Source organism: Pseudomonas piscis, assembly GCF_009380155.1.
GTDB classification, from domain to species: Bacteria; Pseudomonadota; Gammaproteobacteria; order Pseudomonadales; family Pseudomonadaceae; genus Aquipseudomonas; species Aquipseudomonas piscis.
Map to the genome: position 1 here is coordinate 1 of NZ_WHUV01000010.1, position 49043 is coordinate 49043.

40 protein-coding genes, 1 rRNA gene and 1 pseudogene are annotated in these 49043 nt (G+C 66.2%); 23 read left to right on the top strand and 19 right to left on the bottom strand.

Annotated features, from left to right (window positions below):
• On the bottom strand, window positions 1-5130 hold a 5130-nt coding region (locus GDH07_RS31720), incomplete at its 3' end, for a non-ribosomal peptide synthetase (protein WP_152899835.1).
• Between the two features lie 210 nt (window positions 5131-5340).
• On the opposite strand from GDH07_RS31720, the gene GDH07_RS31725 reads away from it, so the two are divergent.
• Window positions 5341-6306, top strand: coding sequence for a siderophore-interacting protein (locus GDH07_RS31725; RefSeq protein ID WP_152899836.1), 966 nt, complete (start codon window positions 5341-5343; stop codon window positions 6304-6306).
• A gap of 44 nt (window positions 6307-6350) precedes the next feature.
• On the opposite strand, the gene GDH07_RS31730 is transcribed toward GDH07_RS31725, so the two are convergent.
• A complete protein-coding gene (locus GDH07_RS31730) occupies window positions 6351-7091 on the bottom strand; it encodes a thioesterase II family protein (RefSeq protein ID WP_031320210.1) in 741 nt (246 codons plus the stop codon).
• Window positions 7092-7244: 153 nt separating this feature from the next.
• Complete coding sequence (locus GDH07_RS31735) at window positions 7245-8417, bottom strand: MFS transporter (RefSeq protein ID WP_022639841.1); 1173 nt, start codon at window positions 8415-8417, stop codon at window positions 7245-7247.
• Between the two features lie 125 nt (window positions 8418-8542).
• Here GDH07_RS31735 and GDH07_RS31740 point away from each other — a divergent pair, with 125 nt between their 5' ends.
• From GDH07_RS31740 to GDH07_RS31780, 9 genes are all read left to right on the top strand, one after another.
• On the top strand, window positions 8543-9130 hold the full coding sequence (locus GDH07_RS31740) for a TetR/AcrR family transcriptional regulator (protein ID WP_152899837.1): 588 nt from the start codon (window positions 8543-8545) through the stop codon (window positions 9128-9130).
• A 118-nt stretch (window positions 9131-9248) separates the two neighbouring features.
• Window positions 9249-11075, top strand: a complete 1827-nt coding sequence (locus GDH07_RS31745) for a glycoside hydrolase family 15 protein (RefSeq protein WP_152899838.1) — start codon at window positions 9249-9251, stop codon at window positions 11073-11075.
• A 52-nt stretch (window positions 11076-11127) separates the two neighbouring features.
• Window positions 11128-11496, top strand: a complete 369-nt coding sequence (locus tag GDH07_RS31750; RefSeq protein WP_152899839.1) for a VOC family protein — start codon at window positions 11128-11130, stop codon at window positions 11494-11496.
• Between the two features lie 121 nt (window positions 11497-11617).
• The gene (locus GDH07_RS31755) at window positions 11618-12004 is read left to right on the top strand and encodes a hypothetical protein (RefSeq protein ID WP_068582625.1); all 387 of its coding nucleotides are present in this window, start codon (window positions 11618-11620) and stop codon (window positions 12002-12004) included.
• Window positions 12005-12036: 32 nt separating this feature from the next.
• Window positions 12037-12489, top strand: a complete 453-nt coding sequence (locus tag GDH07_RS31760) for a hypothetical protein (RefSeq protein ID WP_053138859.1) — start codon at window positions 12037-12039, stop codon at window positions 12487-12489.
• Window positions 12490-12548: 59 nt separating this feature from the next.
• Window positions 12549-13454, top strand: coding sequence for an alpha/beta fold hydrolase (locus GDH07_RS31765; RefSeq protein WP_053138856.1), 906 nt, complete (start codon window positions 12549-12551; stop codon window positions 13452-13454).
• 77 nt (window positions 13455-13531) lie between these two features.
• Complete coding sequence (locus GDH07_RS31770; RefSeq protein ID WP_022639847.1) at window positions 13532-14005, top strand: hypothetical protein; 474 nt, start codon at window positions 13532-13534, stop codon at window positions 14003-14005.
• A 15-nt stretch (window positions 14006-14020) separates the two neighbouring features.
• The gene (locus tag GDH07_RS31775) at window positions 14021-15463 is read left to right on the top strand and encodes a TIGR01777 family oxidoreductase (protein ID WP_343038375.1); all 1443 of its coding nucleotides are present in this window, start codon (window positions 14021-14023) and stop codon (window positions 15461-15463) included.
• A 14-nt stretch (window positions 15464-15477) separates the two neighbouring features.
• Entirely contained in the window at window positions 15478-17916 is a 2439-nt protein-coding gene (locus GDH07_RS31780) for an alpha/beta fold hydrolase (protein ID WP_152899840.1), read from the top strand.
• 7 nt (window positions 17917-17923) lie between these two features.
• On the opposite strand, the gene GDH07_RS31785 is transcribed toward GDH07_RS31780, so the two are convergent.
• Window positions 17924-18910: a GlxA family transcriptional regulator gene (locus tag GDH07_RS31785; RefSeq protein ID WP_053138846.1), complete on the bottom strand. Its 987-nt coding sequence runs from the start codon at window positions 18908-18910 to the stop codon at window positions 17924-17926.
• Between the two features lie 92 nt (window positions 18911-19002).
• Here GDH07_RS31785 and inhA point away from each other — a divergent pair, with 92 nt between their 5' ends.
• Complete coding sequence (gene inhA, locus GDH07_RS31790) at window positions 19003-19689, top strand: isonitrile hydratase (protein WP_152899841.1); 687 nt, start codon at window positions 19003-19005, stop codon at window positions 19687-19689.
• A 10-nt stretch (window positions 19690-19699) separates the two neighbouring features.
• On the opposite strand, the gene GDH07_RS31795 is transcribed toward inhA, so the two are convergent.
• Window positions 19700-20044 carry an antibiotic biosynthesis monooxygenase family protein gene (locus GDH07_RS31795; protein ID WP_022639852.1) on the bottom strand — a complete coding sequence of 115 codons (345 nt, stop codon included), beginning with the start codon at window positions 20042-20044 and terminating at the stop codon, window positions 19700-19702.
• A gap of 23 nt (window positions 20045-20067) precedes the next feature.
• Window positions 20068-20700, bottom strand: a complete 633-nt coding sequence (locus GDH07_RS31800) for a LysE family translocator (protein ID WP_152899842.1) — start codon at window positions 20698-20700, stop codon at window positions 20068-20070.
• An 89-nt stretch (window positions 20701-20789) separates the two neighbouring features.
• Here GDH07_RS31800 and GDH07_RS31805 point away from each other — a divergent pair, with 89 nt between their 5' ends.
• On the top strand, window positions 20790-22115 hold the full coding sequence (locus GDH07_RS31805) for an aminotransferase-like domain-containing protein (RefSeq protein WP_152899843.1): 1326 nt from the start codon (window positions 20790-20792) through the stop codon (window positions 22113-22115).
• A gap of 267 nt (window positions 22116-22382) precedes the next feature.
• Here the strand turns inward: GDH07_RS31805 and GDH07_RS31810 are convergent, their stop codons facing one another.
• Together GDH07_RS31810 and GDH07_RS31815 are read right to left on the bottom strand one after the other, a co-directional pair.
• Window positions 22383-23183 carry an aminoglycoside phosphotransferase family protein gene (locus tag GDH07_RS31810; RefSeq protein ID WP_053138783.1) on the bottom strand — a complete coding sequence of 267 codons (801 nt, stop codon included), beginning with the start codon at window positions 23181-23183 and terminating at the stop codon, window positions 22383-22385.
• Between the two features lie 81 nt (window positions 23184-23264).
• Window positions 23265-23723, bottom strand: a complete 459-nt coding sequence (locus GDH07_RS31815) for an SRPBCC family protein (RefSeq protein ID WP_022639856.1) — start codon at window positions 23721-23723, stop codon at window positions 23265-23267.
• Window positions 23724-23854: 131 nt separating this feature from the next.
• Here GDH07_RS31815 and GDH07_RS31820 point away from each other — a divergent pair.
• The 6 genes and pseudogenes from GDH07_RS31820 to GDH07_RS31840 form a co-directional block, all read left to right on the top strand.
• A pseudogene (locus tag GDH07_RS31820) lies at window positions 23855-24673 on the top strand (ADP-ribosylglycohydrolase family protein); the annotation flags it as partial.
• 54 nt (window positions 24674-24727) lie between these two features.
• Entirely contained in the window at window positions 24728-25177 is a 450-nt protein-coding gene (locus GDH07_RS32620; RefSeq protein ID WP_343038385.1) for a GFA family protein, read from the top strand.
• Window positions 25178-25215: 38 nt separating this feature from the next.
• Window positions 25216-25617 carry a lysozyme inhibitor LprI family protein gene (locus GDH07_RS31825; RefSeq protein WP_152899846.1) on the top strand — a complete coding sequence of 134 codons (402 nt, stop codon included), beginning with the start codon at window positions 25216-25218 and terminating at the stop codon, window positions 25615-25617.
• Window positions 25618-25828: 211 nt separating this feature from the next.
• On the top strand, window positions 25829-27466 hold the full coding sequence (locus GDH07_RS31830; RefSeq protein WP_152899847.1) for a WG repeat-containing protein: 1638 nt from the start codon (window positions 25829-25831) through the stop codon (window positions 27464-27466).
• Between the two features lie 101 nt (window positions 27467-27567).
• Window positions 27568-28236 (top strand): HAD family hydrolase, encoded by a 669-nt coding sequence (locus GDH07_RS31835; protein ID WP_152899848.1) that lies wholly within the window; start codon window positions 27568-27570, stop codon window positions 28234-28236.
• A 467-nt stretch (window positions 28237-28703) separates the two neighbouring features.
• A complete protein-coding gene (locus GDH07_RS31840) occupies window positions 28704-29471 on the top strand; it encodes an AraC family transcriptional regulator (protein WP_022639861.1) in 768 nt (255 codons plus the stop codon).
• 4 nt (window positions 29472-29475) lie between these two features.
• Here GDH07_RS31840 and GDH07_RS31845 read toward each other — a convergent pair whose 3' ends face one another.
• The 3 genes from GDH07_RS31845 to GDH07_RS31855 are packed head-to-tail and all read right to left on the bottom strand — an operon-like array spanning window position 29476 to window position 33666.
• Entirely contained in the window at window positions 29476-31062 is a 1587-nt protein-coding gene (locus GDH07_RS31845; RefSeq protein WP_152899849.1) for a DHA2 family efflux MFS transporter permease subunit, read from the bottom strand.
• Window positions 31055-32167, bottom strand: coding sequence for an HlyD family secretion protein (locus GDH07_RS31850; RefSeq protein WP_152899850.1), 1113 nt, complete (start codon window positions 32165-32167; stop codon window positions 31055-31057). Before GDH07_RS31850 ends, GDH07_RS31845 begins: the two co-directional genes overlap by 8 nt.
• Entirely contained in the window at window positions 32164-33666 is a 1503-nt protein-coding gene (locus GDH07_RS31855) for an efflux transporter outer membrane subunit (protein ID WP_152899851.1), read from the bottom strand. Before GDH07_RS31855 ends, GDH07_RS31850 begins: the two co-directional genes overlap by 4 nt.
• A gap of 250 nt (window positions 33667-33916) precedes the next feature.
• Here GDH07_RS31855 and GDH07_RS31860 point away from each other — a divergent pair, with 250 nt between their 5' ends.
• Both GDH07_RS31860 and GDH07_RS31865 read left to right on the top strand, forming a co-directional pair.
• Window positions 33917-34495 (top strand): DUF4337 domain-containing protein, encoded by a 579-nt coding sequence (locus GDH07_RS31860; protein ID WP_152899852.1) that lies wholly within the window; start codon window positions 33917-33919, stop codon window positions 34493-34495.
• Between the two features lie 217 nt (window positions 34496-34712).
• Window positions 34713-36650: an amidohydrolase gene (locus GDH07_RS31865; RefSeq protein WP_152899853.1), complete on the top strand. Its 1938-nt coding sequence runs from the start codon at window positions 34713-34715 to the stop codon at window positions 36648-36650.
• A 157-nt stretch (window positions 36651-36807) separates the two neighbouring features.
• Here GDH07_RS31865 and GDH07_RS31870 read toward each other — a convergent pair whose 3' ends face one another.
• Genes GDH07_RS31870 through GDH07_RS31880 form a run of 3 tightly spaced genes read right to left on the bottom strand, consistent with a single transcriptional unit; the run spans window position 36808 to window position 40403 of the window.
• Window positions 36808-37833 (bottom strand): histone deacetylase family protein, encoded by a 1026-nt coding sequence (locus GDH07_RS31870; protein ID WP_152899854.1) that lies wholly within the window; start codon window positions 37831-37833, stop codon window positions 36808-36810.
• Between the two features lie 10 nt (window positions 37834-37843).
• Window positions 37844-39073, bottom strand: coding sequence for a Zn-dependent hydrolase (locus GDH07_RS31875; protein ID WP_152899855.1), 1230 nt, complete (start codon window positions 39071-39073; stop codon window positions 37844-37846).
• 19 nt (window positions 39074-39092) lie between these two features.
• Window positions 39093-40403, bottom strand: a complete 1311-nt coding sequence (locus GDH07_RS31880) for an MFS transporter (RefSeq protein ID WP_053138820.1) — start codon at window positions 40401-40403, stop codon at window positions 39093-39095.
• 180 nt (window positions 40404-40583) lie between these two features.
• On the opposite strand from GDH07_RS31880, the gene GDH07_RS31885 reads away from it, so the two are divergent.
• Window positions 40584-41519, top strand: coding sequence for a LysR family transcriptional regulator (locus GDH07_RS31885; RefSeq protein WP_152899856.1), 936 nt, complete (start codon window positions 40584-40586; stop codon window positions 41517-41519).
• On the opposite strand, the gene GDH07_RS31890 is transcribed toward GDH07_RS31885, so the two are convergent.
• From GDH07_RS31890 to GDH07_RS31900, 3 genes are read right to left on the bottom strand one after another with little or no spacing between them, the layout of a single operon-like run.
• Window positions 41513-42442, bottom strand: a complete 930-nt coding sequence (locus GDH07_RS31890) for a 2-hydroxyacid dehydrogenase (RefSeq protein WP_152899857.1) — start codon at window positions 42440-42442, stop codon at window positions 41513-41515. The two genes, GDH07_RS31885 and GDH07_RS31890, sit on opposite strands and share 7 nt — an antisense overlap.
• Window positions 42439-43194 (bottom strand): class II aldolase/adducin family protein, encoded by a 756-nt coding sequence (locus GDH07_RS31895; RefSeq protein ID WP_053138829.1) that lies wholly within the window; start codon window positions 43192-43194, stop codon window positions 42439-42441. The genes GDH07_RS31890 and GDH07_RS31895 overlap by 4 nt, the downstream gene beginning before the upstream one ends.
• The gene (locus GDH07_RS31900) at window positions 43191-44492 is read right to left on the bottom strand and encodes an MFS transporter (protein ID WP_152899859.1); all 1302 of its coding nucleotides are present in this window, start codon (window positions 44490-44492) and stop codon (window positions 43191-43193) included. Before GDH07_RS31900 ends, GDH07_RS31895 begins: the two co-directional genes overlap by 4 nt.
• Before the next feature lie 206 nt (window positions 44493-44698).
• Here GDH07_RS31900 and GDH07_RS31905 point away from each other — a divergent pair, with 206 nt between their 5' ends.
• Complete coding sequence (locus GDH07_RS31905) at window positions 44699-45685, top strand: LysR family transcriptional regulator (protein ID WP_085600592.1); 987 nt, start codon at window positions 44699-44701, stop codon at window positions 45683-45685.
• A gap of 1 nt (window position 45686) precedes the next feature.
• Here the strand turns inward: GDH07_RS31905 and mrdA are convergent, their stop codons facing one another.
• Complete coding sequence (gene mrdA, locus GDH07_RS31910) at window positions 45687-47579, bottom strand: penicillin-binding protein 2 (RefSeq protein WP_152899860.1); 1893 nt, start codon at window positions 47577-47579, stop codon at window positions 45687-45689.
• A gap of 285 nt (window positions 47580-47864) precedes the next feature.
• On the opposite strand from mrdA, the gene GDH07_RS31915 reads away from it, so the two are divergent.
• The gene (locus tag GDH07_RS31915; protein WP_152899861.1) at window positions 47865-48869 is read left to right on the top strand and encodes an alcohol dehydrogenase catalytic domain-containing protein; all 1005 of its coding nucleotides are present in this window, start codon (window positions 47865-47867) and stop codon (window positions 48867-48869) included.
• A 99-nt stretch (window positions 48870-48968) separates the two neighbouring features.
• Here GDH07_RS31915 and rrf read toward each other — a convergent pair.
• Window positions 48969-49043, bottom strand: a 5S ribosomal RNA gene (rrf, locus tag GDH07_RS33005); the annotation flags it as partial.

The following is a 49043-nucleotide window of genomic DNA, read 5'->3' on the forward strand; positions in this document are numbered from 1 at the left end:
CTCCTCGGCCAGATCCACTTGCGGGGCGCTCGCCGGATAACCGGCGAAATCGGCCGCGCCTTCGACGCTGAGGGTCGGCAAACCATCCGGGATCGGCAAGCGCTCCAGCAGGTGATCCTGGGTCAGCAGCAGCCACGCGCCGCTGTCCTGCATCATGTAGCGCAGGCGGTCCTGGGGGTATTCGATGTCCAGCGGCACATAGACCCCACCGGCCTTGAGCACCGCCAGGAAGGCCACCATGATCTCCGCGCAGCGCGGCATGGCGATGGCCACCCGCACCTCCGGGCCCACTCCCAGCTCGATCAGCTTGTGCGCCAGTTGGTTGGCTTGCGTATCCAGCTCGCGGTAGCTCAGGCGTTGCTCGGCGAAGAACACCGCTGGCGCATCCGGAGCCTTGGCCGCCTGGTCGGCGAACAGTTGATGGACAAAGCGGTGAGTCGGGTAGACCACATCGGTGTGGTCCCACTCCTCGCGGATGCGCCGCTGCTCGTCCTGGTTCAGCATCAGCAGCTCGCCGATCGCTTGCTGCGGCTCGAGCATGCCCTGCAGCAGGTTTCGCCAATGATCGGCAAGGCGCGCGATAGTCGAAACCTCAAACAGCTCGCCGGCGTAGATGAACGATGCATTGATCCCGGCGTCAGTCTCCAGGGTCTCCAGGGTCAGGTCGAATTGCGCCGTGCCGCCCTGCAGGACCATTTCTTGCGCCACAAGCCCTGGCAGGCTGGTGCCATCGGTACTTTCTCCGGCGATGCTCAAATGGTTGTACATCACCTGGAACAGCGGGTTCTGGTCCAGCGCGCGCTGCGGCTTGAGGGCATCCACCAGGCGATCGAATGGCAGGTCCTGGTGGGCTTGGGCGGCCAGCGCGGTCGCCTTCACCTGACGCAGCAACTGCCCTACGACCAGGCTCGGCGCCAGGTCGACGCGCATGACCAGGGTATTGACGAAGAAACCCATCACGCCTTCCATTTCCTGGTGGCGTCGATTGCTCACCGGAACCCCGATGCGGATATCCGGTTGATCCGAGTAGCGATGGAGCAAGAGCGCGAAGGACCCGAGGAACAGCTGGAACAGCGTCATGTCGTGGGCCTGGGCCAAGCGGCGCAGCCCTTGCTCCAGATCCACCGGCAAACGCAACCCCAAACGCTCCTGCCGATGGGTGACCAGCGCCTGGCGCGGGTGATCCACCGGCAGCTCCAGCACCGGGTGTTCCAACCCCAGTTGCTCACGCCAGTAGTCCAGCTGGCGCTGCTGTTCTCCTTGCTCGAGCCAGGCTCGATGCCAGCTGGCATAGTCAGCGTACTGCACGCTCAACTCATCGAACTGCGCAACATGTCCCTGGACGAAGCCGCGGTAGAGCGCAACGAATTCCCGCGCCAGCACACTCATGGATGCACCATCGGAAATGATGTGGTGCAGCGTCACCACCAACAGGCAGTCCTGCTCCGCAATCTGCAGGACGCGGGCCCGACACAGCGGCCCGCGCTCCAGATCGAACAACTCCTGGGTCTCTGCCAGGGCGCGAGCCCGGATCGCCTCGTGGGACAGGCCCGGGGCAAGACTCTCCCAAGCCAGGGCAATTTCGCCTTGAGGGTGTACGACCTGGCACAGGGAGTCCTGGTTCTGGGTAAAAGTGGTGCGGAAGGCTTCATGGCGCTGTACCAGGACCTGGAAGGTCTGCCGCAGTGCCTCCGGGTCCAATACCCCCTGGAGCCGCACGATGATCGGCGTGTGATAAGCAGTGCTGTGCGGGTGCATCTGCCAGAATAACCACTGCCGCTGCTGGGCATGGGACACCGGCAGCGGCACCCCACGCTGCACGGCCTCGATGGCCGGCAGGCTAGCGGCGGCACAGTTCTGCACCTGCTCGACGAACTCGTCCAGGCGCGCCGTCTCGAACAGCACGCGCAAGGGCACATCAGCCGACAACAGCCGCCGCACGCGAGAGATAATCTGGGTCGCCAGCAATGAATGGCCGCCCAGGGCAAAGAAGTTGTCACCCAGGCCTACGCGCTCGACCTTGAGTACCTCTTGCCAGATCGACGCAATCCGCTGTTGCAGTTCGCTGACCGGCGCCACATGGACCTCAACCGATACCTGCTGTTGCAACGCAGGCAATGCCCGCGTATCCAGCTTGCCGTTCGGAGTCAGCGGCATGTGCTCCAGCGCCACGAAATGCATGGGCACCATGTAGTCCGGCAACGTTGTGGCCAGTTGCCGGCGAATCTCCTGCCAGGCTTCCTCCGCCACCAGCCCCCCGACCAGTACGACATAGGCCGCCACTTGCGGCTCATCGGCCGGCCGTACCACCTGCGCCACCGCATCCTCGACCCCGGGCAGTTGCTTGAGGGCAGTGGTGATCTCACCCAGCTCGATACGGTAACCACGAATCTTCACCTGATGGTCGATTCGCCCCAGGTAATCGAGCATGCCATCGTCCAGGTAACGCGCCAGATCCCCGGTCCGGTACAGGCGCTGGCCATCGCTGAAGGGGTCAGGGACAAAGCGCTCGGCAGTCAGTGCCGCCCGGCGATGATAGCCACGCGCCAGTCCAGCCCCGCCCAGGTAGAGCTCGGCAGGAGTGCCGGCGGCCACCGGTTGTAACGATGCATCCAGTACATGGGCACGCACGTTGGCCAGGGGCAATCCCAGGGGCACCACGGCTCGCGCATCATCCACCACGTCAGCGGCCATGGTCAGGGCGCCCACCGTGGTTTCCGTCGGCCCGTAATGGTTGAACACCGCGCATTCTGGTGCCAATGCCTTGATTCTCGCGACCAACCCGGCGGGGCAAGCCTCCCCTCCCAGTACCAGGCACTGTCTTGGCAAGGAACGCGCCGGCTGCTCGCACCCCATCAGCGCCAGCAGATGCGAAGGGACGATCTTCAACACATCGATCTGCCGCACATGCAGATAGGCCGAAAAGGCCTCGGCATCCAAGCCGGTATCCAGATCGATGATATGCAGGCAACTACCGGAGCACAGGGCGCCGAACAACGTGGTATGCCCCAGGTCAGCGGCAATGGTCGAGACCACCGCCATATTGCGCGCAGCCCCCAGGGGCAGGCGCTGGATGATCGCCTGCACGTAGTTGGCCAGGGCCCCATGGGAAATGCTGACGCCCTTGGCCGTGCCAGTGGAACCTGAGGTGTAGATCGAGTACGCCAGGTTCGCCGCCTCGACCCGCGGTAGCGTGACCGAATGACCAACAATCGGGGCCCAGCTATCCGGGCGGTCCAGCAACAGGACACTGACCTGGCTTGCCATGGGCAAACGATCCTGGACCCGGGACTCGCTCAACAACAGACGCACGCCACTGTCCTCGAGCATATGGCCCAGGCGCTGTTCGGGATATTGCGGGTCCAGCGGCACATAGGCACCACCGGCCTTGAGTACCGCCAGCAAACCGACCACCATTTCCAGCGAGCGCTCCACGGCGATGCCCACCGGCACCTCCGGCCCCACTCCACGCGCCAGGAGAGCCACGGCCAGTCGATCGGCTTGCTGTTCCAGCTCGCGGTAGGTCAATGCGCGCTCACCGAATACCAGGGCCGGCGCATCGGGCTGCAAACGAACCTGCTCACTGAACAGGTCGAGCACCGAATCGGCGCTGAATGACTGGACCGTTCCGGCGCCCCGATCCAGGGTTTCGCGGACCTGGCCGGCATCGAGTAGCGTCAGCTCGGCAATCACCGAGTGCGGCTCGCGCACCATCGCCCACAGCAGGTTCTGCCAATGCCCCGCCATGCGCTCGATGGTCGACTGCTCGAAGAGCTGGCAGTCGTAGGTGAAAGCCGCTTGCAGGCGACCACCGCGCTCGAAGGTATCCAGCGTCAGGTCGAACTGTACGGTTCGCTCGTTACGCGGCAGTGCCTGCACCTCCAGCCCCGAACGGCTGCGCAAGGTGGCCAGCTCGGTAACCTGCGGCTGATGGTTGTAAAGCACTTGGAACAAGGGGCTGTGGCTCAGGCTGCGCTCCAGCTGCAACGCCTCCACCAGGCGTTCGAAAGGCAACTCCTGATGAGCCTGCGCGCCCAGGGTGGTCTCGCGGATATCGGCCAGCAGTTGCTCTACCGTCAACTGCGGGCTCAACTCCGTACGCAACACCTGGGTATTGACGAAAAAGCCGATCAAGCCTTCGGCTTCCTGGCGCGTGCGGTTGGCGATCGGCACACCGACACGGATATCCTGCTGACCGCTGTAGCGAGACAGCAGCAGCTTGAACCCAGTCAGCAATACGGCAAACAGCGTCACTCCCTGCTTGCGGGCCAAGACACCCAACTGCTGGGCCAGGGAAGGGTCCAGGTCGAGGTCCAGGCGCCGCCCCTGACGACTGGAATGGGCCTGGCGCGGATGATCGGTTGGCAGCTGCAGAACCGGATGCTCGTCCCCAAGCTTCGCCCGCCAGTACTCCAACTGCCGCTCCTGCTCTCCCGCCTCCAGCCAGCTGCGCTGCCACAAGGCATAGTCGCGGTACTGGATCGGCAAGGCCTGGACATCAAGGGGCTCTCCCTCGACCAAGGCATCGTAGGCGCGCAGGAATTCCTCGATCAGCACCCCCATCGACCAACCATCAGCAACGATGTGGTGCAAGGTCAGGAGCATGACATGCTCCTGCTCCCCCAACTCCAACACACAAACCCGTAGCAACGGCCCTTGCTGCAGATCGAAAGGCCGGCGAGCCTCGGCATCGGCCCGCAGCTGTACTTCAGCCTCGCGCTGTTCGGGAGCGAGCCCACACAGATCCTGGTGGTCGATAGCCACCCGGGCCTCCAGGATGACTTGCCGAGGCTCGTCTTCTTCCAGACGAAACACCGTGCGCAGACTCTCGTGGCGAGCCAGCAACCAATCGAAGGCCCGGGCCAGCAGCCCGCGATCCAAAGGTCCTCGCAGGCGGACAGCGTTCGGCAGGTTGTAAGCGGCACTCTGCGGATCGAGCTGCCAAAGGAACCACATGCGCTGCTGCGCATAGGACAGCGCCTGGCGGCCAGGTACAGCGACCTCCGCAGGAATAGGCAGCAGAGAGAAGTCGACACCTTCCTTGTCCAGCGCCTTCAAGAACAGCCGACGCTTTTCCAGCGGCAGTTCAATGAATCTACGGGCGAGCTTCAAGGAGTCTTCTGCATTCATCGGGAGTCATCCGTACTTACTTGTTGGGTATCGGGCACTAGCCCAGTCATCCCTACGGAACGGATGAAGCCCCGGGAAAATTAACCCCGCGCACCGCCCAAACGACCAATGCGCATGCCTCTACGGGCCACTGGAGGGACAGCGGTGGCGGTAAATCCACCCAGTAATCCTTCGTTTCTTCTTCAATCCTTCCAGCAGCAGGTAATGCCCATGTCCTCCGCCCAATCGCTGACCGACATCCTCGCCCAAGGCTTGCGCAAACTGACCGGTATCGACCGGCCAAAACCCAAGGGTTACCGGGTGATCAACGTCGAACTCAAGCAGCGCATCGACCTCAGCCCCTCCCTGGTACGCCTGGTATTCAGCGGCGAGGACATCGCCCAGGCCCGCACCCTGGCCCCGGACCAACGCATCAAGCTGCTGTTTCCCGCCGCCGATGGCAGCCTGCCGCAGTTGCCGGTGGAGGGCGACTGGCATGCCGCGCGGCGCAAGCTGCCGAGCGAGCAGCAACCGCCGATGCGCACCTACACCATCCGCGAGCTGCGCCTGCAGCCGGCGGAACTGGACGTGGACTTCGTGTTGCACGGGGTCAACGGGCCGGCCTCGAGCTGGGCGACCTGCGCGCAACCTGGCGACCGCTTGCAGATGGTGGTGCCGAACAAGGCCTTCAGCGGCGACCCCGGCGGTTATGAATGGCAACCGCCGGCGGGCATCCGCAAGGTGCTGCTGATGGGCGACGAAACCGCCCTGCCGGCCATCGCCGGGATTCTCGATGAGCTCAAGGAGTATCCGGACTACCCGGATGTGCAGGTGTTCATCGAGGTGCCCCACGAGAGCGACTGCATCGACCTGCATTGTCATCCGCTGACCCGGCTGAGCTGGCTGCCCCGCGACATGCTCGACGCCCGCCATGGCGAACCCCTGATCCACGCCGCCCGAGAGCTGGCCGAACTACCGCCACCCAGCGCCGGAAGGCGACCGGTCAAGGCCGGGCGGGACGATGAAGAGCGGCCCTGGGAAACCGCAGCGCCGGCGGACAACCAGTTCTATGCCTGGGTGGCCGGAGAATCGGCCACGGTGATGAGCATCCGCCGCCACCTGATCAATGAGCGCGGCCAGGAGCGGCGCAACCTGACCTTGATGGGCTATTGGCGCATGGGCACGTCCCTGGGCTGAACCCTGCTCTACCGGCTGCGCACCCTGCACAGCCGGCAACAGGGCTACAAGGACAGCGCGACGGGGGCCAGGTGACGGCGCCGGTGCACATCCAGATGTCCCTTGACCAGGCTCAGCACCTTGGCTTCGTGTTCGTGGATGAAGAAATGCCCGCCGGCGAGCATGTCCACCGAGAACCCGCCATGGGTCTCCTTGCTCCAGCCGATCAACTGTTCGGTGGTGGCGCGATCGGCCTTGCCGCCCAGCACGTGCACCGGGCAATTGAGCAACGGGCGCTGCACAGGCCGGAAGCGCCCGCACAACAGGAAGTCGGCCCGCAGGATCGGCAACGTCAGGCTCATCAGCTCCTGGTTGGCCAACACTTCTTCGCTGGTGCCGTTGAGGGTGCGCAGTTGCTCGATCAGTTGTGCATCGGTCTTGGGCTCGGCAAAACCGCGGTCGTATTCGGTGCGCAAGGTCGGCGCCGCGGTTCCCGAGGCGAACAGCGCCACCGGCTCCGGGCAACCCAGGGCCCGCAGGGCATGGGCCAGCTCGCAGGCCAGCAGGGCTCCCAGGCTATGGCCGAACAAGGCATAGGGTGGCCGCAACGTAGCCTGGATTTCTCCGGCCAGCTGCCTGGCCAGCTCGCGCATGTCGGTGTGCAGGGGTTCGGCGTAGCGGGCACCACGCCCGGGCAATTCCACCGGCGACAGCTGCAGCCACTCCGGCAGCTTGCGCCGCCAGCGGCTGTAGACCATGGCGCTGGCTCCAGAGTACGGCAGGCATAGCAGGTTCAACTGGGTCACGGTTTTCCCTCGGCAGATGATCGGTCGGCAGCCCCTGCAAGACTGCCGCGCCAGCCAAGGCCGGGGAACGCTGGCTCCCGTGGCTGGCGCTCTTTGCAGGGGCTCCAGAGAAACAACGCGGCGCAGCGTGGACAAATTAGTCCCTTCGTCGTTTCAGCGCAGGCTGCGATAGCTCTGCAAGGCCGCCACCAGCACCACCGCACCGCCAGCCAGGGCCAGCCAGAAGCCGCTGCGGGCGCCGAACTGGTCCACCAGGCCGCCGGCACCGGCGGCCCCCAGGGCCACGCCCACCCCCAGGCCGGTGACCAGCCAGGTCAGGCCCTCGGTCAGCTTGGCCGGCGGCACGATGCGCTCCACCAGGGCCATGGCGACGATCAGGGTCGGGGAGAAGAACAACCCGGCGACGAACACCGCCAGCGACAAGCCGAGGATGTTGCCGGCCAGCAGCAGCGGCAAGGTGGTCACCGCAGTGGCGATACCGCTGTACATGAACAGCCGGGGCAGCGGCGTGGCCAATTTCAAGGCACCGAAGGCGATCCCCGCCAGGCACGAACCGGTGGCGTACATCGACAGCACGATGCTCGCCGCCGCCGGCTGGCCCTGTTGCTGGGCGAAGGCCACGCTGACCACATCCACCACGCCGACGATGACGCCCATGGCGGTCATCAGCAGCAACAGCAGGCGGATCTGCGCCGAACGGATGATCGAGCCCGAATGCTGTTCGTCATGGGGATGGACCGGCGGCTCGGTGGACTTCTGCACCACGAACAGCGCTACCCCCAGCGCCAGCATCAGCAGCGCCACCAGCGGTCCGGCCTCGGGAAACAGGCCGACGCTGAGACCGACCGAGATCGGCGGGCCGACGATGAAGCACACCTCGTCCAGCACCGACTCCAGGGCGTAGGCGGTCTGCAACTGCGGCTGGCCCCGGTACAGCTCGGTCCAGCGGGCCCGGACCATGGCCGACATGCTGGGCATGCAGCCGGCCAGGGCGGCGCAAAGGAACAGTGCCCAGTGCGGCGCCTGCAAGCGGGTGCACAGCAACAGCGCCAGCAAGGCGCCGCCGCCCAGCCCGGCCGCCAAAGGCAGGACCCGACCCTGGCCGAAGCGATCCACCAGGCGCGAGACCTGGGGCGCACAGAACGCCGTGGCCAGGGCGAAGGTAGCCGCCACCGAACCGGCCAGGGCGTAGCCGCCGTGCAATTGCGCCAGCATGGTGATCAGGCCGATGCCGGTCATGGAGATCGGCATCCGCGCGATCATGCCGGCCAGCACGAACGCCCGGCTGCCGGGGGCCTTGAACAACTCGCGGTAGGGGTTTGCCATGTACAACGACTCCTTGGGGGTCCTCAGGGCGGCTTTGCAGTAGCTACACATACGCCGCGTATGTTAAAAAGCATGAAAACATACGCCGCGTATGTCAATCCATCATGTGTTGGAGAATTGTTTTCATGAGCAGCCGCCCGCGCGCCGAAATGATCGAAGCCACCCGCGCCAAGCTGATTGCCAGTGCCCGCCTGGCCTTTGCCCGCCTGGGCTACGCCAAGACTTCCATGGACGACCTGACCGCCGAAGCCGGGCTGACCCGAGGTGCCTTGTATCACCACTTCGGTGACAAGCAAGGCCTGCTGGCCGCAGTGGTGGAGCAGATCGACAGCGAGATGGACGCCCGCCTGGACCGAGTCAGCGACCAGGCCGGCGATCCCTGGGAAGGTTTTACCCGGCGCTGCCGGGCCTACCTGGAGATGGCCCAGGAGCCGGAAATCCGGCGCATCGTCCTGCAAGACGCCCGGGCCGTGCTCGGCGAACGCCTGCCGGACCAGGAACACTGCATCGACTCCCTGGGCCGGCGCCTGCAAACCCTGGCCGAGGCCGGGATCATCAGCCCCGCGCCAAGCCAGGCCCTGGCCCGCCTGGTCAATGGCAGCCTGGTGGACACCGCGCTGTGGATCGCCGCCGACGCAGCGCCCGGACAACGCCTGGAACAAGCGCTGCTGGGCCTGGAACTGCTGCTGCGGGGATTGCGCGCCAAACCCTGAAATGAACTCCCGAGACGCTGCGCAGGTCAGCTCAACAGAAGCCGGGCGTCCTCGCCTGGCCTGACCTTCGCCCCGCTCATCGCCTGTGGCATGGGCCTGAACCCGGAGTCTTGCGGCCATGGCTGAGCAGCATCCTGCGACCCAGCGTCCCATCGACGCCCACGGCATCATCGGCGACATGCGCAGCGCCGCCCTGGTGGACGACCAGGGCAGCATCGACTTCTTCTGCTGGCCGGAATTCGACAGCCCGACGATCTTCTGCGCCCTGCTGGACAGCCCCAGCGCCGGGATCTTCCAGCTGGCGCCAGCGCTGGCCAATGCCCGCCGCCAGCAGATCTACCTGCCCGACAGCAACGTCCTGCAGACCCGCTGGCTGGGCAACGAGGCGGTGGTGGAAGTCACCGACCTGCTGGCTATCGATGAAGACGTCGAGCTACTGCCGCTGCTGATCCGCCGGGTCCGGGTGGTCAGCGGCCAGGCCAGGCTGCACTTGCACTGCGCGCCACGGCTGGATTACGCCAGGGCCACCACCCAGGCACGGATGGACGGCGCCGCGGTGTGCTTCCAGGCCCCTGGCCAGCCCGGCCTGCGCCTGATGGGCGACCGGCCGCTGCAACTGGAACAGGACGCGGCCGTGGCCGAATTCGTGCTGGAACAAGGCCAGAGCGCCGAATTCATCCTCGGCGGCAGCGACGATCCGCGGGTGCAGTGCGGCGCCGGCGACCTGCACCTGAGCCGCACCCTGAGGTTCTGGCGCGATTGGATCGGGCGCTCCAACTACCGCGGGCGCTGGCGCGAGATGGTCAATCGCTCGGCCCTGGCGCTCAAGCTGCTGACCTCCAGGCGTCATGGCGCGATTCTCGCCGCGGCGACCTTCGGCCTGCCGGAAAGCCCGGGCGGGATACGCAACTGGGACTATCGCTACACCTGGGTGCGCGATGCTTCGTTCACCGTCTACGCCTTCATGCGCCTGGGCTACGTCGAGGAAGCCAACGCCTACATGCGCTGGCTGCGCGGGCGGGTCAGCGACTGCCATGGCAAGCCGACGAAACTCAACGTCCTGTATGGCATCGACGGGCGCCAGGAGCTGCCGGAAGTGCAGCTTGCGCACCTGTCCGGCCACGGCGGCGCACAGCCGGTGCGCATCGGCAACCAGGCCTACGAACAAGTGCAGCTGGACATCTTCGGCGAGCTGCTGGATGCGGTGTACCTGGTGAACAAGTACGGCGAAGGGATCTCCCACGAGGGTTGGAAACACACGGTGCAGGTGGTGGACCGGGTGTGCGCCGGCTGGCAGCACAAGGATGTGGGAATCTGGGAGATGCGCGGCGAGCAGCATCACTTCCTGCATTCGCGGCTGATGTGCTGGGTGGCGGTGGACCGGGCCATCCGCCTGGCCTCCAAGCGCTCGCTGCCAGCGCCCTTCGCCCGCTGGGACCAGGCCCGCCAGGCCATCTACGACGACATCTGGAGCCAGTTCTGGAACGAAGAGCGCGGGCACTTCGTCCAGCACATCGGCAGCACCGCCCTGGACGGCTCGATGTTGTTGATGCCGCTGGTGCGTTTCGTCGGTGCCCGTGATCCACGCTGGCTGTCCACCCTGGAAGCCATCGAGAACAGCCTGGTGCGCGACGGCATGGTCTACCGCTACCGCAACGACGACAGCCGGATCGACGGCCTGGACGGTACCGAGGGCGCGTTCGCCGCCTGCTCGTTCTGGTACGTCGAATGCCTGGCCCGGGCCGGGCGCCTGGAGCAGGCGCACCTGGAGTTCGAGCAATTGCTGCGTTATGCCAACCCCCTGGGCCTGTACGCCGAGGAGTTCGACCCCCACGGCCGCCACTTGGGCAATACGCCCCAGGCCCTGACCCACCTGGCGCTGATCAGCGCGGCCTGCTTCCTCGATCGGCGCTTGAGCGGCGACAAGGAGGTCTGGCAACCTTGAGCGCCGCCTGTGAGCACAGGCACCCTCCTCCCCCGGCCCAATGGATGTGCCCATGCCCGACTCACCGATCATCGCCGTGATGATCCATGCCGCCGACTGGCGCGCCGCCACCGACTGGTACGCCCAGGCGTTTCCCCTGGCCCGCCGGGTGCGGCATGAGCCCGACGATTTCGGGCACCTGCAACTGGGCGAGCTGGCGCTGGAAATCGTCCCCAGCGACGCCAAGGTCGGCCAGGGCCCGGCGGGCAGCGTGGTGTACTGGCGCGTCGCCGATCTGCCCGGCGAGCTGCAGCGCCTGGAGGCCCTGGGCGGCCGCTTGTATCGCGGCCCCATGGCCATCGAAGGTGGCGAGTGGATCTGCCAGGTGCAGGATCCCTGGGGCAACTGCATCGGCCTGCGCCAGCCGGCGCCCTTGGCCTGAGGTGAAAAATGGCGCACCTCTTTCAAGCAGCGTGTCCACAGCACCGACCTGCAAGTGAAGCCGGTGCGGCGAGCGACACCGCGCTAGAATCCGCCCCTCGACTTTCCCCTGGGGCCCCCTCATGAGCCTGGAGTTGCACCTTGAAGCCGACAAACGCCTGACCACGGCGCTGCTCGGCCGTCTGCTGGAGGGTCTTGCGGGAGCCGAAATGGCCCCAGCGTCCGGAGGCCTGCAGGCGACCTTCCCATCAGGGCTGAGCCTTGACAACGAGGATTCGAACCTGGAGCCCGAAATCCGCGCCGAAGACCGCAAAGGCTGCGACTTCGCCGTCGGCCTGCGCTGCTACTTGCGCATCAAGGGCCCCGAACCCGAGGGCCACAGCGCCCTGGATGACCTGCGACGACTGCTGGACAGCATTGCCCAGAACAGCGAGGCGCTGTTCATCCTCTCGTTCCAGTACGAATCCACGCTCTACTGGCGCGACGCCGACGGTCTGCATGAAGCCTGAGCCACGAAACCACCACGAGTGACACCACCCCGATGAAAACACTGGTCGCCCTGTTTGCCCTGCTGTTCAGCAACGTCGCCCTGTGCGCCTCGTTCAGCGACTCCCCCGAAGCTCTGGTGCGCCAGTTCATTGCCGACTATCAGCAGTGGAGCGACAACGCCAGCGCACGCCAGCCGGTGGACGCGCCCCTGCAATCGCTCGACCTGGCGCAGCAGGAGTACGCCCGGTTGCTGGCCAAGTTCTGCCTGCCGGGCTTCCAGGGCCAGCCGATTGCCTTCACCTCCCCGGCCAGCCACGGCACGGGCTATGAGCAAGTTCTCTCGAGCAGCCGTACCGGTGATCGCGCGCTGGTGAAAACCCGGGCGATCACGCCCGGTACGGGGTTTGCCGCCGATTACCACTACCAGCTGATCTTCCGTGACCAGCGCTGGTACCTCAGCGAAGTGTTCTACGTGGACGATGAGGGCCAGTACGAATCGCTGTAGATCACCTGCAAGCCATTTTTACGCTAGGGTGTTGCGAGCCACCGAACTCCGGAGTCGCCATGCCCAGCCCAGCCGCCCTGCATCACGCCACCACTGCCAGCCTGCATATCGCCTACGAGGAACACGGCCCGCGTGGGGGCGAGCCGGTGATCCTGCTGCACGGTTTTCCCTACGATCCACGGGCCTACGACGAGATCGCCCCGCCCCTGGCCGAACGCGGTTATCGAGTGATCGTGCCGTACTTGCGCGGCTATGGGCCGACGCGCTTCACCCACCCGGGGATCATGCGCTCCGGGCAACAGGCGGCACTGGCCCAGGACCTGCTGGAGCTGATGGATGCCCTGCAACTGCCCACGGCCACCCTGGCCGGCTACGACTGGGGCGGACGCGCAGCGTGCATCGTCGCGGCACTCTGGCCGCACCGGGTGCGCGGCCTGATGAGCGCCGACGGCTACAACATCCAGGACATCGCCAAGGCCTGTGAGCCCCGGGCTCCGGAAACCGAGCTGCGGCTCTGGTACCAGTACTACTTCAATACCCAGCGCGGGGTGGACGGCCTGCGCGCCAACCGCCGGGAATTCTGCGAGCTGCTGTGGCGCCTGTGGTCGCCGACCTGGCAACAAGGGCCCGGGCTCTATGGGTTGAGCGCGCCGTCCTTGGACAACCCGGATTTCGTCGAGGTGGTGATCCACTCCTATCGTCATCGCTTCGGCTACGCCCCGGGCGATCCGGCGCTGGAACCCATCGAGCAGGCACTGCTGGCCCAGCCGCCGATCCAGGTGCCGACCATCGCCCTGTGCGGCGCCGACGATGGCGTCGGCGCGCCACTGGTGCCGGACCCCGACGGCCCGCAGTTCACCCGCGGTTATGAACGGCGGATCTTGCCCGGGGTCGGCCACAACGTGCCCCAGGAGGCGCCGCAAGCCACCCTCGAGGCCCTGCTGGAGCTGCTGCAAGACGCTTGAAGAGCGCGACTGGCGCACGCCATGGCGGGGGAAAAATCGGTACACTGCGCGGCCTCGATCCCCCCACAGGACATGGAATGTTATCCGCCGCCTCTTCTTCACGCCCTGGCCTGCGCCGGGGCCTGGTGCTCTGGCTGTACGCCGCCGGCGCCGGCCACTTGCTCGCCGGCCTACTGCTGACCTGGGCCGGCCACCAGGCGCTGTTCAACGACTACCTGGCCACTATCGAACAAGCCTTCTGGGGCGCCGCCGCCCCGGCGCCGGCCCGGGCCCAGCAGGTCTGGTGGCTGGGCCTGTTCGGCGCCACCCTGCAAAGCTACGCCCTGTACCTGCTGGCTCTGGTGTACCTGGGCGATCGCCTGCGCGCGCCGGCGGCCTGGGCCTGGCTGATGGCCGGGATCGTCCTCTGGGCGCCCCAGGACATGTGGCTGTCCTGGCAGGTGGGCATGTCGTCCCATCTGTGGATCGACAGCTTCGCCCTGCTGGTACTGCTACCACCTTTGGCCTGGCTGTACCGCCACGACCGCCTTACCTCTCGCTCTCTTTCGTAAAAGGATTTCATCATCGTGGCTGACTTGCCGTTCCTGCAGTGGGCCGTCGCCCTGCTGCTCGCCCAAGGGGTGCTGGGCGCCCTGGACACCCTCTACCACCACGAACTCACCGTGGCCCTGCCGCAACGCCACAGCGCGCGCAAGGAACTGAGCATCCATGCCCTGCGCTCGTGCTTCTACGGCGTGCTGTTCATGGGCATCGCCCACCTGGCGTTCCAGGGCATCTGGGCGCTGGTGATCGCGCTGCTGTTCGCCCTGGAGATCGGCCTGACCCTGTGGGACTTCGTGGTCGAGGACCGCAGCCGCAAGCTGCCGGCCATCGAGCGCATCATGCACACGGTGCTGGCGATCAACGCCGGCGCCTTCTTCGCCTTGTACGGCCTGCAACTGCTGGAATGGTCGCGCTTGCCCAGCGCCCTGACCCCTATCGACCTGGGCTGGCAGGGCTGGGCCCTGAGCCTGTTCGCCGTGGGCGTGAGCGCCTCGGGGATTCGCGATGGCCTGGCGGCCCTGCGCCTGCAACGCCAGGGGCAGGCGATCAATCCGTTCACCGGCGGCGCAGGCAAGCGGGTGCTGGTCACCGGCGGCACCGGCTTCATCGGCGAAGCGCTGGTCAACCAGTTGCTCGACGCCGGCCACACGGTCAGCGTGCTGGCCCGGGACCCCTTGCGCGCCGCCTACCTGTTCGACGGTCGCGCCCGCTGCCTGCGCTCCCTGGACAAGCTGGGCCATGGCGAAGCGTTCGACGTGATCATCAACCTGGCCGGCGCCCCGGTGGCCGGGCCGCGCTGGTCGGCCAAGCGCCAGGCACAACTGCTGGCCAGCCGGGTCGGCACCACCGAAGGCCTGCTCAATTGGCTGCAACACGCCCAGCACAAGCCGGCGCTGTGGATCCAGGCCTCGGCCATCGGCTTCTACGGGGTGCGCGATGCCAGCCAGGAACTGGATGAAGACGCCGCGCGCGGCGAAGGCTTCATGGCGGATTTGTGCGCTCGCTGGGAGTCCTCGGCCGAGCCCGCCAAACGCTTCGGCGTACGCCAGGTGGTGCTGCGCCTGGGTATCGTGTTCGGCCCCGGCGGCGCCCTCAAGCCGTTGCTGATGCCCTTCTACTTCGGTTTTGGCGGGCGCATGGGCGATGGTCGGCAGATCATGAGCTGGGTGCACCGCGACGATGTGCTGCAAGTGATGGCCCGCGCCATGCGCGATGAATCCCTGGAGGGCACCTACAACCTGGTGGCCCCGGATGCCGTGAGCCAGGGGCAGTTCGCCGACAGCGTCGGCCAGTTGCTCAAGCGCCCGGTATGGCTGCATGTACCCGCAGCGCCGGTGCGGGCCCTGGCCGGGGAAATGGCCCAGCTGTTCTTCGATGGCCAGAAGGTGGTGCCGGCGCGGCTGTTGCAGGCCGGCTACCGCTTCCGCTACCCGACCCTGGACAGCGCCCTGCGCGACCTGGCCTGAACCGAGGAGCCTCGATGAGCAAGCCCCTGTTGTACTTGCTGGCGGGTAACGGCAGCGCCAGCGACTGGTGGGACGATGCCGTACCGCACTTTCGCCATTATCGAGTGCAAACCCTGGAACTGCCGGGGTTCGGCGACAACCCTCAGCCACCGTGCGACGACCTGGGGCAATACGCCGAGGCCCTGCTGGCGCTGACCGCCCCGGGCAACGCCATCGTCGCCGTGGGCATCAGCGCCCTGGTGGTGCTGCACGCCTTGCAGCGCCGTCCCGGGCACTTCTCCCGCAGCGTGCTGCTGTCGCCGGTGGGGGCCTTCCTCTGGCAGCGGCGCCTGCCGGCGTTGATGTCGCCACTGCCGGTGCGGCTGTTGATCCACCGTTTGCTCAGTCAGCGTCCGGCCTGGTTCGCCCACAAGTTCTCGCGTCAGCGCTGGAGCCCCCAGCAGTACCGGCGCATGGGCGCAGGTTATGCCCGCTGCCGGGCCTTCGTGCCGCTGTGGGAGCAATTGCGGGCCGACACCGCGCTGCCGCTGCTGGAGTGGATCGAAGACCCGGTGGAGCTGGTCTGGGGTGATCAGGACCAACTGCTCGGCAGCGCCCAGGCCGCGGCCTGGAGCGCGATCCTGGCCCGCGCCGACCTGCGGGTCAGCCTGCGTCCGGGTTGGGGCCACTACCCGTGGATCGATGCGCCGGCCGAGTTCGTCGCCTGGCTCGAGGCGCCCAACGATGGCTTCGTCGCCCACACCAAGGGCGGGCGCCTGCATCTTGCGCAATGGGCCGGCCAGCCGGTACCGGCCGCACTGAGCCTGGACAGCGCCGAGGATCCGCGCCTGCCATCGCTGCTGGCCAGCCAGCCCGATGCCCTGTGGGCCGTGCGCTCCTCCAGCTATGGCGAAGACCAGGCCGACTCGGCCAACGCCGGGTTCAGCACCACCTACCTGCGGGTGGCCGCCAGCGAAGTGGCGCCACGCATCGACGAGCTGCGCCAGAGCGGGGTCGAGGAAGTGGTGGTGCAGCGTTTCGTCCAGCCGGTGCTGTCGGGGATCGCCTTCGTGCGCCACCTGGCAGTGGAACTGGAATGGGTCGAGGGCCACCTGGAAAGCCTCGCCGATGGCCAGGCCAGCCCCGAGCGGGCGGTGCTGTCGCGCCTGGGCCCGGCATGGGAAAGCGGCACCTTCGCCACCCGCCACGGCCTGTCTGCCAAGGCCTTGTGGGACTTTCTGCAAGGGGTGCTGAAGGTTTTCCACTACGTCCCCGGCGACATCGAGTGGGCCTGGGATGGCCAGCAACTGTGGCTGCTGCAATACCGCCCGATCAGCGACTACGGCTGGCGCCGGCACCTGACCGCGGCCAACATCGCCGAGATCCTGCCACCGCAACCCAGCCGCTTCGTCGAGTACGGCCAGCGCCGGGCAGCAGCCAGCATCCCGGCGATCATGGCCCGCTGGGACAGCCGGGTACTGGAGAACAACGAGCCGTTTACCGCCCTGTTCGGTGGCGCCTCCTACATCAACAACGACCTGTTCCTGGCGCGCCTGGCGGATTGGGGTCTGCCCTCCTCCGGTTATGCCGCCGAAGTCGGTGGCGCGGCCCCGGCCCTGCCCTTGCGCCCCCTGCGCCTGCTGCGCTCGCTACCACGCCTGCTGCGCATGCAGTTCATCGCCCGCAGCCACCTGCTGACCCTGGAGCCGGGCCTGCGGCGCTTCGAACGGGAACTGGCGCAACTGCGCGAGGCCGGGGCCTCGGGCCAGCAACTGGCGGACTGGTTCAGCCGCTTCTACGTGTTCGTGGTCCAGGGCAACCTGTGCATCGCCACGGCCCTGGCCAGCAGCGGTGGCGCCCTGCTCGGTCGCCCGCCCACCGCCTACGACAACCTGGAGCACAGCCCCCATCGGTTGCCCTGGGAAACCGATCCCGGCACTGCGCGCCCGGCATGCGCGCCGCTGCCATTGCAGGCGTTCCCAAGCTGGAGCCCCGCCGTTGCCCTGGCCCATCGCCTGGGCCTGCCGGGTATGCGCGGCTACTACCTGCAAGTACGCGAATGGTACCGGGACAACCTGATGCGCCTCTTCATGGGCCTGCACCATGCACTGCCCGAGGCCGATCGCGACTACTGGTTCGCTCCCCACGAACAGGTGCGCAGTCGCGGTGGCAGCTTCTGGCAGGACGGCCGCGAAGGCAGCGAGCAGGCCAGTGGCTTCATGATCTACCCGGGCCAGGCCCAGGGCATCCTCGGGGTGGACATCCTCCTGGAGGACACCCTCGACCCCGGTCGGCATGCCCACTACCAGCAGGCGCGGGCAGTGATCGCACGCATGGGCGGGCGCCTGTCCCATGGCTCGACCCTGCTGCGGGAACTGCGCAAGCCCTCGGCGGTGCTGCCCCAGGTGGATCCGAGCTGGATGGGCCGCGAGGTGCGCTATGTCGACGGTCAACTGAACCTGGTCCAGGACTGAAGGCGGCTCAGGAGGATTCCTGGGTGGCGGCGAAACGTTCGCGATAGGCCTGGGGCGTCACGCCCAGGGCCCGCAACACGCTGCGACGCAGGGTCTCCTCACTGCCAAAACCGCACTGCACGGCAATGCGCTTGATCGACAGGCCAGTGTCGGCCAGCAAGCGGCGGGCGGTTTCCACCCGGATCAGCTCGATGGCCCGGGCCGGGGTCTGGCCGGTGTCGGCGCGGTAGTGGCGTACGAAACTGCGCTCGCTCATGGCCGCTTGCTCGGCCAGCACCGGCACCGTCAGTTCCCGGTTGAGGTTCTCGGCGATCCAGGCGTGCAGTCCATCGAAACGCCCGCCACCGTTCTGCAACGCCAGGGTCACGCTGAATTGCGCCTGCCCGCCCGGGCGCTTGAGGAACACCACCAGTTGCCGGGCCACTTCCAGGGCCGCCTCGCGCCCCAGGTCAGCCTCCACCAGGGCCAGCGCCAGGTCGATGCCGGCAGTGACCCCGGCCGACGTCCAGACCGGGCCGTCGTTGATGAAGATCGGGTTGGCCTCGACCCGCAATTGCGGATAGGCCTCGGCCAGTTGCTCGCAGCGAGTCCAGTGGGTCACTACCCGGCGGCCATCCAGCCAGCCGCTGGCCGCCAGCAGGAAAGCCCCGGTGCAGACTGAGGCCACCCGCCGTGCCGCCCCCGCCCGGGTCGCGACCCAGGCCACCAGTTGCGGGTCACGGGCAGCCGCGTAGACCCCGCCACCGCCAGCCACGATCAAGGTGTCGCAAGCCTGCTCCAGGCCCGGCAGGGGGTCGGCCAACAACGCCAGGCCCGACGAACTGAGGGTCGCCCCGCCTGGGCTTGCCACCACCCGGGGGTTATAGGGCAACGGCAACCCCCGCTCGCGGGCCCGGTCGTTGGCCGAAGCGAACACCTGCAAAGGCCCGGTGACATCCAGCAACTGGGCGTTGGTAAAAGCCAGGACAAAGACGTTTTTCGCGGTGGCAGGCATGATTGGCGTAAATCGAGGGTAGGTTGGCGTATGCGCCAAATCCTAGAAGGCTAGAGTCAGCTCGTCCACCCCATCGATACAAGGAGCTCGCAATGGCTGTGCAGATCGGTTTTCTGTTGTTCCCAGGCGTCCAGCAACTGGACCTGACTGGCCCCTATGACGTGCTGGCGGCGCTGCCGGATACGCAAGTGCATTTGCTGTGGAAGGAGCCAGGGCCGATCAACTCCAGCGCCGGGATGCTGCTGCAAGCCACCACCGGCTTCGCCGCTTGCCCGCCGCTGGATGTGCTCTGCGTACCGGGCGGGGCCGGCGTCGGGGCCTTGATGGAAGATCCACAGGTGCTGGATTTTCTCCGCCAGCAAGCCACCCAGGTGCGTTACCTGACCTCGGTCTGCACCGGTTCCCTGGTGCTCGGCGCCGCCGGCCTGCTACAGGGCAAGCGGGCCACCACCCACTGGGCCTACCACGAGTTGCTGGCGCTGCTGGGGGCCATTCCCGTCCATGAACGAGTGGTGCGCGATGGCAACCTGTTCACCGGCGGCGGCATCACCGCGGGCATCGACTTCGCCCTGACCCTGGCCGCCGAGTTGTTCGACCCACAGACCGCGCAGCGGGTGCAACTGGATCTGGAATATGCCCCGGCCCCACCCTTCGACGCTGGCAGCCCGGACACCGCCCCCGCAACCCTGGTGCAACAAGCCCGCCAGGCCACCACAGCCTCCCTGAACAAGCGCCGGGAAATCACCCTGCGCGCCGCCGCCAGGTTGCAGGCCGGCTGATCCGGCACCCTCATGCGCGGCGTACCGGGCCGTGGCGGTCGCTGGCCAGCAAGGAGTCAATGCCGCCATCGCCATAGACCCGCTCGACCCTGGAGATCACCACCTGGTAACCGGCGTACCAACGCCGGTACTGGCGCTTGGCGGCAAGGTGCCGGGGGTCGCGGGCGAAAGCCTGGATCGACGCCTCGTCCTCCCAGTAGTAGCTGGCGTTGACCAGGCCCTGGCCAGCGTTGGCCCAGGACTGGGCGCCGACGAAACCCGGCAGGCTGGCGGCAACTTCGTCGATGATCGCGCTCAGGCGCTGGAACTCTTCGTCGGCCTGGCCGGGCTTGTAGATAAAGGCGGCGATGTACATGTTCGGACTCCATTGGGGAAGAATCAGCTCGGCTGGGTCATCAGCGCCAGGCGCAAGGCCAGGGCCAGCAACACCGCCGCCAGCAGCCAGGACTGCAACCTGGCGGCACGCGCCGTACGAGCGGCGAGGCCACGGCCCAGGGCCGCACCAAAGACTCCCAGGCTGGTATGAAAGACGCCGCTGACCAGGGTCAGGACCAAGCCCAGGACCACCAGTTGCCAGGCGATGCTGCCCTGCCCGGGGCTGACGAACTGCGGCAAGAAGACCATGAAGAACAACAGCGCCTTGGGGTTGAGCAGGCTGTTGCCCATGGCCCGGACGAACACGGTGGCCAGCGGCACCCGGGGCGTGCCGGCAAGGTTCAAGCCAGCCCTGCTGCCCAGGGCCTTCCAGGCCAGCCACAAGAGGTAGGCGACCCCGGCGTAGCGAATCAGGTCCAAGGCCGGCGGCCAACTGGCCACCAGGGTGGTGACGCCGGTGGCGGTGAGCAGGGTCAGGCAGATATCCGCGACCCCGATCCCCAGCCCCGAAGCGACCCCTCCCCGCCAGCCATAGGCCATGCCCTGGCTGAGGACGAAGGCCATGTTCGGCCCCGGTGACAACAGCAACAACAGTACGGCACCGATGAAGATCGATAGGGTCGTCCAGTCCGGCATGCTTGCGCGCTCCTGCGGGAAAACCGGTAGATTAGGAGCCCTTCCTGATACAAACAAAAAACTGTTCTAGATACACCGGGAGCCCAGCAATGCGCCGCACTCGCTACAAGGCCATCGTCGATGATTTCGCCCTGCGCATTCGTGCCGGGCAATTGCCGCCCGGCACCCAGTTGCCCACAGTCCGGGCGCTGATGGCCAGGGAGCGGGTGGCCCTGGCCACCGCCTTGCGGGTCTACCAGGAGCTGGAAGCCATTGGCCTGGTGGTGGGCGAGGCCGGACGCGGGACCTTCGTGCGGGACAGCAACCTGTCCCGGGGAATGGGCCTGGAGCAGCAACCGGCCAAGGACTGCGAGGTGGACCTGTCCTTCAACTACCCGGCCCTGCCCGGCCAGGAACAGACCCTGCGTGAAGGCCTGCGGGCCATCGCCGCCTCCGGCGACCTGGATGCCCTGCTGCATTCCGCTCCCCAGGGCGGGCGCCTGCATGAACGCCAGACCGCGGCCCGGCACCTGCGCAATCGCGAGATCCGCGTCGGCGCCGAGCAGGTGCTGATCGTCAATGGCGCCCAGCAGGGGCTGGCGGTCAGCCTGCTGGCGCTGCTGCGACCCGGGGATGTCCTGGCGGTGGACGCCTTGACCTACCCGGGCCTCAAGAGCCTGGCCCTGGTCCACCGCCTGGACCTGGAACCCCTGCCGCAGATCGATGGCCTGACCGACCTCGACGCCTTGGAAGAGCTGTGTCGCCGGCGGCCGGTGCGCGCGCTGTACTGCATGCCTACCCTGCACAATCCCCTGGGCACGGTGATGCCCCTGGCTCAGCGCCAGCGCCTGGCGCAACTGGCCCGCGAGCATGACTTCTGGCTGGTCGAGGACGGGGCCTATGCCTTTCTCGCCGAACCGGCGCCGCCACCACTACAGACTCTGGCTCCGGAGCGCACCTTGTACATCTCGGGTTTGTCCAAGAGCGTCGCCTCGGGGCTGCGCATCGGTTTCATCGTCGCGCCCTCGGCGTTGATCCCGGCCCTGGAACGGGCGATTCGAGTGTCCAGCTGGAGCACCCCGACCCTGACCGTGACCCTGGGTTGCCTGTGGATCGAATCGGGACTGGTGGACAACCTGGAAGAGCAGAAGCGCCACGACGCCCGCCAACGCCAGCACCTGGCTGCCAGGGTGCTGCAAGGCTGCGATTACCTGGCCAACCCTTCGTCCTACTTTCTCTGGTTGAAGCTGGAGGACGGTCGCCGGGCCGACAGCGTGGTGGCGGCCCTGGCCCGGCAGAAAGTGACCGTGACCTCGGCAGATCCCTTCGCCACCACGACCCACACGCCCCAGGCGTTGCGCCTGGCCCTGGGCTCGATCAGCCCGGCGCTGCTGGAACAAGCGCTGCACAAGGTGCACAGCGAAGTTACCCGTTGACCGACCGGAGCCTGGCCGTTGCGAGCTCCGGACACATGAAAACCCGGGCGAAAAAAAACCCGCCGAAGCGGGTTTCTTTCAAGACCATCATGACATCCTGTCTGCAGCATCCGTGCTAATGGTCGATCTTCCGTGATCCTGAAGCGCGTCCTGCGCTGCAGTTGTGGGAAGAGATATTAAACACGCACTCGGGTAGGCAGAAGGCGCATTGAAATACAGCGCGTGTAGGAAATTGGCTACAGCACACCTAGGCAATCCCTTAGGCCATCACGCCAGCGCCTGAATCGCCAAAGCCGCCAGCTGCAATTGGTGCCTGGCACCGGGTTGATGATCGTCCTGGAGGAACCAGGCGGCAGACAGGCCACTGAAGGCCAGCACCCACTGCACCAGCCGCCGGGGTTCCAGGTTGGCCGCTTCGGCGATCACCTGTACCTGGCGCTCGAAACGCAGGGGATCGGTAGCGCTGGGCAGGTCCGGATTGCAGATCAGGTTGGCGAAATCGAAACAGCGTTCGCCACGAACCCGCTTGGGATCGATCACCAGCCAGCCACGCTCGGCGAAATCCAGCACATTGTCGTGGTGTACATCGCCGTGCAGCACCACTTCATCCCGAGGCGTGGCGAGCAAATGTTCGGCCATGGCCAGGCTCTCGACGAACAAACCACCCTGGTGCTGCGCCGCCTCGCGCAGGTCCTTGAACCAGTGGTCCAACGCCAGCAAGGGTGGCCGGGGTTCAGACCGTGGCGCATGCAGGCGCGCCAGGGTGGCGCAGACGATCCGGCTCACCGCATCGTGCTCGCCAGCCAGGGCCATGCGCATCAGCGACCCCGGCCCCATGGCCCGCTCCATCAGCAGCGCAACGTCTTGCTGGGCGTGTACCCGCGCCGCGCCCTCGCCGCCCCACCAGGCCATCAACCGGTTGCCGGCTTGTTCGTCCTCATCCAGGGCGATCTTCAGCATCGCCGGTGCGCCAGTCTCCAGGCGCACCGGCAACAGGCGACTGCCGGGGGTGACGATGGGTTCGCCATCGGCCAGCAGGCGCCAGCGTTCAATGTAGGTTGCAAACACAACAGCAGCTCCGAGCGACCAGCGACAAGCTGCAAGTTTCAAACGGCGCCGGGCATCTGCGCAAGGTTGGCAGCCCGGCAATCATTGCTGGCGTAGGTAGTTCTCGATATTGGCCATCTGCTCGTCCCAACCGCGGCTATTCATGCGAAAGGCCTTGAGCCGGCGTTCGGCGGGAATGGCGTCGAACCCCGACTCACTGACCCGCAGCAAGGTGCCTTCGGGGTGCTCGTCCAGCTCGAAGCACACCAGGGTGGTGGGCTCGTTCGAGTAGTCATGACCCGGCTCCACGGCGTAAGGGTGCCAACGGAAGGAGAACAACTCCTCGGGCAGCATCTGCTGCACCTGCAACTCCAGCACCAGGTGTTCGTAGCCGGGGTAAGTGATGGCGCCACGGGCCTGTTGGCCCGGGGCGAAATGCTGGCCGGCGAGCGTCACGCCGAACCAGCGACCGAAGCTCTGGGCCTCGCTCAACGCGGCCCAGACCTGCGACGTACTGGCCTGGAGCAGCACCTTGCGTTCGATACGATCTGAAGAATTCATAAGCCACCTCCAGTGATCAACACTAGACCGCCCTGGGTCCAGCGCAACCGTCAGTTGCTTGCGGAGCGACCCGGCGGCCCTGGATAAAAATGCTAATGTCACCCACCCAACGCTTTCGCAAAGGACCTGCTATGCCCCTCGCCCTCCTCGACCGCTATCGCGGCAGCCTGCTGGGCCTGGCCTGCGGCGATGCCGTCGGCACCAGCGTCGAATTCAAGCCCCGCGGCAGCTTCCCACCCGTTACTGACCTGCAAGGTGGCGGACCGTTCAACCTCAAGCCCGGCCAGTGGACCGACGACACCTCGATGGCCCTGTGCCTGGGGGAAAGCCTGCTGCGCAAGGACGGATTCGATGCCGCCGACCAGATGGGCCGCTACCTGAACTGGTGGCAGTGGGGTTATCTGAGCGCCACCGGCGAATGCTTCGACATCGGCATGACCGTGCGCCAGGCCCTGGCCGACTACCAGGAGCATGGCCAGCCCTTCGCCGGCTCCAGCGATCCCTATACCGCCGGCAACGGTTCGCTGATGCGCCTGGCGCCGGTGGTGCTGTTCTTCTACCCCGACCTGGGCCGGGTCCGGCAGTTCGCCGGCGACAGCTCGCGCACCACCCATGGCGCCGCCGAGGCCATCGAATGCTGCCAGCTGTTCGCCAGCCTGATCGCCAGGGCCCTGGCCGGCGCCTCCAAGCAGGAGCTGCAGGTGGTGGAGGACATGCGGTTCGAGCAAGCCAAGGTGGCGACCCTGGCTCGTGGCAGCTACCTGAGCAAGGCCCGCGAAGAGATTCGCGGCAACGGTTATTGCGTGGACTCCCTGGAAGCCGCGTTGTGGTGCTTCCAGCACAGCGACAACTACGCCGATGCGGTGCTGGCCGCGGCCAACCTGGGGGACGATGCCGACACCACCGCCGCCATCGTCGGCCAACTGGCCGGAGCCTTCTACGGCATCCAGGGCATACCCGGGCACTGGCTGGCCAAGCTGCACATGGGCCAGGAGATCCGGGCCATGGCCGATGACCTGCTGGCCGCCGCCCAACGCCAAGCGCCCGCCCGGCCGTTGCACGGCAGTTGCCTGTGCAAGGCCGTGCAATACCAGGTCGAGCGCCTGGACATGCCCATCGGCCACTGCCATTGCCAGACCTGCCGCAAGGCCCACGCCGCCGCCTTTGCCTCCACAGCCGGGGTAATGCGCGAGCACTTCCGCTGGCTGTGTGGCCGGGAACACCTGAGCAGCTACGAATCGTCCCCGGGCAAGCTGCGGCACTTCTGCTCGGTCTGCGGTTCCCAGCTTCTAGCTGAACGTGCAGGACAACCCCATGTGATCCTGCGGGTAGCGACCCTGGACGATGATCCGGGGCAGACGCCGCAGATGCACATCTGGACCTCCCACGATGTGCCTTGGCTGGCTCATGCAAGCCTGGACAGCTGGCCCGAGTGGCAACCCGGCCGCGACTAGACTGCGATTCTTCCCACAGACCGATTGCGAGACCTTCCATGCGCCCAACCCTGATCCTGTTCCTTGCGCCCATGCTGCTGGCGCCATTGGCCCACGCCAGCGAGTGCAGCGACGCTCCCGACCAAGCCGCCCTGAGCCAGTGCGCCAGCCTCGAGTACAAGACTGCGGACAAGGAGTTGAACAGCCTGTACCAACAGATCAGCCAGGGCCTGAAGAACCAGGCGCAAACCAAGCAGCGGTTGGTTGGCGCCCAGCGCGCCTGGGTAGCGTTCCGCGATGCCGAGTGCGGCTACGCCACCTCCGGCGTGGAAGGTGGCAGTCTTTATCCGCTGGCCTACAGCCAGTGCATGACCGCACTGACCAAGGCCCGGGTGGAGAACTTCAAGAACTACCTGAAGTGCGAGGAAGGTGACTTGAGCTGTCCGGTGCTGGGGCGGTAGCGGGCGCCGGTCTCCAGCCTCGCGGGAATGTTGCCCGGCGCGCCATGTCGTGAAAAACGTCTGGGCCTAGTGCGGCGCGGCACGCTGTACCGGTGGTTTTCTTTGCAATTGGACCTTGCATTTCTCCGTCGCCGCCGCAGAATCACCCCGCCCTGCCTGGCCGTTTGCGCAGGCAGTGCAATTTCCCCCTATTGCAAAGGAACCTTTGTTCATGGATAGAAGCGCCAGCGCCCGTCTCGGCTCGCTGATCCTCTCGTTGTCTGCTCTGGCCCTGACCGGATGCAAGGAAGAATCCAGTCCCAAGACCGTGGCTGCCGCGCTCGCCCCGGCGCCTGCCGCCATGGTGATCCCGGTGTGCGCCAACGGCGAATGCGCAGTGCTGGACCAGAACGGCGCAGTGCTGGTCGGCGCCGACAACGACTACGACGCGGTGGTCACCCTGCCCCTGGACAAGAGCTTCCTGTTCGCCAAGGACGGGACCTGGAACCTGGCCAGCGCCGACGGCAAGCAGATCCTGCTGGCCAACTTCACCGACGACCTGCGGCCATTGACCCCCGGCTACTTCGGCTTTGGCCAGGACGACAAGCTGGGCATCATCGACCAGAGCGGCAAGCAGGTGCAGCCACCGCGCTTCGACGACTTGTACGTGGGCGGCCAGGACGACTTCATCGTCTATGAGCTGAACGAGAAACGTGGCCTGCTGGATGCCAAGGGCCAGGAGCTGACCCAGGCGCTGTATGACAGCAGCGTGGTGCGCGACGACTTTGCCAAGCGTGGCTGGTGGATGACCGCCGAACGCGGCGAAGAAAAATGGGCGTTCAACCTCAAGACCCACGAGCAGAAGCAGGTCGAGTTCGACAGCATCGACAGCGCCGCCAATGAACATCTGGTGGTCAGCAACGAACAGGGCAAGTCCCTGGCCGATGCCCAGGCCCGCCTGGTGGATCCTGCCCGTTACTACTGGCTTGGGGTACCCGGCGACAATCGCGTGGCCTTCCGGGAAAAATACGACACTCCATGCGGCTACCTCGACCTGCAAGGCAAGATTGTGATCCAGGCCCAGTTCAGCACCTGCGAAGTGTTCGGCAAGCAGGGCGCGCTGGTCACCGCACAGGCCGCCGAAGGCGAGCACGGCAAGATCGGCATGATCGACCCGCAGGGCCAATGGAAGGTGCAGCCGGTATACGACTCGGCGGAACCAGCGGGCTTCAGTCCTCTGGGCCTGTTCCCCCAAGTCCCGGGGCTGAACCAGGTCGGCGTGCTGCAAAGCGCCTTCACCGCGACCTTCGGCATCTTCGATGTGGACAAGGGCGTCGAGTTGTTCAAGCCGACCTACAGCAACATTGGCGCGATCACTACCGAGCTGTTCGTCTTCAGTACGCCCGACAGCCCGACCAAGCCGGTCACCCTGTTCGGCGAAGCCACCAAGATCGCCACCGTCGGCCTGATGGACGCTAGCGGCAAGGTGCTGATGGAGCCGGGCCAGTACGTGGACATCCGCCTGGACAGCACCGGTCACTACCTGCTGGCCAGCGAAGACACTTCGCCGCTGGCGACCGTGGCGTTGCTGGACCTGAAGGGCAAGCGCCTGATTTCCAGCAAGTGGCAGGAACTGGTGGTCGATGAAGCTCGTGGGGCGATCTTCGGTTACGCCGTGGAAGGCGTGGGCGACGACCAGACCCGCAGCATCAAGGCGCTGTACCGCCTGGACGGCACCCCGAGCTTCCAGGTGACCCAGGTCGACTGTGGCGCCGAGCAGGTCCTCGATGGCCAGGGCAAGGTGCTGTGGCCAACCAATCCGCAGGATCACTGCCCACAGCCTGACGACGACGGCCCAGCCGAAGGCTGAGCCCGGCCCGAGCGGCCACGGCTGCGATCAAGCCTGCTAGGATGCGGGCTTGATCGATTCAGCCAACCGGCCCGGATGGGGCCCGACAGGAACTGTCTCCCATGCTCAACGCTTTGCTCTTCGACCTCGACGGCACCCTGACCGACACCGACGCCCTGCACCTGCTGGCCCTGCAACAACTGCTGCTGGAGGAAGAGCAGCGGGTCTTCAGCCACGCGCAATTCATGGCCCATGTCAGCGGCCAGGCCAACGCCAACATGTGCCGTTACCTGTTCCCCGAGCGTAGCGTGGCCGAACACGAAGCCTTCGCCGAGCGCAAGGAGCAGCGTTTTCGCCAACTCTCCCCACAACTGACGCCGATCCCCGGCCTCCTGCGCCTGCTGAACTTCGCCGAGCAACAAGGTATCGGCACCTGCGTGGTGACCAACGCGCCCCGGGCCAATGCCGAACACATGCTCCAGGCCCTGGGCCTGAGCCAACGCCTGCCGATCGTACTGGTGGCCGAGGAACTGCCCCGGGCCAAGCCCGATCCCCTGCCCTACCTGCGTGGCCTGCAAGCCCTGGATGCCGCGGCCGGCCAGGCGCTGGCCTTCGAAGACTCGGTCCCCGGGCTGAAAGCGGCGGTGGGCGCCGGCATCTGCACCTTCGGCCTGGCCACCAGCCAGCGCCCCGAGACCTTGCTGGACGCCGGTGCCCATCGGGTGATCCGCGACTTCGACGATCCGCAGTTATGGGCCGAGATTCATCGACGGCTCGAACAGCCGGCCTGACGCACAGGCCTCGGCAATACCGCAAAGGGTTGGGAGATAGCAGGTAAAGGAGACAGGAGAGGAAGCAGCCAGGGGAAGGGAGGAAAGGGTGCTCGCCCATCACTTCGACCATGGCATCTTAAGTCGAAGCCCCCCTTTGGCTGGGCGAGCAGGTGGTCATGTTACGGAGGCGCCGGGGATGGCCCTATCGGATAAATCCGAAAAGGTTGTGGGATTGTGGAAAAAACTAAGGCGTTTTTTCTTGGGCGCGACCTTTTTTTCACGGCCCTTTCACCTCGACGCCCGTAGATTGGGGCCACTCCTTAACGAATCCCATTTGGCCCGCCCCTGGCGGGCTTTTTTTTGCCCTGGACTCAAGCAACGGCTCTGCTGCAACTAATCAGCTAAACAGGCTTTTGTTATCGCGAATTAGACATCCGGCCTTATGATGGACGCCCTCGTCCCTGTTGCCGGAGACACCCCGTCCCATGTCCGACCTGCTTGTGGTTTCGTCCATCGATAGCCTGGCGGTGCCAGTCACCAGCATTGCCGTGGATTATCCCAACGGCCACGTGATCCCCTCCCACAGCCATCCCCGTTCGCAGTTGGCCTATGCCATCGAAGGTGTGCTGGTGATCGACACCCAGTCCGGACGCTGGGTGGTGCCGCCCAGTCGTGGGGTCTGGCTGCAGGCCGGGGTCGAGCATCGGGTGCGCATGCGCGGCGCGGTGCGCATGCGCAGCCTGTTCGTCAATGTCGACGCCATCAGCGGTTTGCCCGAGAACGACTGCGTGATCGAAGTCTCGCCCTTGCTGCGAGAGTTGATCCTGGCCGCGTCCCAGGTCGATGAGCACTACCAGGCCGACAGCCGCGACGGCCGCCTGATGCGCTTGATCCTCGATGAGATGCGCTCGCTGCCGGTGCTGCCGTTCAGCCTGCCCTGGCCCCAGGAGCCACGCATGCTCCACGTCTGCCAGGCCCTGGCCGACGACCCGGCGGACAACCGCACCGCCGAGCAATGGAGCGACCGCCTGGCCATGAGCGCCAAGACCTTCCACCGCCAGTTCCAGCGCCACACCGGCATTACCTTCGGCCGCTGGCGTCAGCAGGCGCGGTTGTTGATGTCCCTGGAGTGCCTGGCCCAGGGCATGCCGGTGGTGCAGGTGGCCCTGCAACACGGCTACGACAGCCAGAGTGCCTTCGCCGCCGCCTTCAAGCGCCAGTTCGGCACCCCGCCATCGGAGTTCTATCGCTGAGCGCTCAGGCCCGGCGCAGCAGCAATCCGGCCAGTACGCACAGCAACATCGCCGCCCCGGCCAGCAGGAAGGCATCGCTGTAGGCCAGCAACAAGGCGTCGCGGTGCAGTACCCGGTTCATCAGTTCCAGGGCCTGTCGGCGCAGGGGCGCGGCCGCCGCCGAATGCAATGCGCTGGCGTAGTCCAGCGGTGCCTGGGCGAGCATCCGCACCCACTCCACCAGGCGCTCCTGGGTGGCTTGGGCAAACAGGTTCACCGACTCGCCGATGCGCTGGCCATGGAACTTCTCACGCTCCACCACCACCTGGCTGGACAGGGCGATGCCGATGGCGCCACCGACGTTGCGCACCATGGAGAACAGCCCCGAGGCCGAGCCCACCTGGTCCTTTTCCATACCCTGGATGGCCATCACCCCCAGCGCCACCACTACCAGCGACTGGCCGATGCCACGGATCACCAGCGACGGCACTATGACGTTGACCGAGGCATCGGGGTTCAGGTGCATGTTCATCAGGCAACCGATGCCGGTGATGGCGAAGCCGGCGACGATGATGGTCCGCGCGCTGGTCCAGCGCATCAGGTGCGGCGTAGCGAAGGACATGGCGAACTGCACCAGGCCGTAGGGAATCATCATCAGGCCGATCTGCCGGGCGTTGTAGCCGTGGATCTCGGCGAAGTAGTTGGGCACCAGGAACACCACGCCGAACACCACCGCACCGAAGGTGAATTGCATCAGGCTGGCGATGCCGAAGTTGTAGCGGGCCAGCAGCCGCAGGTTGATCAGTGGCTGTGGGCGACGCAGTTCGATGACCGTGAAGGCCAGCAGGCCGACACAGGCCAGCAGCGCGCAGTTGACGATGAACGACGAGGCCAGCCAGTCATGGCGCCCGCCCTCCTCCAGCATGATCTGCAAGGCCGCCAGGCCCACCGCCATGCTCGCGATACCACCCCAGTCGCCCTGGCGCAGCTTCTCCAGGACCATGGGCTGCGGGCGCACCGACCAGCCGATGGCCGCCAACAGCAACAACCCCGGCGGCACTTGCAGGTAGAAGATCCAGCGCCAGGAATAAGCATCCGTGAGCCAGCCGCCCAGGGACGGGCCCGCCGCCTGGGCGACGTTGTTGGCCACCGCGAACAGCGCCATGCCCAGGGGATGGCGGGCCGTCGGCAGCTCGGTGACGATCAGTTGGAACGACAACGGAATCAGTACGCCGCCAAAGGCTCCTTGCAGCACCCGCGCCAGGATCAGGGCGTGGATGTTCGGCGCCAGGGAACAGGCGATGGAAAACAGCACGAAGCCGGCGGTGCCGACCATCAGCACCCGGCGCATGGAAAACACCGAGACCATCCAGCCGGTCATGGGGATGATGATGATCTCGGCCACCAGGTAGGCCGTGGTGATCCACGAGCCCTCCTCGAAGGTGGCGCCCAGGGAGCCGCGCACGTCCGGCAGCGACGCGTTGGTCACGTGCACGTTCATCCCGGCCATGAAGCAGCCGACCACGCTGCCCAGCACCGCGACCCAGGTGCGCAGGCTGATCGTTGGCGCTGTCTCGGCCGCTGGCTCGGCCACGCGTTGGGCACTAGTCATGGCGGGTATCCACGGTCACCACCACCGACATGCCCGGGCGCAGCTCGGCCTGGCGCGGCTGCCCGGGATCCAGGTGGATGCGCACCGGCATGCGCTGCACGATCTTGGTGAAGTTGCCGGTGGCGTTGTCCGGCGGCAGCAAGGCGAATTGCGCACCGGAGGCCGGGGCGAAGCTGTCCACCCGCCCGGTGAGCACCTGGCCCCCCAGGGCGTCGACCTCGACCCGTGCCACCTGCCCGGGACGCATGCCCTGGACCTGGGTTTCCTTGTAGTTGGCCACCACGTAGGCCTCCCGGGGCACCACCGCGAGCAGCGGCGCGCCGACTTCCACATACTGCCCCGCGCGCAAGCTGCGTTGCCCGGCAATCCCGGCCACCGGGCTGCGCAGCTCGGTACGGGCCAGGTCGATACGGGCCAGGCGCAATTGGGCATCGCTGCGGGCGACGCCGGCCTCGAGCTTGTCCAGCTGGGCCCGGGTACTTTGCTGCTCGGTATCGAGCACCGCCACCTGCTGGCGTCGCGCGGCCAGGTTGGCGCGGGCGGCGACCAGCGCGGCATCGGCCTGGCGCGCCAGGGCATCGGCGCTTTCCAGTTGCTGCACGCTGCTGACCTGCTGGCTGGCCAGGTGCCGTTGCCGGCGGCCTTCCTGGCCGGCGCGCAAGGCCTCGGCCTCGGCGGCGCCGACCCGAGCCCGGGCCTCGTCGATCAAGCTTTGCTGTTGTTGCTGGCGCGCCTGCAGGTTGGCCACCCGGGCTTGCCCGGTGCGCCATTCGGCGCGGGCCTCGCGCAGCATCGCCTCGGCCTGCTCGACCCGGGCCGAATAGTCGCTGTCGTCGATCCGGGCCAAAAGGTCGCCAGCCTCGAGCGCTTGATTGTCACGCACCTCGACGCTGGCCAGGTAACCGGCCACCCGGGGCGCGATGGTGACGATATCGGCCCGCAGGTAGGCATCGTCGGTCGCCACCAGGAACCGGCCGTCGAACCACCAGTACAGGCTCCAGGCCAGGATCGACAACAGGCCCAGGGTCAGCCCCGCATACAACGCCAGGCGGCGCCGGGTCAGGCCGGGGACAGCGGGAACGGGAGTGGTAGCGGTATCGGTCATTGCGGGGACTCGCCAGTGGCTGGAAGGGAAGAAGCTCGCAACGAAGAGCTGCGAGGGGACAATGCGCGGCGCCCAGGCTCCACCTTGGGCAGGATCACCGGCGGGGCCTCGCGCCAACCGCCACCGAAGGCCTTGAACAGCAGGACCTGGCTGTCGATCAATTGGGCATCGGCCCGCGCCGCGGCAGCCCGGGAGGCCACGTCGGTGCGCTGGGCATCGAGGTAGTCCAAGGCGCTGGATGCCCCGGCAGCCCGGGCCAGGCCGGCCAGGCGCAGGGCTTCCTGGTTGCGCTCGGCCGCCAGCTGCAGGTCTTGCTGGCGTTGGCCGGCGGCCTGGTAGTCGTTCAGGGCCTGGCGCTGCTCCTTGAGAGCCCCGAGGATGCTGCGGTCGAACTCGGCCAGTGCCGCGCTTTCCCGGGCATCGGCCTGGGCGATGCGGGCACGCACCGCGGTGAAGTTGGGAAAGCTCCAGGACAGCAGCGGGCCCAGGCGCCAGACCGAGGCGTCGCGCTCGTCGAAACCGCTGGGATGATGGGCCGAACTGGCGATCCCCGCGCCGAGGCTGATCCGTGGATAGAGATCGGCCCGGGCCACACCGATACGCGCCGTGGCCGCCACCAGCCGGCGCTCGGCCTGGCGCACATCGGGGCGCCGGCGCAGCATGGCCAGGGCATCGCCACCGGGCAGGCTGGCAATCAGCGCCGGCGCCTGGCGACAGGCTTGCACCTGGGCCGGCACATCCCCCGGCAGGCGCCCCAGCAGTACCGCCAGCTCGGCCAGGGCCCGCTGGCGCCCGGCCTCCAACGGCGGCACGGCAGCGCGCACCTGGCCCACCAGGCCCTCGGCCCGGGCCACGTCCAGGGGCAGAGCGGCGCCGGAACGATGCAGTTCGGCGGTCAGGTCGCGCCCCTGCTCCACCAGTGCCAGGGACTGGCGCGCCACATCCAGGCGCTGGCCATAGCTGCAGGCTTGCAACCAGGCGCGAGTAGTTTCGGCGGCCACCACCACCCGCAGGCCATCCTCGGCGGCCCTGGCGGCTTCGGCATCGGCCCGGGCTGCCTGCTCCAGCCCTTGCAGGCGTCCGAACAGGTCCATCTCCCACTGCACGTCCAGGCCGATGCCGGAGCGGGTTCCGGTGCGGATTCGCCGGCTGTCGCCCAGCGCCGCCTCCAACTGGTCATCCGCGGTGCTGCCGTAGCCAGTGTTGGCCGACAACCGGGTCTGCGGCTGGTCCAGGCTATCGGCTTCACGCAGCAGGGCCTTGGCTTGCAGCAGGTTGGCCGCCGCCACCCGCAGCTCGCGGTTCTGCCCCAGGGCTTCCTGCACGGCGGCGTTCAGCGCCGGGTCCCGGTACAACCGCCACCATTGGTCGTCGGACTCCGGGGTCGCGGCTGGCGTGGCGGGCAGCTGCAAGGTGGTGTTCGGCGGCCGTTGCGGGCCGACGCTACAGGCGCCCAGCAGGGCGCACAGGGCCAGCACGGGCCCACGATGAATAGGCATGAGGGGTACTCGATGGTTCGATGCACCCAACTTTAAGAAGGCCCCTGACGACCGTCTAACGAGAACTTCCTTTTAACTATCGCAAAATGGTCATTCTCTACCGTTCGTCCAGCGCTGCGCTATCGAACTGGTATCCCGAAGCTGCTCCAAGGCTGTCGCCCGGCTGAACGAACATGCGCCAGTGCAGCCGCTCCACGGGGCCGTGGATACACTTCGCCATTCCTCCCTCCTCTCCTTTCGATCGATCGCCATGACCGAAGACTTCGAAGTGCCCAGCCCCCACGAAAAGCATGTGGAACACCTGAGCGAACAGGCCCATGCCCGCAATGACAGCTTCGCCAGCAAGATCGCCGTCACCACGGCGATCATGGCCACCCTCGGTGCCTTGCTGAGCTACCAGGCCGGCTCCAGCGAGAGCCTGGCGGCGATGGACAAGAACAACGCGGCGATGAAAAAGACCGAGGCGGCCAACCAGTGGAACTACTACCAGGCCAAGTCCAGCCGCCAGAACCTCGCGGAACTGGCAGCCCACATCCCCGGGGTCGACGCCAAGCACTACAGCATCGAGGCCCAGCGCTACCAGAAGGAAAAGGAAGCCGTGCGCCTCAAGGCCGAGGCCCTGGAAGCCCAGGCCCAGGATTGGGATGAACAGTCCGAAGCCACCTTGCACCAGCACCATCGCTGGGCCCAGGCAATGATGGCGATCCAGATCGCCATCTCGATGGCGGCCATCACCCTGCTGACCCGCAAGCAATGGCTGGCGCGCCTGGCCTATGGCACCGCAGGCGCCAGCGTGCTGCTGGGCTCGCTGGCCTGGCTGCACATCTAGCCGCGCACCAGGGAATCCTCGAGGGCTGCCTGCGTTTGCCAAACCGCCCCCCAACCAACCCCGCCACGGGCCGGCGCAGGACCGGGCCGCTCGTGGCAATGGGCCAGCCCGCCCGGCGAACGGCTGCTACGCTCAGCGCGAGCCGGATCGTACCTGCCTGTGCTCCTGGCTCATCGACCTTTCCCCTCAAACCACCAAGAACCTTGAGGAACGCATCATGGGATCAAATGGAAATGATCACGACTACATCCAGTGCGGATGCCACAACCCGGTCTGGGAAGCGCTGAAGCACAGCCTCGACCCGGCTCGCTACATGGCCGGGCTGCCCCGCGAAGCCCATGGCCCGCTGCAAGAGCCGGACGGCGCATCCATCGTCTTCACCAATGGCACCATCTATCCCCTGCGCGAGGGCAACATGGACGACCGGGTCGATGCCCTGGGCATCCATGCCGGCGACGTGGTGGCCGTCGGCACCCTGGCCGAGGTCAAGACGCGCATGCAGGACTTGAAGCTCACCTACACCACCCAGGACCTGGGCGGCAGGACGTTGCTCCCCGGCCTGGTGGAACCCCACGCCCATATCGTGCAGAGCTGTGCCATGGATGGCTGGCTGAACCTGGGCGCCATCGTCAATGACGTGGATACCGACCCCGACAGCCAAACCTTCAACCACGACGAGCGGCAGAACCAGCGACTGCGCCCCGTCTATGACTGGAACTGGCTGAAGACCACCATCCAGGCCCGGTTGCCCAAGGACGATTCGACCTGGATCCTCGGGCACATGGTCGATCCGGCGCTGATGCCGTTCAAGGTAGTGCCCGGGGGCCAGAACCAGCTCATCACCCTGGGCTGCGGCTTCGACGAAGAAGTCGGCAACCTGGACAGCATCGACAAGCTGCACCCGATGCTACTGGTCAGCGCCTCGATGCACACCGCCTACCTGAACAGCGCCGCCAGCGAACTGGTCACCAAGGCCGGGATCACGGTCACTAACGGCACGGTGCAGGAACAGGATGTGCTCAAGGCGATCCTGGTCATTCCCCTCAAGCAGCAATTGGAGATGCTCAATATCTTCAAGCGCCTGGACCACTACTTCGCCACCGCCGCGCGGCGCGGTATCACCCTGTTGTACGACGCCATGATGGACCCCATATCCAAGCTGCTGCTGGATGCCTATTTCCTCAACCATCCGCGGACCCTGCGCATCGGCTACGCCGCTGCCTGCAACGGCACGGCCAAGAGCATCAGCCAGCTACCGGCCTATCAGCCAGCCACCCGCGAACAGGCCAAGCGCATGTACCAGGGCTCGGTGAAGCTGGTCTCGGACGGTTCCAACCAGGGGCTGACCGGTTACCAGACCGCCGACTACTGCTGCAATGCCGGTACCCGCCCCAAGGGCAACTTCAACTTCTGCGATGAGGGCGAGCAGGATCCGCAAGACCTCCCCGTCGCCTATCAGGACCTGGTCCAGGCCGTCGCCGCCAAGGGCTGGCCGCTGATGATCCACGCCAATGGCGACCGGGCCATCGACTTCACCCTGCAGGCCTACCAGAAAGCCTTCGAGCAGGGTGTGGGCCTGAACAAGCGCCACCGCATCGAACACTGCTCGCTGCTCAGCGAAGATCGTCTCAAGACCATGGTCAAGCTGGGGCTGTCGCCCAGTTTCCTGGTGGGGCATGTCGGTTACTGGGGCTACGCCTTCCAGCAGGCGATCTTCGAGAATCGCGCCGACACCATGCTCGACCTGTGCCAGATGGCCCTGGGCAAGGACCTGCGGATCTCCCTGCACAGCGATTGCACGGTCACGCCGCTGGGCCCGCTGCGCTCGATGGAGCAGGCGGTGACACGCAAGATGGAAGGCCTGCGCCTGCCTGGGCAAACAGCCTATGTACGGGATCCACAGCAATTGCCGGTGCTCAACCCCGAAGAGTGCCTGACGCGTAAACAAGCGCTGAAGGCCATCACCTACGATGCCGCCTGGCAGTGCAATGCCGAAGCCTGGACCGGCTCCCTGGCCGAGCGCAACTTCGCCGACTTCGTGATCCTCGAGCAGGACCCGCTGGACAAAAACGTGCCGGCCACCAGCATCCGCGACATCAAGGTGCACGAGACCTGGAAAGGCGGCCAGCGGGTGTACTCCAGCAACGCTAGCTGACGCCCCGGCAAGCCCGCTCCCGCAGCACCGGCGATGGTGTTGCGGGGCACTCGGGCCGTTGCGGATGGCAGCACTCAGGCAAAGGTAAAGGATCTTGCCAGGGGCGAGCGCCCTCCACTCGCTCCCTTGGCAAACACACAACCAGCGCCTGATCCGGTCAGCGGGTCCAGGCCGCGGCGTCAGCGAAGAAGGCCCGGGCGTTGTCTTCCAGGCTCTCCAGGTGATAACCGCCCTCCTGGACGATCAGGCATGGCAGCCCCAGGCCGCGGATGTGCTGGCCCAGGCTGGCGAAGCCGGCACGGGTCACCGCCACCTTGCTTTGCGGGTCCAGCTCGAAGATGTCGAAGCCCAGGGACAGCACCAGCACCTGGGCATCGAACGCCCGTACCGCGGCCAGGGCCTGCTCCAGCCGCGCGAGGAAATCCTCTTCGCTGGCACCGTGGGCCATGGGCAGGTTGAGGTTGTAGCCCTGGCCTGCACCACTGCCACGCTCCTCGGCAAAGCCGGCGACGCCCGGGTAGAAGTTGGTGGGGTCGCCGTGCACCGAGACATACAGCACGTCGCTGCGCTCGTAGAAGATTTCCTGGATACCCTGGCCATGGTGCATGTCGGTATCCAGTACCGCGACCCGGCTGTATCGCTCCCGCAGCACCTGGGCGGCGATGGCCGCGTTGTTCAGGTAGCAGAAGCCACCGGCGGCCTCGGCCCGCGCATGGTGCCCCGGCGGGCGGCACAGGGCGTAGGCCGCCGGTTCGCCATCAAGCAGCGCCCTGGCCCCGGCGATGGCGCTCTGGGCCGACCAGTAGGCCGAGCGCCAGGTCCATTCGCCCACCGGGCAACTGCCGTCGGCCAGGTAGCGCGCGGCCTGGGCCAGGACACCACGCAGGGCATTGGGCTCACGCACGAAGATGTTGGACATGACCTCCTCGCCCCAGTCCTCGGGGATGTCCTTCCAGCGCCGATGGGCCTGTTCGAGGAACTCCAGGTAGGCCGCACCATGCACCGCTAGCAAGGGTTGCAGGCCGGCATCCTGCGGTTGCTCCAGGGCGAAACCCAGGGTGTGTACCGCCTGTACCAGGCGCCGGGCCCGCTCGGGCACTTCCTGGGGCGTGCGCATCTGGCCCCGGGAGAAATAGCTCCGGGGATGGTGAAGCAATTGTTCGGGGTGGAAAAAACTGCGCATGCAAGGCTCCTCAGGCGACCCGGCCGGCACGGGCCAGCACGGCGTTAAGCAGGACATCGGCGCCCTGGCGCACGTCCTCGGGCAAGACATCTTCGGCTTCGTTGTGGCTCAGGCCGCCGACACAGGGAATGAACACCATGGCGGTCGGGCAGTAGCGCGCCAGCAGGATCGCATCATGGCCGGCGCCGCTGACGATGGACTGCTGAGGGTAGCCCAGGCCATCCACCGCCTCCTGCACCGCTGCCACGCAGTCGGCGTCGAACGGCGTGGCCGGGCTCACCCAGCGACGGCTGATACGTACCTTGAGCCCCCGTTGCCGGGCGATGTCCTCCAGGCGCTGCTGGACCTGTTGCTCCATGGCGGCGATCTGCTGGTCCTGGTGATGGCGCAGGTCGACGGTGAATTGCAGCAGGCCGGGAATGGTGTTGCGCGAGGATTTGGCGATGCTCAGCTCACCCACGGTGGTCAGGCCCTCGGGAGCGAAATCGGCGGCCAGTCGCTCCACCGCCAGGATCATCTGCGCCGCGCCATACAGGGCGTCCTTGCGCAATGGCATCGGCGTGGTTCCGGCGTGGGCGGCCATGCCTTCGACCTGGATGTCGAGCCAGCGGATGGCCTGGCCACCGCTGACCACACCGATGCTCTTGGCGTTGTCTTCGAGGATCGGTCCCTGCTCGATATGCGCTTCAAAGTAGGCATCCACCGCCCCGCCCAAGGGCCGCTGGCCGGCATAACCGGTGTTCTGCAAAGCCTGGGCGACACTGATGCCCTCGGCATCGCGCACCGCCAGCGCTTCTTCCAGGGCCATGGCCCCGGTGAACACCGCCGAGCCGAACATCGCCGGGGTGAAGCGCGCGCCCTCTTCGTTGGTCCAGACCGCCAGCTCCAGCGGCTTGCAGGTGGCAATGCCCTGGTCGTTCAGGCTGCGCAGCACTTCCAGCCCCGCCAGCACCCCATAGACCCCGTCGAAACGGCCGCCTTCGGGCTGGGTGTCCAGGTGGCTGCCGATCATCACCGGCGCAGCCTGCGGGTCGGTCCCGGGGCGCCTGGCGAACAGGTTGCCGATGGGATCGACGCTCAGGCTCAGCCCGGCTTCGCGGCACCAGTGGGCGAACAGTTCGCGACCGGCCTTGTCTTCCTCGCTCAAGGCCAGGCGGCAGCTACCGCCACGGGCGGTGGCGCCGATCTCGGCCATGGCCATCAGGCTCGCCCACAGGCGTTCGCCATTGATCTTCAACATCTTCAGGTTCTCCAGACAGTCAGGCGTGGGATGCCATTTCCAGGCGATGGGCAGCGGCGTGCCGGCGGGCCAGGGCTAGCACGCACAGCAGCGATACAGCGGCGATCAGGCTGTAGAACAGCGCCATCGGCCACCATTGGCCGAGAAAACGATGGGCCAGCCAGGTGCCGATCAAGGGTGTCAGGCCACCGGCCACAGCGCCGCAGACCTGATAGGCCAGGGAGATCGCGGTGTAGCGCACCCGGGTTTCGAACATGCCGCTGACGTAGCCGGCGATCACCGCATAGAAGGACGCCATGCACACCACCGCCAGGGCGATGCCGAGGATCATCAGCGGCGCCTGGGCCGAACTCACCAGCACGAACATCGGGTATGGCGAGGCCATGGCCAGTAGCGCCACCAGGCACAGGAAACGCGTGGCGCCGATCTTCTCGGCAACCCAGGCGGCCAGGGGCTGGATGCAGAACTGGATGATCGCCACCACGAATAGGCACTCGAGGATCAGCGACCGGGGAATCTGCAGCTGCTGGGTGCTGTAGGCGATCATGAAGGTGTTGGTGAAGTACACCCCGGCGATTCCCAGGGTGTTGGCGCCGATGCACAGCAGCAACGGCCGCCAGGCGCTGTGCAGCACTTCCAGTACCGGCGCCTGCTCATGGCGGGCAACCTTGGCGGCGCGCTCGCGGCTGGCGAGGAATTCCGGCGACTCCTCGACCCCCAGGCGAATCGCCAGGCCCACCACCAGCAACAGCGCACTGGCCAGGAACGGCAGGCGCCAGCCCCAGCTCATCAGGGCCTCCTCGGGCAAGCGGGTCACGGCGCTGAACGCCAGCAGCGAGAGGATCAACCCGGCCGGGCTGCCCAGCTGGGCGAAGGAAGCGAAGAAGTTGCGCCGGCCCTTGGGCGCATGCTCGCCGGCCATCAATACCGCCCCGCCCCACTCGCCACCCACGGCGATGCCCTGGACGATGCGCAACAGGATCAGCAGCACCGGCGCCGTGGCACCGATCTGCGCGTAGGTCGGCAGCAGGCCGATGCACACGGTGACCACGCCCATCATCAGCAAGGTGATGACCAGGGACTTCTTGCGCCCGATGCGATCGCCGATATGGCCGAAGATGATGCCGCCCAGGGGCCGGGCGAAGAAGCCCACGGCGAAGGTGCCGAAGGCCGCCATGGTGCTGAACAGCGAGTCGCTGGAGGGGAAGAACAAGGCGCCGAATACCAGCGCCGCGGCCGTGGCGTAGATGTAGAAGTCGTACCATTCGATCATGGTGCCGATGAACGCGGCGGCAGCGGCCCGGCGCGGTTGAGGCGAGGCGGAGGACATGGATCAGGCTCCCTTGATTGTTGTTCTGGCAGGAGGACGGTGCAGCGCAGGCGCCTTCTGTGGGCGCCGTTGTGGAGTGGATTTATCCGCGGCCGGGGATAATCAGTCAATTTTCTATTGGTTATCTCGATTATTATCCTGGCTTATTATCAAGCCCTCGCCCGCCCCAGAGCCTTCGCCATGTCCGACCACGATGCCCGCCGCTTGCTCAACGACCGCCTGGACTGGAATCTGCTGCGCACCTTCCGGGTGATCGGCCAGGAACTGAGCATCAGCCGTGCGGCGGCGCGCCTGCACCTGACCCAGCCCGCGGTGAGCCAGGCCCTCAAGCGCCTGGAGGAACAACTGGGCCGGCAGTTGATCGCCCGCCGTGGCCCGCGCTTCGCCCTGACCGAAGTCGGCGAGCAGATCTTCGCCCTGGCCGGCGAGATCTACGGCCAGGTGTCCCAGGTCAGCAGCGTGCTGGAGCAGCCTGCCGACGAGGTGATCGGCAAGGTCCGGCTGTTGATCATCAGCCGCATCTGCAACGAGCGCTTCGACCAGTTCCTGGCGGACTTTCATCGCCAGCACCCACGGGTCGACCTGGAGGTGGACGTGATGCGCAGTTCGGACATCGTCAGCGCCCTGCAGGAAAAGACCGCGACCCTGGGCCTGAGCCTCAACCGCCGGCCGCAGCCGCGCCTGGAGCAACGCTTGTTCCTGCGCCAGCGCTATGCGTTCTTCTGTGGCAAGCACCACCCGCTGTTCGGCCGCGCGGATGTGGCCGAGGGCGACCTGCAACGGGAGAACTTCGTCAGTTTCACCAGCGACCAGATCGGCGGCATGCTCTCGCCGTTGACCATCTTCCGCGACCAGCAGGGCTTCAGCGGACGTATCGTCGCCTCCTCCCCCAGCCTGGAAGAAGTGCGCCGCCTGGTGATCGCCGGGTTCGGCATCGGCTGCCTGCCGGAGCATGTGGTGGCGGCCGATGTCGACAGCGGGCTGCTGTGGCGGCTACCGCCCCACGAGGGCATCGCCGATGTCGACATCCACCTGCTGTGGAACCGCGAGCAGCGCCTGAGCCGCGCCGAGGCGTTGTTCCTCGAACGCTTGCAGGCGTGCCTGGACGCTCAGTAGCCCAGGCGGCGGTCGGCCAGGTTCAGCAGCGGTTCGCCCGCCTCCAGGCGGCGCAGGTTCTCCGCCACTTGCCGGGCAATGCAATCGTGGGAGGCGGCCGAGGCCATGTGCGGGGTGACGGTGACCCCGGGCAGGCTCCACAGCCGATGCTCCGCCGGCAGCGGCTCCTGGTCGAAAACATCCAGCAAGGCGCCGCGCAGTTGGCCGCTGGCCAGGGCCTGTTGCAGGTCGTCGATCCGCAGGTGCCCGCCACGCCCGCAATTGACCAGCGCCGCCCCGGGCGCCAGCCGGGCGAAGGTGGCATGACCGAGGATGCCCCGGGTCTCGGGCGTCAGGGGCAGCAGGTTGACCAGCAGGTCCAGGCCGTCGAGGAAGCCATCCCGCCCCTCGGCGCCGGCGAAGCAGCGCACCTGGGGCAACTGCTTGGCGCTGCGGGCCCAGCCGCGCACCTGGTAGCCCGCGCCAGCCAGGTCCTGGGCGATGGCGGCGCCCAGGGAGCCCAGGCCCATGACCCCGACCTTGAAGTCCTGCGCCGGCACTTGCAGCGGCCGCTCCCAGCAGTGCCCGGCCTGCTGCCGCAGTACCCTGTCGAAGCCCCGGTGGTAGTGGATCACCGCCCAGCGCACGTACTCGGTCATGCCCTGGCGGTGCCCGGGGTCCACCACCCGGCACACCGGCAATGGCGGGCAGCCTGGATCGTGTTCCAGGTGATCGATGCCGGCCGCCACCGAATGGATCAACTGCAATGCCGGCAAGGCTCGCAGGCTGCCCGGCGGCGGGAACCAGCAGGCCGCCAGCCGTGCCTCGGCAGCCCCGGGGTCGCCTGCCAGCAATGCCTGCACCTGCGGCGCACTGCGGGCAAAGGCCTGCTGCAGTTGTTGCAGCAACAGGTGGTCACGGGACAGCAGCACCACAGGGCTCATGACAGGTAGGACTCGCGCTGGTGTTCGATCAGGGTCAGGGCCGCGTCCCAGGCCAGCTCGATGATGTGGTCGGCATCGTCGCGCTCGAACTGCTCGGCGGTGTGGACACAGACCTGCGGCGAGGGGTAGTTGAGCACCGAGCCACCGGCCAGGGCCTGTACCTGGGCCTGGCAGGCGCGCTCCAGGAAGTGGATCTCGTGGAAGGCGTGGGCCACGCTGGCACCGCCCACCAGCAGGCCGTGGTTGCGCAGGATCATGGCCTTGTGCGGGCCCAGGTCGGCGATCAGGCGCTGGCGCTCGTCCAGGGACAGGGCGATGCCTTCATAGGTGTGGTAGGCCAGCTTGCCGTAGAACTTCAGCGCGTGCTGGCTGATGGGCAGCAGGCCCTGCTGCTGGGCCGCTACTGCCATGCCGGCAGCGGTGTGGGTATGGATCACGCAGTTGAGATCGGGACGGGCCATGTGGATCGCCGAGTGGATGACGAAGCCGGCGGCGTTGACCCGGTGTCCGCTGTAGTGGGGATCGACGATGCGCCCCTCCTGGTCGATGCGTACCAGGTCGCTGGCACGCATGCGGTCGAAGATCACCCCGTAGCGGTTGATCAGGAAGTGGTGCTCGGGCCCGGGGATGCGCAGGGTGATGTGGGTGTCGATCAGGTCGGTCATGCGAAAGTGCGCCACCAGGCGATACAGCGCCGCCAGTTCGCAACGGGCTTGCCATTCGACGGCACTCATGTGTTCAGGTTTGCTCACGGATACACCTCTTGGGGAGCGGGTTGGACCACCGGCTTGGCGCGCATGCGCGCCAAGCCACAGACGCCGATCAGCGACAACGCCGACAGCAGGCTGAAGAACAGCGCCAGGGGCAGCCATTGCCCGGAAAACTTACTGGCCAGCAGCGTCCCCAGCAGCGGCGTGGTGCCGCCGGCCAGGGCGCAACTGAGTTGGTAGGCGATGGAGATGCCTGAGTAGCGCAGGTGCACCGGGAACGCCTGGGTCATGTAGCCGGCGATCACCGCGTACAGCGCCGACAGGATCACCACCGCCAGGGCGATGCCGAGGGTCATCAAGAGGATGTTCTGGGTACCGACCAGCAGGAACATCGGGTACGGCGTGACCATGCACAGCAGGGCCACCAGGGTCAGGAAGCGCCCTTCGCCGATGCGCTCGGCCAGCAGGGCCGAGAGCGGTTGCGACAGCAGCTGGATCACGGTGACGAGGAACAGGCAGTCGAGGATGGTGGCCCGGGGGATGCCCTGGTACTGGGTGACGTAGGTGATCATGAAGGTGTTGGTGAAGAAGAAACCGGCCGAACCTATGGTCACCGCCGCCGAGGCCAGGAGGATCTGCCGCCAGCAGTCGCGGACCACCTCCAGCACCGGGTAGCGCGCCGTCTCCTGGTTATCCCGGGCCTTGGCGAACTCCGGCGATTCATGCACCCCGCTACGGATCATCAGGCCCACCATCATCAGCACGCCACTGGCCAGGAACGGCAGGCGCCAGCCCCAGGCGAGGAAGTCCTCGGGGGCAAGGCTGGTGACCAGGCGAAAGGCGATCAAAGCCAGCAACAGGCCGGCGGGGCTGCCCAATTGGGCGAAGGAGGCGTAGAAGGTCTTGCGCCGGGCCGGAGCGTGTTCGCTGGCCATCAGCACCGCCCCACCCCATTCGCCGCCGACGGAAATGCCCTGGATCAAGCGCAACACGATCAGGCCGATGGGCGCCCAGATACCAACGCTGGCATAGCTGGGCAGCAGGCCGATGCCGGTGGTGGCCAGGCCCATCAGCGCCATGGTCACCAGGAGCATCTTCTTGCGCCCGAGGCGGTCGCCCAGGTGGCCGAAGACCATGCCCGCCATGGGCCGGGCGACGAACCCCACGGCAAAGCTGCCGAACGCCGCCAGGGTGCTGGTCACCGGGTCGCTGCTGGGAAAGAACACCTGCCCCAGCACCAGGGCCGCGGCCGTGGCGTAGATGTAGAAGTCGTAGAACTCGATGGTGGTGCCGATGAAGGCCGCTGCCGCGGCGCGTCGCGGCTGAGGGGTGCTGTGCATGCAAGGACCTGTGTATTTGTAGTTATGGGCAGGTGCTGAAGGCTTAGTCAGGCGGCGCTCTATGGCGCTTGTGGGCTTTATCGCCGTCGTGCCAGGATTAGTCAATTTTCGAATTCTTATCCTAACTATTAGCCTTGCTACTACTAGGGCACCCCATGGGCGCTTCTAAAAACGTAGGCGAGGCAGGTCGTTTTTAGAGGAGCCCCATGTCGACACTCGATCCTGTGACCGGCTCCTGGGCCGGACGGCGTTTTCTCAACGATCGCCTGGACTGGAACCTGTTGCGCACCTACCTGGTGATCGGCCAGGAAGGCAGCATGAGCCGCGCTGCCGCGCGCCTGCACATCACCCAGTCGGCGGTCAGCCAGGCCCTCAAGCGGCTCGAGGAGCAGCTGGACTGCCTGCTGATCGTCCGTAGCGGACGGCGCTTCGAACTCACCGAGACCGGCGAGGAAGTGCTGCGCATCGCCACCGATATCTATGGCGACATCTCGCGCCTGGGCACCGTGGTGCAAAGCCGTCAGGACGACGTGGTGGGCAAGATCCGCATTCTCACCGTCAGTGGGGTGAAGGCCCGGCATTACGATGAGTTCCTCGCTGACTTTCATGCCGCGCATCCGAAGATCGAGCTGGAGGTGGAGGTGCTGGGCAGTCCGGACATCATCAGTTCGCTGCTGCAAAAGACCGCGACCCTGGGGGTGGGCCTGTGCCGGCTGCCGCAGCCCAGGCTGGAGCAGCGAGTGCTGTTCCGGGAGCGCTACGCCTACTTCTGCGGCCCACGCCATCGGCTGTTCGGCCAGGCCAACCTGAGCCTGCAACAGCTGGCCACGGAGAACTTCGTCAGCTTCACCAGCGACCAGCTGGGAGGCAATCTGTCACCCCTGACGCTGTTTCGCGACCAGCAGGGCTTTACCGGCAAGATCGTCGCCTCTTCCACCAGTTTCGAGGAAATTCATCGGCTGATCTGCGCCGGCTTCGGCATTGGCTGCCTGCCGATCCACCTGGTGCGCCGGGACGTCGAACAGGGCTTGCTGTGGCCACTGCCGCCGGAGGATGGGGTGGTGGATTTCGATATCCAGCTGCTGTGGAACCGTGAGCAGAAGATGAGCCAGGCCGAGGCGCTGTTTCTCCAGAGCATCCAGCACATGCTCAGTATCCACGAGCAGGTGCCGGACAGCCTGGTGCTGCGCTGACTCAGACGTGGGGATCGCCAGGAGCCTTGGCCGGTGCGGCGTACTGCGGCTTGAGGTGGCCGTTCTGGTCCAGTAGCCAGGCGTCCATGATCTGCCGCACCACGGGGCCGGCGACCCGGCCACCGGCCTCGCCGTTCTCGATCATCACCGAGATCACGATCTGCGGATGCTCGGCCGGGGCGAAGCCGACGAACAGGGCATTATCGCGGTTGCGCTCACGGGTCTTGAGGCGGTCATAGCGCTCGCCCTGCTTGATCGCCACCACCTGGGCGGTACCACTCTTGCCCGCGATCCGGTACTGGGCCCCAGCGGCGGCGGCACGGGCGATGCCGCGAGGATCGTGCATGACCATCTGCATGCCATGGTTGACCTGGTCCCACTCGCGCGGGTCCTTCAACAGGATGTTGGGCATCGGATGCGGGTCCACCGGGGCCACGCCATCGACGGTCTTGGCCAGGTGCGGCCGGTTCCATACCCCCTTGTTGGCGATCAGTGCCGTGGCCTGGGCCAGCTGCAGCGGCGTGACCTGCATGTAGCCCTGGCCAATGCCGAGGATCAGCGTTTCTCCCGGGAACCACGCCTGGCGGCGGGTGGCGCGCTTCCAGGCCTGGGACGGCATCAGTCCCGGGGCTTCCTCGAACATGTCCAGGGAGACCTTCTCCCCGAGGCCGAACATGGCCATGTAGTCGTGCAGGCGGTCGATACCCAGCTTGTGGGCGAGGTCGTAGAAGTAGGTGTCGTTGGAACGCATGATCGCCGCGTCCATGTCCACCCAGCCGTCGCCGCTGCGGTTCCAGTTGCGGTATTTGTGGTCGTAGTCCGGCAACTGGTAGTAGCCCGGATCGAAGACGCGGCTGGAGGGGGTGACCACGCCGGTATCCAGGCCGGCGATGGCCACTTCCGGCTTGATGGTCGAGCCCGGCGCATAGAGGCCGCGCAACGCGCGGTTGAACAGCGGCCGGTCGATGGAATCATGCAGGGCGGCATATTCCTTGAAACTGATGCCGGTAACGAACAGGTTGGGGTCGAAGCTGGGGTTGCTGACCATGGCCAGCACTTCGCCGGTGGACGGGTCAAGGGCCACCACCGAGCCGCGGCGGTCGCCCAGGGCTTGCTCGGCAGCCTCCTGGAGCTTCACGTCCAGGCTCAGGACGATGTTCTTCCCGGGGACCGGATCGGTGTGCTTGAGCACGCGCATGACCCGCCCCTGGGCGTTGGTCTCCACCTCTTCGTAACCGACATGGCCGTGCAGTTCGGATTCGTAGAACTTCTCGATACCGGTCTTGCCGATGGATTGGGTACCGCGGTACTCCACCGAGTCCAGGGTCTTGGCTTCTTTCTCGTTGATCCGCCCGACATAACCGATGGAGTGGGCGAAGTGCATCCCCAGGGGGTAATGCCGGACGAACTGGGCTTCGACATCCATGCCCGGCAAGCGGTATTCGTTCACCGCCAATACGGCGATCTGCTCCTCAGTGAGCTGGTAGAACAGGGTGACGGGCACGAAAGGATGGCGGGCCTGCTTCATGGCCTTGTCGAACAGCGCCCGCTCTTCCGGCGGCAAGTGCAGGAGCTCGGCCACGGTATCCAGTTCGCCCTTGAGATCGGTGGCGCGCTCACGGGTGATGGTCAGGTTGAAGCTGGGGCGGTTGTCCGCCAGGACCACGCCATTGCGGTCATAGATCACCCCACGGGTCGGGGTGATGGGCAACACGTGGACACGGTTGTTCTGCGAAACGGTGGAGTGGTAGTCGAACTCCACCACCTGGAGGAAATACATACGCCCCACCAGCGCACAGGTGATGGCCGCTACCAGCACGGCGCAGGCCAGCAGCCGCTTGTTGACCAGGCGGGTTTCTTTCTCGTGGTCCTTGATCGGAATCGCTTCGGGCATTGCTACAGCTTCTCGGTGAAATAGAGGTCGACGCTGGTCCGTGCGGGTGAAATCGGGTCCGTAAAAAAGAGCTGCACCATACCAAAAACCGGCCGCCGACTTTGCCGGGATTTCCCCCACGGCTGATCAATGGTGCTGGCCGGAGGGCATTATTGACCTGTGATCAAGGGTGTTGTTCCGATTCTTGGGTTTTTCCCGCATTACTCACTGGGGAGACTGCAAGATGCTCTTGGCCGGTCGACCTGGCTGGCGCAAGAGCGTCTTGAAACCTGATGGAGAGTGAAGATGCCAAGCGAATATGTGGCCTGGGGCTGGACCCGGGGAGCCGGCCTGCCTGGCCTGCGATCGATCCGTAAAGCCCTGCCGCAACCGTCGGCCAATCAACTGCTGATCGCCAATAGCGTGATCGCGTTGAATCCGGTGGATTGGAAAATGATCGAATGGGGCCACGACGACTGGCGGGACGGCCATGTGCCGGGCGTGGATGGTGTCGGAGTAGTGGCGGCAGCAGGCTCTGATGCGAGCATCCGACCAGGAACCCGGGTGGCTTATCACCAGGGGTTGAGCGCTGACGGTAGTTTCGCCGAATACAGCCTGATCGATGCCAGGGCCGCCCTCGTCCTGCCCGATGAGCTGGACGACGCTGTGGCGGCGGCCTTGCCATGCCCCGGTCTGACGGCCCTGCAAGCTTTGGACAAGCTGCCCCAGGCGGGCGTGGGGGATGTGCTGGTGGTGGGTGCCGGCGGTGCCGTGGGCTCGTTGCTGGCGCAGATGGCGGTAAAAAGGGGGATGCGGGTCTGGGCCACGGCTTCAGCCAAGCATCATGAACGACTGCTGGAGCAAGGTGTGGTTGGAGTCTTCGACTACCACCGGCCAGAGTGGCGGACTGAATTGCAAGCCCGCCTGGGTAGCCGGCGGCTTTCGGCTATTTTCGATACGGTCAGCGGCAGACAAGCGGCGAACCTGGCCGAGTTGCTGGGCTACAACGGGCACTTGGTGTGTATCCAGGATCGCCAGGAGACGGCGCCGTTGCCAGCATTCAGCACAGCCATTTCCCTGCATGAAGTGGCGTTGAACAGTCTTCATGCACACGGCGTCGAAGCCGACTGGCAACGCTACCAGCAACAGGGTGCCTATTTGCTGCAGCAGGTTGCACAAGGTCAGCTCAAGGGCTCTGCCCTGTTGCCTTTCGACTTCAACGAACTGCCGGCAAAGCTCGAGGCGCTCAGGGATGCGGAGCAGCACGGCAAGTGGATCGCTCGCCTGCAGCCCGGGCAAGTGTTTGCCTGAGCCAGGTCAGGCCCGGCAAGTGCCGGGCCGCTTGCCAGGATTTCGCTCGCGCAAAGACAAAACCCCAACTGCTTTCGCAATTGGGGTTTCGGAATTTAATCTTGACGATGACCTACTCTCACATGGGGAAACCCCACACTACCATCGGCGATGCATCGTTTCACTGCTGAGTTC

Excerpts from the sequence above, each read along its gene's own strand:
- GDH07_RS31725 (WP_152899836.1), top strand. The coding sequence starts at position 5,341 with ATGTCCTCCGCCCAATCGCTGACCGACATCCTCGCCCAAGGCTTGCGC.
- GDH07_RS31735 (WP_022639841.1), bottom strand. The coding sequence starts at position 8,417 with ATGGCAAACCCCTACCGCGAGTTGTTCAAGGCCCCCGGCAGCCGGGCG.
- GDH07_RS31740 (WP_152899837.1), top strand. The coding sequence starts at position 8,543 with ATGAGCAGCCGCCCGCGCGCCGAAATGATCGAAGCCACCCGCGCCAAG.
- GDH07_RS31745 (WP_152899838.1), top strand. The coding sequence starts at position 9,249 with ATGGCTGAGCAGCATCCTGCGACCCAGCGTCCCATCGACGCCCACGGC.
- GDH07_RS31750 (WP_152899839.1), top strand. The coding sequence starts at position 11,128 with ATGCCCGACTCACCGATCATCGCCGTGATGATCCATGCCGCCGACTGG.
- GDH07_RS31755 (WP_068582625.1), top strand. The coding sequence starts at position 11,618 with ATGAGCCTGGAGTTGCACCTTGAAGCCGACAAACGCCTGACCACGGCG.
- GDH07_RS31760 (WP_053138859.1), top strand. The coding sequence starts at position 12,037 with ATGAAAACACTGGTCGCCCTGTTTGCCCTGCTGTTCAGCAACGTCGCC.
- GDH07_RS31765 (WP_053138856.1), top strand. The coding sequence starts at position 12,549 with ATGCCCAGCCCAGCCGCCCTGCATCACGCCACCACTGCCAGCCTGCAT.
- GDH07_RS31770 (WP_022639847.1), top strand. The coding sequence starts at position 13,532 with ATGTTATCCGCCGCCTCTTCTTCACGCCCTGGCCTGCGCCGGGGCCTG.
- GDH07_RS31780 (WP_152899840.1), top strand. The coding sequence starts at position 15,478 with ATGAGCAAGCCCCTGTTGTACTTGCTGGCGGGTAACGGCAGCGCCAGC.
- GDH07_RS31785 (WP_053138846.1), bottom strand. The coding sequence starts at position 18,910 with ATGCCTGCCACCGCGAAAAACGTCTTTGTCCTGGCTTTTACCAACGCC.
- inhA (WP_152899841.1), top strand. The coding sequence starts at position 19,003 with ATGGCTGTGCAGATCGGTTTTCTGTTGTTCCCAGGCGTCCAGCAACTG.
- GDH07_RS31795 (WP_022639852.1), bottom strand. The coding sequence starts at position 20,044 with ATGTACATCGCCGCCTTTATCTACAAGCCCGGCCAGGCCGACGAAGAG.
- GDH07_RS31800 (WP_152899842.1), bottom strand. The coding sequence starts at position 20,700 with ATGCCGGACTGGACGACCCTATCGATCTTCATCGGTGCCGTACTGTTG.
- GDH07_RS31805 (WP_152899843.1), top strand. The coding sequence starts at position 20,790 with ATGCGCCGCACTCGCTACAAGGCCATCGTCGATGATTTCGCCCTGCGC.
- GDH07_RS31815 (WP_022639856.1), bottom strand. The coding sequence starts at position 23,723 with ATGAATTCTTCAGATCGTATCGAACGCAAGGTGCTGCTCCAGGCCAGT.
- GDH07_RS32620 (WP_343038385.1), top strand. The coding sequence starts at position 24,728 with ATGGCCGATGACCTGCTGGCCGCCGCCCAACGCCAAGCGCCCGCCCGG.
- GDH07_RS31825 (WP_152899846.1), top strand. The coding sequence starts at position 25,216 with ATGCGCCCAACCCTGATCCTGTTCCTTGCGCCCATGCTGCTGGCGCCA.
- GDH07_RS31830 (WP_152899847.1), top strand. The coding sequence starts at position 25,829 with ATGGATAGAAGCGCCAGCGCCCGTCTCGGCTCGCTGATCCTCTCGTTG.
- GDH07_RS31835 (WP_152899848.1), top strand. The coding sequence starts at position 27,568 with ATGCTCAACGCTTTGCTCTTCGACCTCGACGGCACCCTGACCGACACC.
- GDH07_RS31840 (WP_022639861.1), top strand. The coding sequence starts at position 28,704 with ATGTCCGACCTGCTTGTGGTTTCGTCCATCGATAGCCTGGCGGTGCCA.
- GDH07_RS31845 (WP_152899849.1), bottom strand. The coding sequence starts at position 31,062 with ATGACTAGTGCCCAACGCGTGGCCGAGCCAGCGGCCGAGACAGCGCCA.
- GDH07_RS31850 (WP_152899850.1), bottom strand. The coding sequence starts at position 32,167 with ATGACCGATACCGCTACCACTCCCGTTCCCGCTGTCCCCGGCCTGACC.
- GDH07_RS31855 (WP_152899851.1), bottom strand. The coding sequence starts at position 33,666 with ATGCCTATTCATCGTGGGCCCGTGCTGGCCCTGTGCGCCCTGCTGGGC.
- GDH07_RS31860 (WP_152899852.1), top strand. The coding sequence starts at position 33,917 with ATGACCGAAGACTTCGAAGTGCCCAGCCCCCACGAAAAGCATGTGGAA.
- GDH07_RS31865 (WP_152899853.1), top strand. The coding sequence starts at position 34,713 with ATGGGATCAAATGGAAATGATCACGACTACATCCAGTGCGGATGCCAC.
- GDH07_RS31870 (WP_152899854.1), bottom strand. The coding sequence starts at position 37,833 with ATGCGCAGTTTTTTCCACCCCGAACAATTGCTTCACCATCCCCGGAGC.
- GDH07_RS31875 (WP_152899855.1), bottom strand. The coding sequence starts at position 39,073 with ATGTTGAAGATCAATGGCGAACGCCTGTGGGCGAGCCTGATGGCCATG.
- GDH07_RS31880 (WP_053138820.1), bottom strand. The coding sequence starts at position 40,403 with ATGTCCTCCGCCTCGCCTCAACCGCGCCGGGCCGCTGCCGCCGCGTTC.
- GDH07_RS31885 (WP_152899856.1), top strand. The coding sequence starts at position 40,584 with ATGTCCGACCACGATGCCCGCCGCTTGCTCAACGACCGCCTGGACTGG.
- GDH07_RS31890 (WP_152899857.1), bottom strand. The coding sequence starts at position 42,442 with ATGAGCCCTGTGGTGCTGCTGTCCCGTGACCACCTGTTGCTGCAACAA.
- GDH07_RS31900 (WP_152899859.1), bottom strand. The coding sequence starts at position 44,492 with ATGCACAGCACCCCTCAGCCGCGACGCGCCGCGGCAGCGGCCTTCATC.
- GDH07_RS31905 (WP_085600592.1), top strand. The coding sequence starts at position 44,699 with ATGTCGACACTCGATCCTGTGACCGGCTCCTGGGCCGGACGGCGTTTT.
- mrdA (WP_152899860.1), bottom strand. The coding sequence starts at position 47,579 with ATGCCCGAAGCGATTCCGATCAAGGACCACGAGAAAGAAACCCGCCTG.
- GDH07_RS31915 (WP_152899861.1), top strand. The coding sequence starts at position 47,865 with ATGCCAAGCGAATATGTGGCCTGGGGCTGGACCCGGGGAGCCGGCCTG.